The organism is Streptomyces sp. CBMA123 (assembly GCF_014596465.1).
Taxonomy (GTDB): domain Bacteria; phylum Actinomycetota; class Actinomycetes; order Streptomycetales; family Streptomycetaceae; genus Kitasatospora.
Window position 1 is genome coordinate 1 of the sequence record NZ_MECK01000457.1, and the last position, 45,738, is coordinate 45,738.

The following is a 45,738-nucleotide window of genomic DNA, read 5'->3' on the forward strand; positions in this document are numbered from 1 at the left end:
CTCGGCCGGGATCGCCGGCGGCTTCGCCCCGCGGGCGGCGGTCGGCGCCACCGTGCTGGCCGGGGCGATCGTGGCCGCCGACCTCGGCGCCGAGACCCCGGAGGGCTTCGCCGACGTCACCGAGCTGGGCTTCGGCACCGCCCGGCACACCCCTCCCCCGGCCGTCGTCGCGCTGGCCGCCCGGGCCCTGGCGGCCCGTGCCGTCCAGGCCGTGACCGGCCCGGTGCTGACCGTCTCCACCGTCACCGGCAGCGCCGAGCGGGCCGCCGTCCTGGCCGCCCGTCACCCGGGCGCCGCGGCCGAGGCGATGGAGGGCTTCGGCGTCGCCGAGGCCGCCGCCCGCTTCGGCGTGCCGGCCTTCGAGCTGCGGACCGTGTCCAACCCGGTGGGCCCGCGCGACCGGGCCGCCTGGCGGATCGGCGAGGCGCTGGCCGCCCTGGAGCGGGCCTTCGCCGCACTGCCCGTCCGAGAACTGATCGAGGAGGCCGGCCGTGGCTGAACGGCTGAGCATCGCGTACTCGCCCTGCCCGAACGACACCTTCGTGTTCCACGCCTGGGCGCACGGTGACGTCCCCGGGGCGGACGCCCCCGAGGTGACCTTCGCCGACATCGACGTGACCAACGGCCTGGCCGAGCGCGGCGAGCTGGACGTGCTGAAGATCAGCTACGGCGCGCTGCCCTGGGTCCTGGAGGAGTACGCCCTGCTGCCCTGCGGCGGCGCGCTCGGGCGCGGCTGCGGCCCGCTGGTGCTCACCCTGCCGGGCGTGGACTCCCCCGCGGACCTCGCCGGGAAGACCGTCGCGGTGCCGTCCGAGCGCTCCACCGCCTACCTGCTGTTCCGGCTCTGGGCGGCGCGGGCGGTGCCGGGCGGCTTCGGCGAGATCGTCGTCCTGCCGTTCCACGAGATCATGCCCGCCGTCCGGGACGGCCGGGTGGACGCCGGTCTGGTCATCCACGAGGCCCGCTTCACCTACCAGCGGTACGGCCTGCACAGCCTGGCCGACATGGGCGAGGCCTGGGAGCGGGAGACCGGCCTGCCGATCCCGCTGGGCGCGATCGTCGCCAGGCGCTCGCTGGGCGCCGAGCGGCTGCGCGAGCTCGCCGAGGCGATCCGTGCCTCCGTCCGGCAGGCCTGGGCGGATCCGGCGGCCAGCCGGGAGTACGTGCTGGCGCACGCCCAGGAGATGGACCCGGCCGTCGCCGACCAGCACATCGGGCTGTACGTCAACGAGTTCACCGCCGACCTCGGCGAGGAGGGCTACGAAGCCGTCCGCGCGCTGCTCACCCGGGCCGCCGCGGAGGGGCTGGTGCCCCCGCTCGACCCGGGTGCGCTCGCGTTCTAGGAGCCGTCCGGGGATCAGACGTCGAACTGGTCGGCCACCGCGCGCAGCAGGCCGGCCAGCTTCTGGCCGGTCGGCTTGGCCGGGTAGCGCCCGCGCTGGAGGCCGGGCAGCACCGCGTCCAGGGTGGTGATCAGGTCCTGGACGATCGGCGCCATGTCGTCGGCGCTCCGGCGCTGGGCGGCGGCCACCGACGGCAGCGCCTCCAGCAGTTGCACGGACATCGCCTGATCCCCGCGATGGCCGGCGACCACGCCGAACTCGACCCGCTGGCCCGGCTTCAGCACGGTGACACCGGCGGGCAGCGCCTTGGTGTGGACGAAGACGTCGCCACCGTCGTCGCGCGACAGGAAGCCGAAGCCCTTCGTCTCGTTGAACCACTTGACCTGGCCGGTGGGCATCTCGAACAGTCCTCGAATGGGTGTGAGGGATCCCGGCTCTGGCCGGAGATCACTGGGTGGGGTGGGACATCAGACGGCCGACCTCGGCTCGGCGCCCGTGGGCGCTCACGGTCAGCGCATTGCCAGGAGCAGACTAACGGTCCGTCACTGCCTCATCAGCGTTCCGCGATGGATCCGCGCTCCGAGGCCCGGGCGGGCCGGCGGGAGCGCGGGGATCTCACGGTCACGGACGACCCGGTACTGGCACGGCCGGGGCGCGGTTCTGCGCGGTCCATCGGCTCACACCCCCGGGTCTGAGGACACGGGACGCACTGGTAGCGCCCCTCGGCACCCCGTGCATACCCCCGCCCAGCAGGGATCAAAACGCATCGCTGCCGGGAAACTGCGCAACGTGACCGAGTCGCTCCGGTGGGCCGCCGTGGCGGGCGTTCTGCCAGACTGGGGGCCGCGGACCGGGCCCCGACCTGGGCGGCCCGGCGCGACCCCAGGGAGTGAGCGGACGTGAGCAGCCAGAGCGCCGACCCCGGCGACGTGTACGTCAAGGCCGGGACGGTGGTCTTCGGCATCGGCGCGCTCGCCACCCTGGTCACCTTCGTGCCGCTGTTCCTGCACCTGACGCCGCTGCCGACGGCCATGTACTGGCTGAGCATGCTGATGCCGGCCGGGTTCCTGGCCGCGCTGACCGGGCTGTTCCTGAACGCCCGGGCCCAGCGCGACCGGGCGGAGCCCCAGCGGTCCTAGCGCGAGCCGAGGTGCCGCTCGAGCCACTCCGGGAAGCCGGTGAGGTCGGGCAGCACCACGTCCGCCCCGGCGGCGCTCAGCTCGTCCGCGCCGTACGGGCCGGTGGCCACGGCGACCGCGACGGCCTCCGCGTGCCGGGCGCCCACGATGTCGCCGAGGTGGTCGCCGACGTAGATGCTCGCGCCGTGCGCGCGCAGCGCCTCGCCCTTGGTCTCCGCCCAGAGGTCGCCGACGAGGACGTCCACGGTCAGCCCGGCGTGCTCCAGGTGGAGGCGGGCGTTGGGCTCGTACTTGCCGGTGATCACGGCGACCCGGCCGCCGTGGGCGCGGACCGCCTCGACGGCGGCGCGGGCGCCGGGCAGTGCCACGGTCGGGGCGAAGGCGTGGTCGCGGTAGAGCTCGCGGTAGCGGTCGGCGGCCCGCTCCGTCTCGTCCGCCGGGAACCAGTTGCGGATCTCGTCCAGCAGCGGCGGGCCGAGCCGGGTGACCACCAGGTCGGCGTCGACGTAGGTGCCGGTCTCGGCGGAGAGTGCCTGGTAGGTGGCCCGGATGCCGGGCCTGGTGTCCAGCAGCGTCATGTCGAGGTCGAAGCCGACGGTGAGCGGGGCGGGTGAGGTGGCGGGCATGCCGCCAGGCTACCCAACGGGCCCCGGGGCGGACGAGGCGATTTGCCCCGCCTCCGAGACGGAACTTAGGTTTACCTGAGTTTTCCGCGGAGAGGGCTCATGACCGACACCACCGCACCACCGGGCAAGCGGCGGACACCCCGTCACCGAACACTGTGGCTCGCCGTCGCGCTGGCCGTGCTGGCCGTCGCGGTGCTGCTGAGCCTCGCGGTCGGCAGCCGTACCGTGCCGCTGTCCGCGACGGTCGACGCGCTGCTGCACGGCGGCGGCTCCGCCGACGCGGTGGTGATCCGCGAGCTGCGGCTGCCGCGGACGGTCGTCGGGCTGGCCGTCGGCGCGGCGCTCGGGCTGGCCGGGGCCGTCATGCAGGGCCTGACCCGCAATCCGATCGCGGACCCGGGCATCCTCGGCGTCTCGCAGGGCGCGGCGGCGGGCGTGGTGGTCGCCCTCTCCGGCTTCGGGGTCTCCACCCTCACCGGGTACGTCTGGTTCGGCTTCGCGGGCGCCGTGATCGCCACCGTGCTGGTGTACGGCCTGGCCGGGCGCGGCCGGGGCGGGGCCACGCCGATCAAGCTGGCGCTGGCCGGCTCGGCGATGTCCGCGTTCATCGCCTCGCTGAACACCCTGGTGCTGACCACCGACGCGGCCACCATGGACCAGTTCCGGTTCTGGCACGTCGGCTCGCTGTCCGGCCGGACGGCGGACGTGGCCTGGCAGCTGCTGCCGTTCCTGGCCGTCGGCACCGTGCTGGTGGTGGCGGTGGCGCGCGGGCTGGACGCGCTGGCGCTGGGCGAGGACACCGCGAAGGGGCTGGGCGCGAAGACCGGCCTGGTCCGGGCGGTCGGCGCGCTCGGCGCCACCGTGCTGACCGGCTCGGCGGTCGCGGCGGCCGGTCCGATCGCCTTCATCGGCCTCGCCGTGCCGCACGCCGCCCGCGCGGTGGCCGGCGCCGACCACCGCTGGGTGCTCGCCTTCTCGGCCGTCCTCGGCCCGGCCCTGCTGCTGCTCGCCGACACCCTGGGGCGGGTGCTGTTCCCGCCGTCGGAGGTCCCGGCGGGTGTGATGACGGCGCTGGTGGGGGTGCCGGTGCTGGTGGTGCTGGTGCGCCGGCGGAAGGTGGTCGCGGCGTGAGCGAGCGCGGCGAGCGAACCGTCGAGGGGTGCGTGTGGGCGAATGCCCCCGCCGAGCGTAGCGAGGTGGGCGCATGAGTTCGGTGTCCCTGCGGGGGTACTCCGTGGTGCGGGCCGGGCGGGCCTCGTTCCTGCTGCACCGGCGCTCGGCGCTCGCCGCCCTGGGGCTGGTGGCGGTGCTGGCGGCGACGGTAGTGGCCTCGCTGTGCCTGGGCGAGTCGACCGTCTCGCCGGGTGAGGTCGTCAAGGTGGTGCTGGGGCAGCCGAGTCCGGACGAGCTGGTGGTCGGGGAGTTCCGGCTGCCGCGCGTGGTGGTCGGGCTGATGGTCGGGGCGGCGCTCGGGCTGGCCGGGGCGCTGGTCCAGACGGTGGCCCGCAATCCGCTGGCCAGCCCCGACGTGGTGGGTGTGACCTGGGGCGCGACCGTGACCGTGGTCGGGCTGATGGCGTACGGGGTGGTCGGCTCGACCGGGCAGGCGCCGTACGCGGCGGTCGGCGGCGGGCTGGCGGCCGGGCTGCTGGTGTACGCGCTGGCCTGGCGGCGGGGGCTGCACGCCCAGCGCTTCGTGCTGATCGGGATCGGGGTCAGCGTGGCGCTGTCCTCGCTGACCTCGGTGTTCCTCACCAAGGGGGACGGCTTCCAGGCGCAGGCCGCGAAGGTGTGGATGACCGGCAGTCTGAACGGCGCCGGCTTCGACCAGGCCGACCGGCTGGCGTGGGTGCTGCTGGCGGCCCTGCCGGTGGCGCTGTGGGCGGCGCGCGCTCAGCGGTCGATCTCCTTCGACGACGCGACGGCCGTCGGCCTCGGGCTGCGGCTGGACCGGATCCGGCTGGGCATGGCGCTGCTGGGCATCGTGCTGGCCTCCTGTGCGGCGGGCGCCGCCGGGCCGGTGGACTTCGTGGCGCTGATGGCCCCGCAGATCGCGCTGCGGCTGGCCCGCTCGGCGCAGGTGCCGCTGCTGTGCTCGGCGCTGACCGGCGCGCTGGTGGTCGTCCTGGCCGACCTGATCGCCCGGCGTCTGCTCGCCCCGACCGAGCTGCCGGTGGGCGTGGTGACCGGCATGGTCGGCGCGCCGTACCTGATGTGGCTGTTGATCCGATCCCGCCGTGGAGGCTCCCGATGACCGCTCACCGCTTGGAGGCCCGGGGCCTCACCCTGGCCTACGAGGCGCGCACGGTCGTCGAGGGCCTGGACGTGGGCATCCCGGACGGGCGGGTGACGGTGATCGTCGGCCCGAACGCCTGCGGCAAGTCGACGCTGCTGCGGGCCCTGGGCCGGCTGCTGAAGCCGGTGCGCGGCGCGGTGCTGCTGGACGGCGAGGAGCTGGCGCGGATCCCGACCAAGCGGATCGCCCAGCGGCTCGGCCTGCTGCCGCAGTCGCCGACCGCGCCGGAGGGCATCTCGGTGGCGGACCTGGTCGCGCGCGGCCGTCAGCCGCACCAGAGCTGGTGGCAGCAGTGGTCGGCGGAGGACGAGGCGGCCGTGGCCGAGGCGCTGGAGCGCACCTCCACGGCGGAGCTGGCCGAGCGCAGTGTGGACGAGCTGTCGGGCGGTCAGCGCCAGCGGGCCTGGATCGCGATGGCGCTCGCCCAGGGCACGGACATCCTGCTGTTGGACGAGCCGACCACCTACCTGGACATCGCGCACCAGGTGGAGGTGCTGGACCTGGTCCGGCGGCTGAACGTCGAGCGCGGCCGGACGGTCGTCGCGGTGCTGCACGACCTCAACCAGGCCGCCCGGTACGCGGACCACCTGGTGGCGATGCGGGACGGCCGGGTGGTCGCCGAGGGCCCGCCCGGCGAGGTGGTGACGGCGGAGCTGGTGCGGGAGGTTTTCGGGCTGGACTCGGTGGTGGTGCCGGACCCGGTGACGGGCACTCCGCTGGTCGTGCCGGGGGCTCCGTGGGCGGCGACGGCGGAAACCGCGGCGGCCGTGGACGCGTAACGGCCTTTCCAACGCTATTTCGGACATAATCGACGGGCCCCCGCAGCCCCACCGCCCGAGGACCCGCCGATGCCCCGGATCGCCCGCCGTACGTTCCTCGCCGGCCTCGGCGGGGCCGCGCTCACGGCGTGCACCGGCTCGGGGTCGAACACCGCTCGGCCGCCGACCACGGACGGCTTCGAGGCGAGCGGCTCGCCCTCCCCCACCCCGCTGCCGCCGGTGACGGTGAACGCCGCGACCGGGCCGGTGCAGGTGCCGGGCGCGCCGCTGCGGGTGGTCGTGCTGGACACCGACGTGCTGGACTCCGCGCTGACGCTGGGCGTCACCCCGGTCGGCGCCGCGCTCCCGGCCTCCGACACCCGCTTCCCCGGGTACTGGCCGGCCTCCCGCACAGCGGGCATCCGGCTGGTCGGCCCGGCCGGCGCGCCCGACCTCGGCTCCGTCCGCGCGCTGCGGCCGGACCTGATCCTCTCCAACCAGGCCCGCGACGGCGACCGGTACGAGCAGCTGCGGGAGATCGCCCCGACCGTGCTCACCCAGACCACCGGGGCGCCGTGGAAGGCGGACTTCCAGCTGCACGCCCAGGCGTTGAGCCGGGTGGCGCCCGCGGCGGCCTTCGTCACCGCGTACCAGAAGCACGCCGGGCAGGTGGCGGGGGCGCTGTCGGCGGCGAAGCTGTCGGGCAGCAGGGTGAGCCTGGTGCGCTTCGTGGCGGGCGGCGGGATCCGGCTGTTCGGGCGGCAGAGCTTCCCCGGGATCGTGGTCGCCGACGCCGGGGTGGGGCGGCCGGACGCGCAGAACGTCGACCAGTCGGACTTCGAGATCCCCCCGGACCAGCTCGGCAAGGCGGACGGCGACCTGCTGCTGTACGCGACGTACGGCGATCCGGTCACGGCGGGCGTCGGTGCGACGCTGGCGAGCCCGGGGTGGCAGGCGCTCGGCGCGGTCAAGGCGCACCGGGCGTTCCCGGTGGACGACCAGCTGTGGTTCCAGGGGATCGGGTACACCGGCGCCAACTTCATGCTGGACCAGCTGCAGCGCTTCCTCGGCGCGTAGCCGTCCGGAGGGGCGCGGTCGAACGGCATCGGTCGCGGCTACGGCTACAGCCACGGCTGCGACCTGGTTCAGGTCGAACTCGCGTAGCGGGCCGGGGGGATGCCGACCGTGGCGGTGAAGTCCCGGGTGAGGTGGGCCTGGTCGGCGTAGCCGAGTTCGACGGCGAGCGCGGCGAGGTCCAATCCCCCGCCCGCCGCGGCGCGTTCGGCGGCCTCGTGGAGCCGGGCGCGGCGCAGCACCCACTTCGGGGAGGCGCCGACGTACTCGGCGAACAGCCGCTGGAGGCGGCGGACGGTCAGGCCCAGCTCGCGGGCCAGGTCGTCCACCCGGCACAGGTCCGGGGAGCCGGTGATCCGCTCGACCATCGCGGCGACCTCCTCGGCGACCGGGTCGGGCGCGGGCAGCCGCGACAGGAGGAAGGCGTCGGCGGGCCCGGCGCCCGGCTCGGCCAGGAGCAGGGCGTTGCACCGGTCCACCTCGGGGCCGAAGTAGTCGGCGGCGGGCACGGAGCGGTCGGCCAGGGCGCTCACCGGGTGCCCGGTGAGGGGGCGGAAGGCGCCGGGGCGGAACTTCACGCCCAGCACGTGCCCGGCCCCTTCCAGGCGGCGGACGAAGAGCGAGCGGTCCACCCCGTAGACCCGGGCCCGCGGGGCCTCGAACACCAGGTGGACGTTCGGGTGGGCGAGCACCTTCTGCTCGTACGGCGGGCGGCCGGTGAGGTCCCAGCGGACCAGCCAGTAGAACTCCACGAAGCGCGCCACGGCGGGCGCGGGCGCGAGCCGCTCCACGCTGATCCGCTCGGCCGCCCGGGCCGGGTGGAGCACGCCGCGGCAGAGGTCGGTGCCGGGGGCGGGGGCGGTGCCGGGGGCGGGGGCGGAGTCGCTGCCGGGGGCGGGGCCGGGGTCGTCCATGGCGGCCAGGGTAGTCGTCGCGTTTCTTCAAGACCGGGCGGTGCGGCCCGGCGCAGGATGGCGGCATGAACGCTCACCCCCTGCACCCCCTGCTGGCCCGTGCCGCCGCTGCCGCCGCCGAGGTCGCCGCCGCCGTCCCCGCGGAGGTGGACTTGGCCGCGCCGACGCCCTGCGGGGAGTTCGACACCCGGGCGCTGATCAACCACTGGGTGCTCTACACCTCGCACGGCCTGGAGCACCGGGCCCGTCGCCTCGAACTGCCCGCCGCGCTGGTCGCGCGGGACTTCACGGCCGAGGCCGACTGGCGCCCGGCGTACGCGGCGCAGTTGGAGCGGGCGGTCGCGGCCTGGGGCGCGCCGGCCGCCTGGGAGGGGGACGTCGACCCGGGCGGTTCACCGTTCCCGGCGGTGGGGATCGCCCGGATGCTGATCCTGGAACTGCTGCTGCACGGCTGGGACGTGGCGCGGGCGGTCGGCCGGGAGATCGCGGTGGACGGGGAACTCGCGCTGCTGGTGGGCGAGATCGTGGCGGAGAACGCCGAACTGTTCCGCCAGTACGGGGGGTTCGCGGAGCCGGTCGCGGCGCCGGAGGACGCCTCGGCGTGGGAGCGCGCGTTGGCCGCCTCGGGGCGGGACCTGCGCTGGAAGGCCTGAGCCTGCCCGCCGTCGTCGTCGGCGGGCAGGCTCAGGAGCTGGTGCGTCGGGGCGGGTCGGATCGCGTCGCGTCGCGTCGCGTCAGCGAGGGTGTCCGCGAGCTTGAGGTAGCCGCGCTGGACGATCCACTTCTGGTTGGGGAGTGAGTCGTATGACGATCAGGCGGGCCGCATGGCCGCCGTGAGCTTGGCCCGGAGCAGGCGGACCGCCGGGGAGTGCTGATCGCGGCGGGCCACCAGCCCGAGGCGGGCAGTCGTACGGGCGTCGGTCAGCGGGACGGCCCGCAGGCCGGCGCCCTCCAGGGAGGAGGCGCTGAGCACCGCGACCCCGGCGCCGCGCTCGGCCAGCCGGAGCAGGGCCGCCGGGGAGCTGGCCTCGATGTCCACGCGCGGGTCCAGGCCCAGCTGGGCGCAGGAGCGGTCGTAGGCGGCGCGGAGCCCGGTGCCCGGGGAGAGGCAGAGGATCTTCTCGCCGCGCAGGTCGGCGATGGTCAGCCCGGTCCGGTCCAGGGAGTGCCCGACGGGGACGACGGCGGCGATCGGATCGTCCAGGACCACCCCGACCTCCAGCCCCTGCGGGACCTCCCCCGCGTAGCCGATCAGGGCGAGATCGAGGGCGCCGGCCAGGACCTGGGACTGGAGCAGGTCGGAGTGCCCCTCGTGCAGGCTCAGTTCGATGCCGGGGTGAGTACGGCCGAGGTCGGCAATGGTGTCCAGGAACGGCGGGATCGAACAGCCCATGATCATCCCGAGCCGGACCCGGCCCCGGACGGCGTCGGCGAACTCGGCGGCGGTGTGCTGAATGGCGTCCAGCGTGGCCAGGGCGTTCTTGGCGAGCGGGAGGATCGCCTCCCCGACCGGGGTGAGGCACACCCTGCGACCGGAGCGGTCGAGCAGCTGCTGGCCCAACTCTCGCTCCAGCTTCGCCACTTGAGAGCTGACACCGGACTGGCTGACATGCAGGCGGGCGGCGGCCGCCGTGAAGGAACCCTCGTCGACGACGGCGGCGAAGTAGCGCAGCTGGTGCATCTCCATAACTGATGATGATAGCTGGCATCGGATCTATCTGTTGGACGGATGGATGGAGGGGCGAAAGGATGGAGGCATGACGACGACGAAGAGTGCACGCGAGCTGGCCGAGACCTACTTCACCGCCTGGGAGGCGGGCGACTTCGACACCATCCGGGGCCTGCTGGCCGAGGACGTCGACTTCGTCGGAGCACTGGGCACGGCATCCGGGATCGAGGCGGCCCTCGGCGGGCTGCGGGGCCTCGGGCAGGTGCTGGAGAAGATCGACGTGAAGGTGCGGGTGGCGGAGGGGGATGAGGTCATCACCTGGTTCGAGCTGAACACCAGCATTGCGCCGCCGGCGCCGACGGCGAACTGGATGCACGTGGAGAACGGGAAGATCGCCCGGATCCGGGTGACCTTCGACCCGCGCGGACTGCTGGCGGGCTTCGAGAAGAAGGCTGAGGAGCACTGAGGGGGCGGGCAGAACAGCGGGGGCTGTTCGCGCTCAGGCGTCCTCGTCGGGCTGGGGCGGGGTCGCCCGGAGGGCGGTGACCACACCCAGGGCGACCGTGGCGATCGCGAGGGCGAGGAGCGTCGCGAAGGCGGCGGCGATCAGGAACCGCACGGGCGCTCGCGGTCTCGGTCGCGGTCGGCGTCGAGGAGCAGGGTGAGGAGGTTCAACAAGGTCGAGGCCGGGGCCGTGTTGAAGCAGACGAGCATGCGGCCGTCGAGGGTCCTGTCCGTGGTCGCGGAGGGGAAGATCAGGCCGAACTTGCGGCCGCGCTCGTGGAGTTCGGCGAGGAAGGTGAGGATGTGGTCCTCGGTGTAGGCCCGGATCCGGGGATCGGTGGGCTGCATGGGGTAGCGGTTCACGCGGCACCGTCCAGCTCGCACTCGAACCAGATGGTCTTGCCGCGCTTCTGGGGGTCGACGCCCCAGCGACTGGTGAGGGCCGCGACCAACTGAAGGCCCCGGCCGGACTCGGCGAGGAGGTCGAGCGGCGGGAGTTCGGGGAGGACCGGGCTCTCGTCGGAGACACCGACCCGGAGGGTGCGGGTGGTGACGGAGAGGATCTGGACGACCGGCGCGGGGGTGTTCGCGTGGTTCCAGGCGTTCACGATCAGCTCACCGAGGGCGAGTTCGGCGTCGAAGGTGCCCGAGGGCGGCCAGCCCAGGCGGAGCATGGCGTCCTGGAGGGACTGCCGGGCGAGGGTGAGGGAGGGCGTGTTGCACTGACGCATGGGAGATCTCCCGGCGTGAGGTGGGGTGGAGAACCGGCGGAAACGTCACCGTGAGCCAGGCCATGGACTAGAGAAGGACATGGCTGCTCTGCGGTGCTTGCTAGCAGGCATTACTGACGATCCGTCGGATCGATGTGACATTGACCATAACGCACGATGCCTGCGTTTTGAGGTCTGCGCCTAAAAATTCGCTCTATCGTGGCAGCGGCCAAGATGGACCTGCGCACCGCCAGCGCGGCACACTGGCCCCAGCACCGGCAGAGAGGACGCCATGCCCCTTCGCTCCAACCCGACTCTCCGTCAGCGCCGACTCGGCACTGAGCTGCGGAGAATGCGGGAGCAAGCCGGCCTTGGCGGCAGCGAGCTTGCCCGCACTCTCGGCATCAGCCCTGGACAGATGACGCAGATGGAGAAGGCGAAGATCGGCGTCAGCCCCGAGCGTCTGCGGACCGTCGCATCTGCCTGCAACTGCGCCAACCAGCCGCTGATCAATGCGCTTGCCGACATGGCTTCGGAGCGCGAAAAGGGCTGGTGGGAGAAGTATCGCGGGACTCTGACCATCGACTTCCTTGAGGTGGCAGAGCTTGAAAGCCGCGCCACGCGGCTGACCATCTGCACGACCACATTCGTGCCCGGTCTGCTGCAAACCAGCGACTACGCGTCGGCCGTGTTCGACCGGATCTTCCCTCCGCTGCCGCCACAGGACATCGCCACCAGGACTGCTTTTCGGATCAAACGACAAGAGGTCGTTCGATCCGGCGCGATTCCGTTCCAAGTATTCGTCCACGAGGCTGCGTTGCGGATGCAGTTCGGCGGCCCCAAGGTCCTTGCTGGTCAGCTCGGCTCACTCCTCGACAGCACTCATCAGCCTGGCATCTCAATCCGCGTCGTACCTTTCGCCGTCGACACCTTTCCGGGTTCCGGCGAGAACCTCACGTTCGCCGAAGGGCCTGTCCCCGAGCTGGACACCATCCAGATGGACGTAACCCAAGGCGCGCTCTTCTTCGACTCCCCAGCAGACTTGGCCAAGCACCGTGCGATCTTCTCTCGCCTGGACTCCAAGGCGCTCTCCGAAGAAGGATCACGTGAGTTCATTCGATCCGCCATGGAAGATGTGAAGAAGACGTATGAGTAGGTCACAGTGGCAGAAGTCCAGCTTCAGCGCCGCGAACAACGAGTGTGTGGAAGTTCGTATCGCCAATGGGGCAGTCGAACTCCGTGAGTCCGATGAGGGTGACACCGTCCTCCGCACCACCCCCGCCGCCCTCTCCGCCCTCCTCCACGGCGTCAAGGCCGGCGAGTTCGACCACCACTCGGCCTGACACCACGGCGGCCGGGCCACATTGCCGTGGCCCGGCCGCCGCCGTCATGCCGGTACCGACCGGCTACCTGTACCTACTTCAGCGGCGTGCCGCCCGCGTTGCGGTACGCGATGGTCTTGTTGATCAGGTTGTTGCCGTCGGTCTCGACCGCGGTCTGCTCCTGCTGTCCCGCACCGAACAGCAGCGCTGCGACGTGCGCGTTCGCCACCTGGTCCAGGTGCGACATGAGCCAGTCGACCTTGTCGTCCTTGTAGTGGTTGAGGGTGTTGTTCTGCGCCATGTTCCCCACCGGGATCTGCCACAGGACCACCGGCTTGCCCACCGACTCGGCCATCGTCTTGTAGAACGTCAGCGCGGCAGTGGCCTTCTGGTCGTTCCAGAAGGTGTCACGGCCACCGTTCTCCGGCTTCGCGTACCAGCCCGCGTCGCGGTCCACCACGTCGGAGACCAGGAAGTCGGCGTTCTTCGCGCCCAGTGCCGCGTAGTCCTTGACGCATCCCTGCGTGTTGGTCGTCCAGTCCCAGCAGGTCAGGTGGAACCCGGCGCCCACGTTCGGCGCGTACTTGTGGGCCATCGCGATCATGCACTGGGCCAGGCCGGCGGCGCTGTTCTCCTGCGATCCGCAGTCCGCCGGGTTCGAGGCCGTGACCTGCGCGCCAACCTTGTGCGGGTCACCGAGCGAACGGACGTAGCCCCAGAAGTCGGGCTCGATGTCGATCATGTCCTGCGACGTGCCGATCTTCTGGAGGAAGAAGCGGTAGTCGTTCAGGTAGCGGGTGAGCAGGTCGGCCCGGTTGATGGCGACGACCTCGCCCGGGCCGTCGCCCTGGCCCGCCATGTCCCCCAGGTCGCGCAGCGAGTACCAGGTCCAGAAGTACTTCTGCGGGCGCGGCTTGCCCTGGTAGGTGGCCTGGGCCACGTGTTGGTCGCCCCAGGTCACGTAGAAGCCGGGCGCGGTGGTCTCGCCGGTCCAGCAGCCCCACCAGCTCGACCATTCGGCCTTGCAGCGCGAGGCCGTGTAGTAGTCGGAGGAGGGGGCGGGCTGGCTGTGCACGTAGTTGTACCGCACGTCGAAGGGCGCGGCGATCGCCGCAGCGTCGTTCATCGAGCCGCCGATGAGCACCGTGCTGCTGCCCATGAAGCGGGTCGCCACGTTGCCGCCACCGCCACCGCCACTGCCGCCGGCCGGTGCCGGTACCGACGAAGGTGCCGACGACGGAGCCGATGACGGGTGGGTGCCGCCCGGGGCCTGGCCGGTGGGAACGGGGTGGCCCGCAGTGGTGGGCTTGGCGGAGTTGGTGGGCACGGCGGGAACGGTGGGCACGGCCCCGGCGCCGGGGTCGCCCGCGGTCCCGGTGCCGCCGGCGCTGCCGACCGGGACGAGCTGCCACTGCTGGTTGGCGCCGCCCCAGTCCCAGTACTGGGCGATGCGGCCGCCATCGGCCTTGGATCCGTCCTGGACCTCGACGGCCATGCCGCTGTGGCGGTTGATCAGCCGCACGTAGCCGTCCGAGGACTTCTCCAGGTGGAACTGCTGGTTGGCGCCGTTCAGGTCGTGCCACTGGACCATGGTGGAGCCGGCGGTCTTCGACCAGCCGTAGTCGTCCAGGACCTTGCCGGAGTTGCGGTTCTGCAGCCGGTAGTTGCCGTCACCCGCGTCGATGAACCGCCACTGCTGGTTGGTTCCGTCGTGACGGGCCCACTGAACCGCCGGCGCGCCGTCATTGGTGGCGTAGTTGAGGCCGTCCAGCGCCTCGCCGCTGTTGCGGTTGACCAGCATGTACCAGGGCTTCGTGTCCACGTCCACGGTTCCGGCCGAGGCCGTGTTGACCACGACCACCGAGCCGCCCACGACCGCGAGACCGACGGCCGCCCAGAAACCCCGGCGCTGGTACAGCCGACGGCGGCGGTGCGACTGCCGTCCCTCGGCAAGGGCCGAACCGGACGACGGGCGACGCCGACGGCCACGGCCCCCGGCGGGAGACGCCTCCGACGACATGGAGGGGCGAGGGGACATGTCGATGCTCTCTTTCAGCCGCTGCCTCTGACCCGACCGCCTGGCCGGACGACACCTGGTTGTCGCCGGTCCCGGAAAGGTTGCCGCGGCCCGGAAGATTTTTCGGCGCCGCACACCGGCCACGCGCGATGCTGGACACCATGAAGATCGCCGCAGCTCAGCTGTCCTGCACCCCCGCCGACATCCCGGCCAACGTCCGGCACCTCACCGCCCTCGCCGAGCAGGCCCGCTCCCAGGGCGCCGAGCTGATCGTCTTCCCCGAGTTCGCGCTCACCGGCTACGAACTCGAAGCCCTGGCCGCCGCCCCCCACCTCTGGACCGCCCCCGACGACTCCCGCCTCGACGCCCTCCGGGCCACCGGCATCGCCACCGTCGTCAACTGCGCCGTCCCCACCGACGGCCCCCGGCCCGCCATCGGCACGTACGTCTACGGGCCCGACGGCGCGCTGATCACGAGCTATCTCAAGCAGCACCTCTACGAGCACGAGCAGGGCGTCTTCACCCCCGGCGACCAGGACGGCCGCTTCGAGCTCGGCGGCCTCCGCTTCGCCCTCGCCACCTGCTTCGACAACCACTTCCCCGACCTCACCGCCCGGGGTGCGGCCGACGGTTGCGACGTCCACCTCGCCAGCTCCCTCTACGGCACCGGCAACGGCATCCACGAGCGGGCCACGATCTACCCGGGCATCGCCGAGTCCACCGGCATGCACGTCGTGCTGGCCAACCACGTCGGCCCCTCCGGCCCCTGGACCGGCTGCGGCGGCGCCGCCCTCTGGGCCCCGGACGGCACCCTCCTCGCCGAGGCCGACGACCGCACCACCACCGTCGCCCTCGCCGACATCCCCTAGCGGGTCCGGAGCAGGACGTCGGCCCGCCCGACTTCCTGCTCCAACCGGCGCCCTTGAGGGGACACCGGCACCTCCGGGCCCGCCCCGCCTCAGCCGCCGGAGCGGATCGGCTCGCCCGTCCGGTGCAGGTGGCCGAGGATCTCGCGGTACGAACGCAGCAGGCCGGTCTCGTAGTACGGGATGTCCTTCTCCGCGCAGAACTCCCGGGTGATCCGGGCGGCCCGCCCGAGCGCGGGGGTCGGCATGCTGGGGAACAGGTGGTGCTCCACCTGGTAGTTGAGGCCGCCCATCACCGAGTCCAGCACCGGGCCGCCACGGACGTTGCGCGAGGTGAGCACCTGGCGGCGCAGGAAGTCCAGCCGCATCTCCGGGGTCACCATCAGCATGCCCTTGTGGTTCGGGGCGAAGACGCAGCCCAGGTACACGCCGAACAGCGCCTGGTGCACGGCGATGAAGGCCACCGCCTTGCCGGCCGGCAGCGCGGCGAACACCAGGCCGAAGTAGGCCACGAAGTGCACGACCAGCAGCACACCCTCCAGCACCGGACGCTTCACGGCGGGGCTGCGCAGCGCGCGGAAGCTGTTGAAACTCAGGTTGAGGCCCTCCAGCAACAGCAGCGGGAAGAACAGGAACGCCTGCCGGCGGCCGATGAACCGGGCGAGGCCGCTCGCCTGCCGGGCCTGCCGCTGCGACCACACCACGAGGTCCGGCGAGACGTCCGGGTCGCGCTCCTCGTGGTTGGGGTTGGCGTGGTGGCGGGTGTGCTTGTTCATCCACCAGCCGTAGCTCATGCCCATCAGCAGGTTGGCGGCGATCCGCCCGCCGATCTCGCTCGGCCCGCGACGGCTGAACACCTGGCGGTGCGCGAGGTCGTGCGAGAGCAGGGCGACCTGGGCGAACACCACGGCCATCACCGCGGCCAGGACGAGCTGCCACCAGGTGTCGCCGATCTCGAACAGCGCCCACCAGCCGTCGAGGAAGGCGAAGAGCACCAGTCCGATGCGCACGGCGTAGTAGCCGGGGCGGCGGTCGAGCAGGCCCTCGGCGGCGATCCGGCGGCTCAGCTGGGCGAAGTCGCTGCCGCCGCCCTCCGGCTGCGGAGCGGGCGGCGCGAGGGCGGTGGGGGCCGCGGGGGCCGGCGCGGCCTTGCTCATCGTCACGGGCTGTGTGGGCATGCCCCGAGTCTGCTGCGCCGGGCGGGCCGGCAGAACGGGGAAGGCACCCCTCCCGTACGGGTGTTAACCCCCGCACCACCATGGCGCCCGCAGGTCGTCCGGCATGTGGACTGCCGGCCCCGGGCGAGCGGCCTCCGGTTGATCCACCCGAAGCCGTACCCGTACTGTCGGCACGCGGTGACATCGGGGGCGATCGAGAGCGGGGCGGGGCCGTGACCGAAGAGGCGATACCTGGGCGGTTGGTCGGCCGGCGCTACCGGCTCCTCCGGCAGCTGGGCGCGGGCGGCTTCGGGCGGGTCTGGCAGGCCCACGACGAGACCCTGGGCATCGACGTGGCCGTCAAGCAGCTGTGGCTGCCGCCCGCGACCTCCGAAGGCGAGCGGGCCGAACGGCTGGCCCGGGCCGAACGCGAGGCGCGCAACGCCGCCCGGCTGCGCGACCGGCCGCACATCGTGGCCGTCCACGACGTGCTGGTCGAGGACGGCATGCCGTGGATGGTGATGCAGCTGGTGTCGGGCGGCTCGCTCGGCGACCGGCTGGCCGCGCACGGGCCGCTGCCGGTCGAACGGGCGGCCGTGGTCGCCCGCGCCCTGCTGACGGCCCTCGGCGCCGCCCACGCGGCCGGGGTGGTGCACCGGGACGTCAAGCCCGCCAACGTCATGCTGGCCGACGACGGCGACGTCCTGCTCGCCGACTTCGGGATCGCCGTCCACGAGGCCGACTCGACGCTCACCGTGACCGGGGCGTTCGTCGGCTCGATCGAGTACATCGCCCCCGAGCGGGCGCGCGGCGTGGACGGGCAGGCCGCCTCCGACCTGTTCTCCCTCGGCGTCACCCTGTACCAGGCCGTCGAGGGCGTCTCGCCGTTCCGCCGGGAGTCGGCGACCGCCTCGCTCACCGCCGTCCTGTTCGACCCGCCCGAGCCGCCCCGCAACGCCGGCCGGCTGGCCCCGCTGATCCTCGCCCTGCTGGCCAAGGACCCGGAGCAACGGCCCGGCACCGCGCAGGCGTTGGCGATGCTCGACCAGTCCGTGCCGGACCGGCCCACCGCCCTCGACCAGCCGCTGCCGGCGCCGGCGCCGGCCACCGCCCTCGACCACCCGTTCCCGGCCGCGCCCGCCGAGGACGAGGACCGGGCGGATCAGCTTGGGGTGACGTCGGCGTCGGAGACCCCGGCGTCACGGCCCTACCTGACGATCGCGGTCGCGGTCGCCGTCGTCGCCGTCCTGGCCGGAGCGATCTGGCTGCTGGCGGCCTCGCGGCCCGGGGACGGCAAGGCCAAGCAGCCCGCGACCGGGGCCGGGGCCGCCTTCCCCGCGCCGCCGTCGGGCAGCCCCTGGCGGGGCCCGTCGCCGAGCCCGTCAGTCGGCCTCCCGGACCTCCCGACGCCCTGCGACATCCCCTCCGCCACCGTCGACAAGCTCCGGCTCACCAACCACGGCAAGGAGGACGTCAAACCCGAGCGCCGCCGGTGCGACTGGTGGACGGACGGGTCCGCCCAACTCCCGTACAACTTCGCCAGCGCGCAGACCTACCGGACCGGATACAGCGCCCATCCGGGCTCGCACCCGGTGCGGGTCGCGGACGCCGTCACCGCGCAGGAGTACATCGACAAGTTCAACGACCCCCACATGACCCTCTGCCGCGTCGAATGGTCCACCGCCAACGGCGGCTTCGCGTCCGCCGTGGTGCAGGCCAGCAACGCCGACGACAGCAGCCACCTCTGCGAGTACGCCGAGCAGTGGGCGAACGGGTTGTATCAGAGCCTGCCCCACTGACCGTCACCGGCCGTCACTGACCGCACGGTGTCCGGAACAGCTCGTCCAGGTGGTGGGTGAGCACGGCCAGCGCCTGCTCACCGGTGCGCTGGCCACCGAGCACGCTCGACCCCAGCCCGTTGACCATCGCCAGCAGCCCGGCGGCGGCCATCTCGACGTCCCGCTCCGGCGCGATCCCGCCCGCCTGCTGGGCGGCGCGCAACTGCTTGACCAGGAAGCCCTCCAGCACGACTGGCGGCTGCGCCGCCCGCTGCTCCAGCACCTCGGGGTCGCCGAGCACCAGCGTGTAGTACGCCGCGTACGTCCGGGTGATCCGACGGCTCTCGGCGTCCGTCGGCAGGATGCAGGAGAGGATCGCGGTCACCACCTCGCGGGGGGCGCGGGCCTCGCCGATCCAGCGTTCCATCCGGGCCTGGAGCTGGGTTCCGAGCCGGGCGAGGGCGTCCAGCAGCAGGCCCTGCTTGGTCGTGAAGTAGTACTGGACGAGGCGCAGTGAGACACCGGCCTCGGTCGCGACCGCCCGCATGCTGGCCGACTGGAGGCCCTGGGTGTCGGCGATCCGCAGCAGGGCCTCGGCGATCTGCCGGCGGCGCTCCTCGTGGTCCACCTTCCCAGCTCCTGGTTTCTCGGTCATGACGTGGCCTCCATGGTTCGCCCTCGCACGCTTGGTACACCCGTATCATGCCTGTGATACACATGTACCATGCGAATCAGCGAGTTCACGAACGCCAAGGCCGAAGCCCGCTTCCGCACCGCGTACGAGCGCGCCCTGACCCAGCTCTGGCCCGGCCCGCGCACCGCGCTCGACGTCCCCACCGGCTTCGGGACCACCCGCGTCCAGCGCACCGGCCCCGCCCCCGGCCGGCCGATCGTGCTGCTCCCCGGCTCCGGCGGCAACGCCCTGATGTGGCACGCGTACATCGAGCGGCTCGCCGCCCACCACCCCGTCATCGCCGTGGACACCATCGGCGAACCCGGCGCCAGCGTGCAGACCGCCCCCATCAAGGACGGCCAGGACGCCGCCGACTGGCTGGAAGAACTCCTCACCGCCCTCGACGTCCCCACCGCCCACCTGGTCGGCTGCTCCTACGGCGGCTGGATCGCCCTCCACCACCAGCTCCGCCACCCCGGCCGGACCGCCACCCTCACCCTGGTCGACCCGGCGGGCCTCGCCGACGTCGGCCGGCGCTTCTACACCTGGATCATCCTCGGCGGCCTCGCCGCCCTGGCCCCGCGCGCGCTCCGCCCCCGGCTGGCCCGGGCGGTCGGCAACAGCGCCATCCTGGAGGCCGAACTGATGACCCTGATGCGCGCCTCGACCGGCTTCCGCCGCCGCCTGCCGCTCGCCGCCCCCCTCGACGACCCGGAGCTGGCCCGGCTCAGCGCCCCCGCGCTCTTCCTGCTCGGCGAGCGCAGCGCCCTGCACGACGCCCGGGCCGTCGCCGAGCGGCTGCACCGGCTCGTTCCGGCGGCCCGGGTCGGGATCGTCCCCGGCGCTGGGCACTCGCTGACCACCGACGACCCGGCGGCCGTCCTCGACGGGATCCTCACCATGGCCTCGTCCCAGGCCAGTTGACCAGCCCCTCCTCGGCTGGATCCTCACCACGGTATCGCCCCAGGTCAGTTGACCAGCTCGTCCGCGACGGGCCCGTCCGCGAGGACCATCGGCCAGTCGTCCTCGGCGGCCAGCAGGACGTCCAGCGGGGTGCCGGGCGCGCCGGTGAACACGGCGGTGGCCTCGGAGAACCGGCCGAGCCGGACCGGGACGGTCACCTCGGCGGACAGGACGACGGCGGCATCCGGATCGACGGCCGAGCGGACCGGGAAGTCGGCCGGATCGGCCTCCACCTGCTCCAGCGCGTACGGGTAGACGGCGATCGACACCGCCAGCCGGTCGCCCACCCGGGTGCGCTCGGCCCAGCCGTCGGTCGGCAGCAGGAAGAAGGCGCCGTCGCCCTCGTAGCAGTACGAGCCGAGCCGGTCCAGCGCCCGTTCGCCGGGGGTGCCCTCGGGGTCGACGACGAGGACGGCGACCTGGGCGTCCGGGTCACTCGGGTCGAGGCCGGCACGGACGTACAGACGGGCCACGGGGAACCTCCGGGTCGCGGAACGGAAACAGGCCCGCCGGCCGCCTCCCACAAGGGAGTTGGACGACGGGCCGCGGGCCCACGCTACCGTCGGGCCGCCTGGCCCCGCGCCTCCCGGCGCTGCGCCACCTGGCGGCGGACCGCCCAGGCCGCCCCGCCGAGGATGAAGCCGTAGACGGAGACCAGCCCGTGGCCGTTGTCCTGGGCGAGCCACATCGCGAGGCCGAGCACCGGGACGCCGGCCGCCAGGGCGATCTCCTTGGGGAGGCGGGTGCGGGTGAGGAAGGCGAGGGCGAGGGTGGCGCCGAGGAAGTAGGTGGCGCCGGAGCTGCCGGCGAAGTTGCGGGGGTCGGTGCTGGGGCCGTCGCCGAAGCCGAGCAGGTCGTCGATGCGGCCGGGCAGCACGATGCCGGCCAGGAAGAAGCCGAGGGTCAGCGGGCCGCCCCAGTACCACTGGGCGAGCGCGGCGACGGCGGCGAGGGTGACGAGGTTCCACAGGTCGCCGAAGAGGCCGCCGTTCTGCATGAACACCGAGGTGAACTCGCGCCACCAGCCGGACTTGGCCGGGTCCGCGTCCAGCGCGTCCATGGCGCCGGACCACACCAGCTGGAGCAGCACGCCGCCGACGGCGACGGCGGTCAGGGCGATCGCCGCCCACGGCAGCGGCCGCGAGCGCAGGGTGTCGCGACCGACCACGCCCAGCCCGCAGTTGACCATCATGACCATCAGCGCGGCCGTGGTCACGTTGAAAAGGATCGCCCCCATGGTCTTGCCCCTCCCCGGATCCGGCGCTTTCCAACGCCGTTCGAAAACCTGATGGAGCAAAGCTAGCACAGTTTTCGAACGGTGTTGGAAAATGTTGTACGGTGGATCGCATGAAGCTCACCAAGGACCGCATCGTCGACGCGGGCATGGCCGTCTTCGCCGAGGTCGGCTACCAGAACCTGTCGATGCGCCAGGTCGCCGACCGCCTCGACGCCCATGCGGGCAGCCTCTACTACCACGTGCGCGGCAAGGACGAACTGCTCGCCCTGATGGCCGACCGGGTGTGCCGCCAGGCCTACGACGCCGGCACCGAAGCCCTGGCCGCCCTCCCCGCCGACGCGCCCTGGCAGGACCGCGTCGAGGCCCAGGCCACCGCCCTGCGCCGGAGCATCAAGCAGCACCCCGGCGGCGCCCAACTCCTCGCCGAGAGCCCCGGCATGCTCAGCACCGGCGCCCTCTCGCTGATGGAACGCCTGCTGCGCACCCTCCTCGACGCCGGCCTGCCCGCCGAGCACTGCGGCATCGCCGCCGACATCCTGCTCAGCCACGTCACCGGCTTCGCGCTCCAGGAACAGAACCAGCCCGCCACCCAGCCGACCGTCAGCGCCGAGTTCTACGCCGAACTCTGCGAGCGGTTCCCGCTGGTCATGGGCGAGTTGATCCCGCGCCTGGGGCAGGACGAGAAGTTCGCCCGGAGCCTCGACCTGCTCTGCACGGGCTTCACGGCGCTCTCCTAGCCGAACCGCCGCCGACGCGACCGTCCCCCACGCGGATGCGGCGGGCCGGTCACCGCACTCAGCCCTGCTGCGGCGGACGGCGGCGCAGACTCAGCAACAGCAGGACCACCGCCGTCAACACCGCCGAGGTGCGCAGCACCCCCGGGGCCATCGACCAGCTGAACTGACCCAGCGGGGAGCCGGCCTGCACCCCGGCGCCCCCGCCGGCACCGCCGGCACCCGCCTGCTTGGCGTGCTGCATCGCGAACAGGGTGCTCGCGCTCATCGTCACCAGCGGAATCCCCAGGATCACGAACTTGCGCGTCAGATCCGAGAGTTGACGGGACAGATAGCCCAGCCCCCAACCCGCCAGCATGGCCGGGAAGAACCCGGACACCGCGCCGCCGACCAGCAGCCCGCAGGACAGCAGGATCAGCGGGGACGGCTTGCGCGCGCCCTTGCCCGCACCTTTGCCCGCCCCCTTGCCCGCAGTGGCGACGGGCGCGGCCTTCGCCCTCCGCTGCCGCTTCGACGGCTTCGCCCCGGCCTGGTCCACCTGCTGCCGCGCCGCCTCCTCCTCAGCCGTGCGCTGCTCGGGGACCGGCTTGGGCGCGGGCTGCGGCGTGTCCGAGAAGTCCAGCATCGTCATCGTCCACGGGCTCGAACTCTGCACCGTCGGCGGCGGGATCACCTCCCCGCCGCCCCCGGGCGAGGTCACGCCCGGCAGGTCCAGCGACACGTTCGGGATGCCACCCGTCAGCGCGGCCCCGGCGGCACCCGCCGGCGGGCCGTACACGCTGTCCTCCGCCGGCCCGGCGGCCGGCGGAGCAGCCGGAGGAGGCGGTGCGGACGGCGCGGACGGCGCCGCCGCCCGCGCCCGCTCGCTCCACGGCCCGCTCTTGCGCCACCACTCGCCGTCCGTCATCACCGACACCCCGCCTCGCCCACGCCGCCCGCCGCACCGCGGCGACCGCCCACCGAACCGCCCTCGGCCGTGACGGTACCCACCGTGCCCCGCCCGCGCGAGTCCGCCACGACCACCAGCGAACACGACCACCGGCGAACACGACCACCGGCGAACCGACGGCGTACGCAGCCCGCGGCCCGCCCCACGAGCGCACCCGCCGTCCGCGCTCCCGACTAACCTAGGTCGAATGACCACACAGCAGGGCCCTCAACGCCAGAGCAGGACGCCCGTCGGCCCCCGCACCCTCGCCGAGGAGCTGCGCGCCCGCCCCGACGACGCCCTCGCCGCCCTGCTCCGCGCCCGCCCCGACCTGCTGAACCCCGTCCCCGGCGACCTCACCCAGCTGTCCGCCCGCCTGTCCTCGCGCGCCTCCGCGCTGCGCGCCCTGGAACGGCTCGACCGGTTCACCCTGCAGGTCGCCGAGGCCCTGGCGACCGCCCCGGACGGCACCTCCCTGACCACCGTCCGCACCCTGCTGACCGGCCCGGCCAAGGTCAAGCCGCACCCCGGCGCCACCCCGCTCACCCCGGCCGACCGCTCCGCCGTCGCCGCCGCCCTCCCCCGCGCCATCGCCGCCCTGCGCGACCGGGCACTGCTCTGGGGCCCCGACAACGCCCTGCGGCTGGTGCTCGCCATCCGCGAAGCACTCGCCCCGACCGCCGCCAACCCCGGCCGCACCGGCCTCGGCCCGACCCTCGCCGAGGCCACCACCGGCATGTCCCCGGCCCGGCTCCAGCAACTGCTCGCCTCCGCCGGACAGCCCGCCACCCCGGACCCGGTCACCGCCGTCGCCGCCCTGACCGCCCAGCTCACCGACCGCACCCGCTGCGCCGCCCTGCTCGACACCGCGCCCGAGGCCGCGCTGCGACTGCTGGACCGGCTGGTCTGGGGGCCGCCCACCGGCACCGTCCCGGACGCCACCCGCCCGGTCACCGCCGAGGACGCCCAGAGCCCGGTCGAATGGCTGCTCGCCCGCGGCCTGCTGCTGCCCACCAGCCCCGGCAGCGTCGTCCTGCCCCGCGAGCTGGCCCTGCACCTGCGCGGCGGCCGCACCCACCGCACCGTCGAACCGCTCCAGCCCGAACCCGCGCCCGCCGCCGCGCCGCGCGATCCACAGGCTGTGGACAACGCCGCGGCCGGCCAGGCGCACACCGCCGTCAAGACCGTCGAAGAACTCCTGGAGACCTGGGGCCTCACCCCGCCGCCCACCCTGCGGGCCGGCGGCCTCGGCGTACGGGACCTCAAGCGCGCCGCCCAGACCCTGGAGACCACCGAGCAGCAGGCCGCCTTCTGGCTCGAACTCGCCTACACGTCAGGCCTGCTGGCCCCCGACGGCGAAGCCGACGAATGCTGGGCGCCGACCCCCGGGTACGACAGCTGGCTGCAACTGGACACCGCCGAACGCTGGTCCGTCCTGGCCCGCGCCTGGCTCGCCGCCACCCGCGTCCCCGCCCTCACCGGCACCCCCGACGGCAAGGGCAAGCCGCGCGCCGCCCTCGGCCCCGAACTCGACCGCACCCTCGCCCCGTCCGTACGCCGCGCCGCCCTCGCGCTGCTCGCCGAACTCCCGCCCGGCACCCCCGCCACCGCCGCCGAACTGCTGCCCACCCTGCGCTGGCAGCGCCCGCTGCGCGGCGGCCCCACCGGCCCGGACGGCCACGAGCTGCGCGACGACCTCACCACCTGGACCCTCGCCGAGGCCGAACTGCTCGGCATCACCGGCCGCGGCGCCCTCGCCGCCCCCGCCCGCGCCCTGCTCACCGCCGAGTCCGACCCAGCCGAGGTGCTCGCCCCGCTGCTGCCCCAGCCGCTGGACCACGTCATCCTCCAGCCGGACCTCACCGCGATCGCCCCCGGCCCGCTGCTCACCCCGCTCGCCCAGGCGCTCGCCCTGTGCGCCGACATCGAGTCCAAGGGCGGCGCCACCGTCTACCGCTTCACCCCGACCTCGGTCCGCCGGGCCCTGGACGCCGGCCGCACCGCCGCCGACCTGCAGGCCTTCCTGGCCCAGCACAGCCGCACGCCCGTCCCCCAGCCGCTCGCGTACCTGATCGACGACGTCGCCCGCCGGCACGGCATCCTGCGGGTCGGCGCCGCCTCCTCCTACCTGCGCTGCGACGACCCCGCGCTGCTCAACGAGGTGCTCGCCGACCGCCGCGCCGCCGACCTGCGGCTGCGCCGGCTCGCCCCCACCGTCCTCGCCTCCCAGGCCGCCCCCGACGTCCTGCTCGCCGCCCTGCGCACCATGGGCTACGCCCCGGCCGCCGAGTCCGCCGAGGGCGACGTCCTGATCACCCGCCCGGACAGCCACCGCACCCCGCCCCGCACCGCCCCCACCCCCGTCCCCGACGGCCCGCCCGCCCCCGACGACACCCTCCTCGCCGCCGCCATCAAGGTGATCCGGGCCGGCGACCGCGCCGCCACCGCCACCCGCCGCGAACCCACCCCCGACCCGCGCCAACTCCCCCGCACCGCCGCCGCCGAGACCCTCGCCGCCCTCCAGACCGCCGTCCTCCTCGGCGAACGCATGTGGATCGGCTACCTCAACGCCGAGGGCATCGCCAGCCAGCGCATCATCGACCCGGTCAAGGTCGAAGGCGGCTACGTCACCGCCTTCGACCACCACGCCGACGAACTGCGCACCTTCGCCCTCCACCGCATCACCGGCGTCGCGGAGCTGGACGAATAACAGCGAGTGACGGAGCGTCAGTGCCCCTGCGAATCCTTCATCTTCTGCTTGACGGCCTGGTCCGCCAGGCTGCCGATCTCGCCCTGGCCGACCGGCAGCGAACCGCCGCCGACCTGGTCGGCGATCAGGAAACCGGGGGCGGCCAGCAGGCCGCCGGGGCCCTCGCCGATGCCCGCGAGGGCGTGGGCGGAGCCCGCCGAGGAGGCGGTGGCGGCGAAGGCCGTGCCCATCAGGGCGAGGGCGGTGAGAACGCGCTTCGAGTTCTTCATGGCCGGTTCAACGAGTGAGTACGGACCGTGGTCACTCGAAGGAATCGACGAGCGGCCGCACCGGGCGCACTCCGGGAACAGGGGGTTCCCGACGGCACCCATCATGCTCGGCGACCTGATCGGCGAAGTGCAGGGCCAGGACAAGCTCGACGGCATCGTCGGCGTCCTCGGGTTCGGCACCGACGCGGGCGGCAAGTCCAGTGGCAAGTTCTACGCGGGGGAGTAGCCCGGTAGCCCGCGGAAACAGCCCGACACGTTCCGCGCGGAATGAGCGACACTGGAGGGTCTGCGTCAGACCCAGTCAGTCAGGGTCAATCCGACCTGTCAGCCAGTGGAGGGCTCCCCCGCGTGAACGACGGACCGCTCATCGTCCAGAGCGACAAGACTCTCCTCCTGGAGATCGACCATCCCAAGGCCGCCGACTGCCGGCGCGCCATCGCCCCGTTCGCCGAGTTGGAGCGGGCGCCCGAGCACGTGCACACGTACCGGGTGACCCCGCTCGGGCTGTGGAACGCCCGGGCCGCCGGGCACGACGCCGAGCAGGTGGTCGACGCCCTGGTGACGTACTCCCGCTACCCGGTGCCGCACGCCCTGCTGGTGGACGTGGCCGACACCATGGGCCGCTACGGGCGGCTCCAGCTGCTCAAGCACCCCACCCACGGGCTGGTGCTGGCCACCACCGACCGCCCGGTGCTGGAGGAGGTGCTGCGCTCCAAGAAGATCGTGCCGCTGGTCGGCGACCGGATCGACCCGGACACCGTCGTGGTGCACCCCTCCGAGCGCGGCCAGATCAAGCAGGTGCTGCTCAAACTCGGCTGGCCCGCCGAGGACTTCGCCGGGTACGTGGACGGCGAGGCGCACCCGATCGACCTGCACGAGGACGGCTGGCAGCTGCGCCCGTACCAGGCGCAGGCCGTCGAGGGCTTCTGGCACGGCGGTTCCGGCGTGGTCGTGCTGCCCTGCGGCGCCGGCAAGACGCTGGTCGGCGCGGCCGCGATGGCGCACGCCAAGTCGACCACGCTGATCCTGGTCACCAACACCGTCTCGGCCCGCCAGTGGAAGCACGAGCTGGTCAAGCGCACCTCGCTGACCGAGGACGAGATCGGCGAGTACAGCGGGACGCGCAAGGAGATCCGCCCCGTCACCATCGCCACCTACCAGGTGATGACGACCAAGCGGAAGGGCGTGTACGCGCACCTGGAACTGTTCGACGCCCGCAACTGGGGCCTGGTGGTCTACGACGAGGTGCACCTGCTGCCCGCGCCGGTGTTCAAGTTCACCGCCGACCTCCAGGCCCGCCGCCGGCTCGGCCTGACCGCCACCCTGGTCCGCGAGGACGGCCGCGAGGGCGACGTGTTCAGCCTGATCGGCCCCAAGCGCTTCGACGCGCCCTGGAAGGAGATCGAGGCGCAGGGCTACATCGCGCCCGCCGACTGCTGTGAGGTGCGGGTCACCCTGACCGACTCCGAGCGGCTCTCCTACGCGACCGCCGAGCCGGAGGAGCGCTACCGCTTCTGCGCGACCACCGCGACCAAGCGGCGGGTGGTGGAGGCGCTGGTCAAGAAGCACGAGAAGGACCAGACGCTGATCATCGGCCAGTACATCGACCAGCTGGACGAGCTCGGGGAGGTCCTGGACGCGCCCGTGATCAAGGGCGAGACCAGCAACGCCCAGCGGGAGAAGCTCTTCGACGCCTTCCGCAACAAGGAGATCGGCGTCCTGGTGGTCTCCAAGGTCGCGAACTTCTCGATCGACCTGCCCGAGGCGACGGTGGCCATCCAGGTCTCCGGGACCTTCGGCTCCCGCCAGGAGGAGGCCCAGCGCCTCGGCCGCGTGCTGCGCCCCAAGGCGGACGGCCACTCGGCGCACTTCTACTCGGTGGTCGCCCGGGACACCGTGGACCAGGACTTCGCCGCCCACCGGCAGCGCTTCCTGGCCGAGCAGGGCTACGCGTACCGCATCATCGACGCGGACGACGTGCTCTAGCCGGGTTCAGTACCGGACACCGGCTTCAGTACCGGACACCGTCGCGCCCGAGGAAGATCACGCGCGCGGCGGTGTCCAGGACGATGCCGACGTTGCGCACCGCGGTGCTCAGCGGGTTGCGGTGGCGGCCCTGGACGGCGGTCGCGCCGGCCGGGCCCGTACGGGGGGTGGGGGTTTCGGTGCTCATGCTTCAACGGTAGGCACCCGACCGGCCCAGGGCATCACTCCAAAGGCCGTACCCGCCTCGGCGCCCCTCGTCCTCCGGGTGTACGGCACCCCCCGGCACCCCCTGAGACCTGCGGGGCTGGAACCCCGAGGCGGACGGGTCTAAGATCGTCCGCCTGCCCCCTCCCGCACCGTGGTACCTGCTGACGTCCGCAGGCAGCCGGGGGAGGCGCCGACCGCACGGCAACCGGCCGGCTGTACCCCACCGTGAGCTCCATCGATCCGCTGCGCCCGCCACCGGGGCAGCCGGGAAGGTTCGCTGTGCCCGCCACCCCCACCACCGACCCCCTCCAGCGCGAACGCGACCACCTGTCCGCGTCCCGGTCCGCACTGCGGGCGATGCGCGAGGATGTCCAGTCCCTCGACATCCGCGACGTGACCGGCTCCTGGGTCACCGCCGTCATCCTCCAGAACCAGATCGAGGCCAGGATCGCCGCCCTGGCCGACCTCGCCGACACCCCGCTGTTCTTCGGCCGGCTCGACTACCTGCACGCGGTCAGCGAGGAACTCTCCGAGGGCGGCGGGGGAGAGAACTTCTACATCGGCCGCCGCCACGTCCACGACGCCGACGGCGACCCGATGGTGATCGACTGGCGCGCGCCGGTCTCCCAGCCGTTCTACCGGGCCAGCCGCACCGACCCGATGGACGTCGAGCGCCGCCGCCGCTTCGGCTACACCGGCGGCGAACTCACCGCCTACGAGGACGAACACCTCACCGACCCGGCCACAGAGACATTTTCCGGCTCCGCCGGGGGCTCCACCACCTCCGCCCTGCTCGCCGCCGAGATCGAGAAGCCCCGCGTCGGCCCGATGCGCGACATCGTCGCCACCATCCAGCCCGAGCAGGACGAGATCGTCCGCTCCGACGTCACGGGCACCATCTGCGTCCAGGGGGCGCCCGGCACCGGGAAGACGGCCGTCGGCCTGCACCGCGTCGCGTACCTGCTGTACGCCCACCGCGAGCGGCTGGCCCGCACCGGCACCCTGGTGATCGGGCCGAACAACGCCTTCCTGTCCTACATCGAGCAGGTCCTCCCGGCCCTCGGCGAGCTGGAGGTCGGCCAGGCCACCGTGCAGCAGCTGGTCGCCCACGTCGAGGTGAAGGGCGAGGACGACCCGGAGGCGGCCCGGCTGAAGGGCGACGCCCGGATGGCCGAGGTGCTGCGCCGGGCCGTACGGGCCGGCATCACCCTGCCCACCGAGCCCTGCGTGGTGGTCCGCGGCTCCCGCCGCTGGCGCGTCCCGGTGCACGAACTGGTCGAGATCATCGAGGAGTTGAAGGCCCGCGAGGTCCGCTACGGCGCCGCCCGGGACGCCCTGCCGCAGCGCATCGCGCACACCGTGCTGCTGAAGATGGAGCAGGGCGGCGAGGCCCCGGACGACCGGGTGCAGGACGCGGTGGCCCGCAACAGCGCGGTCAAGGCGCTGGTCAAGGAGTGCTGGCCGGCCGTCGACCCGGCCAAGCTGGTGCTGCGGCTGCTCTCCGACCCGCAGTTCCTGGCCGAGTGCGCCGAGGGCGTGCTGACCGCCGAGGAGCAGCGGGCGGTGCTGTGGCCCAAGCCCGGCCGCTCGGTGAAGACCGCCCGCTGGACGCCCGCCGACGCCGTCCTGGTGGACGAGGCGACGGACCTGGTGCAGCGCACGCCCTCGCTCGGGCACGTGGTGCTGGACGAGGCCCAGGACCTCTCCCCGATGCAGTACCGGGCCGTCGGCCGCCGCTGCACCACCGGCTCCGCGACCGTCCTCGGCGACCTCGCCCAGGGCACCACCCCCTGGGCGACGGCCAGTTGGCCGGACGCCCTGCGCCACCTGGGCAAGCCGGAGGCGCACATCGAGGAGCTGACCAAGGGCTTCCGGGTGCCCGAGGAGGTCATCGCCTACGCCTCCCGGCTGCTGCCCGCGATCGCCCCGGGCCTGGCCCCGGCGACCTCGGTCCGCGACGCACCCGGCTCGCTGGAGATCCGCCCGGTCACCGAGTGGGAGGAGGCCGTCCTGGCGGCCTGCCGGGAGGCCCTGGAGCACGAGGGCTCGACCGGCCTGATCGCCGCCGACGCCCGGATCCCGCAGCTCGGCGAACTGCTCACCGCGGCCGGACTGCCGTACCTCTCCCCCGGCGCCGAGACCAGCGCCGACGCCCGGCTGACCCTCGTCCCGGCCTCGCTGGCCAAGGGTCTGGAGTACGACTACGTGGTGCTGGACGAGCCGGCCGCGGTGGTCGCCGGCGAGCCGGACGAGCGGACCGGCCTGCGCCGCCTCTACGTGGCGCTCACCCGCGCCGTCTCCGGGCTGACGGTGCTGCACCGCGAGCCGCTGCCCGCGCAGCTCGGCTGACGCGGTGGGGGCCGGCCCCACCCACGGGACCGGCCCCCACCGGGGTTCACGCGTCGATCAGCGCCCGCCACTCGGCGACCCTGGCCGCGTCGACCGGCGTCCGCCAGCCGTCCGCCCGCACCGCGCCGCCGACGTGGAAGGCGTCGAAGCCCTCCGCCCGCAGCTCCTTGAGGTGCTCGGCCCGCAGGCCGCCGCCGATCAGGATCCGCTGGGTGTAGCCGGGCTCGCCACTGCGGGCCAGCTCGGCGGCCAGCACCGCGCGGCCGGCGTCCACTCCGGCGGCCGCGCCGGAGGTGAGGAAGGTGTCCAGTCCGGGCAGCGCGCCGACGGCGGCGCGCAGGGCGGCCCGGTCGGCGCTGTGGTCGATCGCCCGGTGGAAGGTCCAGCGGCAGCCGGCGATCGCCCCGGCGACGGCCGTGGTGGCGGCCAGGTCGACGGCGCCCTCGGCGTCGAGGAAGCCGAGGACGAACTCCTCGGCGCCCTCGGCCCGCAGCGCGGCGGCCCGGGCGCACAGCTCGTCCAGGTCGCCGGGGGCGAAGCCGTCCCGGATCCGGAGCATGACCCGCAGCGGGATGCCGACGGCGGCCCGGATCCGGGCGAAGTCCTCGACGGAGGGGGTGAGTCCGTCGGCGGCCATGTCGGTGACCAGTTCGAGCCGGTCGGCGCCGCCCGACTCGGCAGCCTGGGCGTCCTGGGGCGTCAGCGCGATGACTTCGAAAATTGGTCTAGACATATCAGACAGCCTGCCACATCCCCCTACCCCCGGCGAGACCGCGCCCCCGTTCCGGTCGCACCGGCCCGGGGGCGCCCGTCACCCGTCCCGTCACACCCGCCCCGGCACCATCCCGAAGGTCTGCCGCCGGCCGAACCGGTGCTCCGCCACCGCCACCAGCACCAGCAGCGCCACCACCGGCACCGCCACCGGCAGCAGGTGCGAGATCCCGCCGGACTCCCGCCAGATGTTGAACAGGCTGCCGGGCCCGGTCAGCACCAGCACCGCCAGCCCCACCGCCGCCGGCCCCATCCGCCCGCGCAAGCCGGCGAAGGTCAGCAGCATCGGGGCGATCAGCATCACCACGAACCACTGGAGGTCCAGCGGGAAGGTCGTGTCGTCCCAGTTCTGGACCGCCTCCAGCAGACCGCCCGCGGCCATCGAGGCCAGCACCAGCCCACCCGTCCGCAGGCCGGGCCGCGGCAGCAGGTCGGTCGGCGCCGCGATCAGCAGCAGCCCGGCCACCACGAACGGCAGCGTAGCCATCCCGACGTAGCCGACCCACCAGACGTCGAGACCGGACGTCCGCCAGGCGGCGTCGCCCAGGTCGTACAGCCCGACGGCGCCCAGCAGCAGCGCGGTGACCCGAACGGCCGTCCAGCGCCCCAGCAGGGCCGCCACCCCGAGCAGCAGCGCCGCCGCCGGCGGGCCGAAGGCCCGGACGTGGTTGCCGAACGAGTCGTCCCAGGCCAGCCACCTGGTGGTCCGTTCCAGGGTGGCCAGCCAGGGCACCATGGTGGCCCCGACCACCGCACCGGCGATCATCGGCGCCACCAGCGCGAGCAGCCGCCCGGCCGCCGAGGCGCCGGTCAGCCCGAGCCGCACCCGCAGCCCGTACACCGCCAGGCCGAGCACCTCCCGGGCGACCGCCGCGCGACCGCCGGCGGCCGTCGTGTCGGCGAACACCTCAGCCAGCTCCTCACCGCGCTCACGGCGGTACTGCGCCGGGTAGAGCTGCAACGCGGCCCGCAGCACCGCCGAGGGCGCGGGACCGATCACCGGCATGGTCATGAGAGTCCTCCCGCGGCAGGCCGCCCCTGCGACCCGCTCTTCCCCGGCAGCATCGACCGGATCTTCGTCAGCCGGCGCTCGGCCTCGGTGGCGACCGCCCGCAGGCGCCCGGCCTCGGCGGCCAGCGCGTCCCGTCCGGCATCGGTCAGCGCGTAGCTGCGCCGGGCCCGGCCGTCCACCACCTCCTCGGCGGCGACCTCGATCAGGCCCTGGGTCAGCAGCCGGTCGAGGGCGCCGTAGAGGGTGCCGGTGCGCATCTTGACCCGGCCGTCCGAGATCGCGGCGACCTCCTGGATGAGCGCGTAGCCGTGTCTCGGCGCATCGGCCAGGGCGGTGAGCAGCAGCAGCGTGGGCTCCTGCATGGAGCGTTCTGTCATGCGACTACATATATCGTCAACCTACCTATAGGTCCAGTACCGGGCCCGTCCGCCACAATGTGCCCCATGCCGACCGAGGACCTGCTCATCGACTGGATCGCCCTGCTGCACCGCTGCGGCACCACCGACGACCCCGAACCGTACGGCCGGGAGCTGCTGCGCCGCTGGTCCGAGCCCTGGCGCCGCTACCACACCACCGAGCACCTGCGCGCGATCCTGCGCCACGTCGACGACCTCGCCGGGCACGCCGCCGACCCGGACGCCGTCCGGCTCGCCGCCTGGTTCCACGACGCCGTCCACCGGCCCGACCGCACCGAGAACGAGGAGCGCAGCGCCGCCCTCGCCGTCCGCGCGCTGACCGCCGCCGGCCTGCCCGCCGACCGCGTCGCCGAGGTCGAACGGCTCGTCCTGCTCACCGCCACCCACGCCCCGGCCCCCGGCGACCACAACGGCGAGGTGCTCTGCGACGCGGACCTCGCCGTCCTCGGCGGCACCCCGGAGGCCTACGCGGCCTACACGGCCGCCGTCCGCGAGGAGTACGGCTTCGTCCCCGAGCCGGACTTCCGCACCGGCCGGGCCGCCGTCCTGCACCGCATCCTGGCGCTCCCCGCCCTCTACCGCACCCCCGCCGCCCACCACCGCCTCACCGCGGCGGCCCGCACCAACCTGACGGCCGAACTCCAGCGGCTCGGCGAGAGCGACGAGAACGGCGAGAGCTAAGCCAGCTCCCCCACCGGCGCCACCACCGCGCCCTGCTTGCCGCACACCCAGTGCGGCTCCGGTCCCAACTCGGGCTCCACGCCCAGCGCGTGCGGGTCCCCGTCGGCCGCGCAGACGGTGCACAGCGGCCACCGCCCGTACGCCTCCAGCAGCGCGTCCTGGACGTCCTGGGCGACCAGCCCGAGCACGTACTCGGTGCCGTCCGGCCACTGCTCCAGCCACCACCGGCGGTGGGTGACGGCCTGCTCCACCAGCGAGACGACGGCGGCGTCCGCCACGTCCCGCGCGGTGAGGTCGGCCAGGATCAGCGCCCGGGCGTTGTGCAGGGCGGTCTCGATGTCGTCGGAAGCCATCCGTCCATTCTCCGTGGACCGGCCGCAGGGTCAAAAACCCGGAAACGCCGCGTGGGCGGCCCCCCGAAGGGAACCGCCCACGCGGACGAGGATCAGCCGATCCGATCGGAACCCGATCAGGATCAGAAGTCCATGTCACCGCCCGGCATGCCGCCGCCGGCGGCCGCGGCGGCCTTCTCCGGCTTGTCGGCGATGACGGCCTCGGTGGTGAGGAACAGCGCCGCGATGGAGGCGGCGTTCTGCAGCGCGGAGCGGGTGACCTTGGCCGGGTCGATGATGCCCGCGGCGACCAGGTCGACGTACTCGTTGGTGGCGGCGTTCAGGCCGTGACCGGCGGGGAGGTTGCGCACCTTCTCCACCACGACGCCACCCTCCAGGCCGGCGTTGGTCGCGATCTGCTTGATCGGGGCCTCCAGCGCGACCTTGACGATGTTGGCACCGGTGGCCTCGTCGCCCTCCAGCTCCAGCTTGTCGAAGGCGACACCGGCCTGCAGCAGCGCGACGCCACCACCGGCGACGATGCCCTCCTCGACGGCGGCCTTGGCGTTGCGGACGGCGTCCTCGATGCGGTGCTTGCGCTCCTTGAGCTCCACCTCGGTGGCCGCGCCGGCCTTGATGACGGCCACGCCGCCGGCCAGCTTGGCGAGGCGCTCCTGGAGCTTCTCGCGGTCGTAGTCCGAGTCGCTGTTCTCGATCTCGGCGCGGATCTGGTTGACCCGGCCCGCGACCTGCTCGCTGTCGCCGCCACCGTCGACGATGGTGGTCTCGTCCTTGGTGATGACCACCTTGCGGGCGGTGCCCAGCAGGTCGATGCCGGCGTTCTCCAGCTTGAGGCCGACCTCCTCGGAGATCACGGTGCCACCGGTGAGGATGGCGATGTCGCCGAGCATGGCCTTGCGGCGGTCGCCGAAGCCCGGGGCCTTGACGGCGACGGACTTGAAGGTGCCGCGGATCTTGTTCACGACCAGGGTCGACAGGGCCTCGCCCTCGACGTCCTCGGCGATGATGACGAGCGGCTTGCCGCTCTGCATGACCTTCTCCAGCAGCGGGAGGAGGTCCTTGACCGAGCCGATCTTGGAGTTGGCGATGAGGATGTACGGGTCCTCGAAGGTCGCCTCCATCCGCTCCAGGTCGGTGGCGAAGTAGGCGGAGATGTAGCCCTTGTCGAAGCGCATGCCCTCGGTGAGCTCGAGCTCCAGACCGAAGGTGTTGCTCTCCTCGACGGTGATGACGCCTTCCTTGCCGACCTTGTCCATGGCCTCGGCGATGAGCTCGCCGATCTGGGTGTCAGCGGCGGAGATGGAGGCGGTGGAGGCGATCTGCTCCTTGGTCTCCACGTCCTTGGCCTGGGCCAGCAGCTGGTCCGAGACGGCGGCGACGGCCTTCTCGATGCCGCGCTTCAGGGCCATCGGGTTGGCGCCGGCGGCGACGTTGCGCAGACCCTCGCGCACCAGGGCCTGGGCGAGCACGGTGGCGGTGGTGGTGCCGTCGCCCGCGACGTCGTCCGTCTTCTTGGCGACCTCCTTGACGAGCTCCGCACCGATCTTCTCGTACGGGTCCTCGAGCTCGATCTCCTTGGCGATGGAGACACCGTCGTTGGTGATCGTGGGGGCGCCCCACTTCTTCTCCAGCACGACGTTGCGGCCCTTGGGGCCGAGCGTGACCTTCACCGCGTCGGCGAGCTGGTTCATGCCACGCTCAAGGCCGCGGCGAGCTTCCTCATCAAAGGCGATGATCTTGGCCATCAGAAGTGGTCCTCCGGGACACGGTCGACTGCTCGGACCAAGGGGTGCCCGCGACGGACGGCCCTGGTGTGCGGAGGGTCCATTCCCCTGCCGCTCCCGGGGGCCTCACCGACCCGGTCCGCTGTCACTCTCACACTGTGAGTGCTAACGCCAATGATTAGCACTCCAGGTGGTCGAGTGCAAGCCCAATCGCCAACCCGCGAGCCGCCGTCCGGGCCCGCGCGGGAACGCGAACGGGCCCGTACGACGCGTGTCGCACGGGCCCGTCGAGAAGCAGGAGGTCCACCAGCGGTGGGCCGCGCCGAGCTCCTGGAGTCGGAAGGGGTCAGACCGCCGCGCGGACCATGTCCGCCTGCGGGCCCTTCTGTCCCTGGGAGATCTCGAACTCGACCCGCTGGCCCTCCTCGAGGGTGCGGTAGCCGTCCATCTGGATCGCGCTGTAGTGGACGAAGACGTCCGCACCACCGTCGACCGCGATGAAGCCGTAGCCCTTCTCCGCGTTGAACCACTTGACGGTGCCCTGAGCCATTCCGAACTCCCCTAGTGCTGTGCTGGCCCTTCACGGGCCCGCAGGTCGCGGGCCCGGGTCTGGTTTTGAAGGCCGGCCCGGGGAACCCCCCCTGAGCGCAGCCGTGCACGCCGCAACCCTCCGCACGGGGCGCCGGGACGGCTTCCGTGAGCGGGTGATTACGTCGACCGCCGCTGAATGTATCCGGACCGACGCCCTCTGCAACAGGGTCAGCCGCCGGGAATTCCGCTGCCCTACCAAGGGACAAGAGCGAACAAACCGGGAGGAAATCGGCATTTCGCGCCGGACATAGCGGACGAATTACTCAAATGCCTGCAGGAATTCTGACATCTGCCTGACATGTTTCCCGGTCCGACCCCGGCCCGGTCTCCCCAGCCGGTCCCACGACCGGCCCCAGCGGCCGGACGACCTCCGGCGACGCACCCCGTCCGCCGGGAGCGAAACCCTGTTCCCAGCAGAGCCACACTCTACTCCGACTTGACCCCGAAATATTCCCGCCGAAATGCACGCAGCCGCCCGCACATACGGAGAGTCGAATTCCGTACGTACGGGCGGCGCGGAAATGGCGCGCGGCTCAGCAGCCGCCGGCCACCGCCGGAATGATCGAGACGCCGGCGCCGTCCTTGATCTCGGTCGCCAGGCCCTCGGCGAACCGCACGTCGTCGTCGTTCACGTACACGTTGACGAAGCGGCGCAGCTTGCCGGTGTCGTCCAGGATCCGGGCCGAGATGCCGGCGTGGTTGCGCTCCAGGTCGGCGATGACCTCGGCCAGGGTGGCCCCCTCGGCGGTCACCTCGGCCGCGCCGCCGGTGTAGGTGCGCAGGATGGTGGGGATGCGGACGTTGGCGCTCATGACTCTCCTTGCGGGGTGGGGGGCGGTTCAGGCGGACGCGAGGCCGGCGGAGTGGAAGGCGTCCAGGGTCGGCCGGATGACGGCGGTCATGCCCGCCTCGGAGACGGCGTCCAGCGTCTTCAGGCCGTCGCCCGTGTTGATCGCGACGGTCTCCTTGGCCGGATCCAGCTGACCGGTCTCGACCAGCTTCTTCAGCACGCCGACGGTCACCCCGCCCGCGGTCTCGGCGAAGATCCCCTCGGTGCGGGCCAGCAGCCGGATCGCCGCCACGACCTCCGCGTCCGTGACGTCCTCGACCGCGCCGCCCGTGCGACGGGCGATGTCCAGCACGTACGGGCCGTCCGCCGGGTTGCCGATCGCCAGCGACTTGGCGATGGTGTCCGGCTTCACCGGCTTGATCACGTCCCGCCCGGCCTTGAACGCCGCCGACACCGGCGAGCAGCCCTCCGCCTGGGCACCGAAGATCCGGTACGGCCGGTCCTCCACCAGACCCAGCTTGATCAGCTCCTGCAGCCCCTTGTCGATCTTCGTCAGCTGGGAGCCCGAGGCGATCGGGATGACGATCTGCTCCGGCAGCCGCCAGCCGAGCTGCTCACAGATCTCGTACGCCAGCGTCTTGGAACCCTCGCCGTAGTACGGCCGCAGGTTGACGTTCACGAAGCCCCAGCCCTCGCCGGCCGGATCCCCGATCAGCTCCGAGCAGAAGCGGTTCACATCGTCGTAGGTGCCCTCGATGCCCACCAGCTCACCGCCGTACACCCCGGCCATCACGACCTTGCCCTGCTCCAGGTCGTGCGGGATGAACACGCAGGAACGGAACCCGGCCCGGGCCGCCGCCGCGCCCACCGCGCCGGCCAGGTTGCCGGTCGAGGAGCAGGACAGCGTGGTGTACCCGAACGCCCGGGCCGCCTCGATCGCACACGCGACCACCCGGTCCTTGAACGAGTGGGTCGGGTTGCCGGAGTCGTCCTTGATGTGCAGCTGCGCCGTGAACCCGAGCTCCCGGCCCAGGTTGTCCGCCTTCACCAGCGGAGTCCAGCCGGGGTTCAGATTGGGCTTCGACGCCACATCGGCCGGCACCGGCAGCAGCGGCGCGTAACGCCAGATGGACGCGGGGCCGGCTTCGATCCGCTTGCGCAGCTCCTCGGCGCGCTCGCCGCCGAACTCGTACGCGATCTCCAGCGGCCCGAAGCACTCCAGGCAGGCGAAGCTGGGGCCGAGCGGGAAGCGGGTTCCGCACTCCCGACACGACAGGGCGGCGGCGGGGCCGAGGTCGACGGGCTGGGATCCCTGCGGCCGAAGGCCGGGGGAGGGTGCGGCAGTGTCGATAGCCATGATGGCGGAGGCCTCTCTCCTCATCTTCCCCGTGGCGCGGACGCACCACAGGCCGGAATTGGCACCTGTCCCGCCGGGGCCTGTCGACGACAGCCGCGCGAGAAGGTTGCCGGGACGTCAACGGGCCGTTCCCTCAGTCCCTCTGGATGAGCTTGTGAAGTTATGGTTCAGCGGCGACCCCGGCGTGCGAAGGTCCGACCGCTGTACGAAGACTGTATCCGAAGGCGTCAACCCTGAACGGGACCGTCCGCCACGCGAGATGAGCCGTTCCACCCGATCCCGCCGAGGAGAGTCACCGTGCCCGCCGAACCGACCCCCGCACTCCTCCCGCAGGCGGCGTCCTGGCTCCGCCGCCGCTCGTGGAGCGCGGCCGAGCGGCCGGTGCACACCCTGCTGGAGGCCAAGCAGCGCACCGGCCGCACCGTCAGCGTCGTCCTCCCGGCGCTCGACGAGGAGGCCACCGTCGGCGACATCGTCCGCACCGTCCGCCGCGAGCTGATGGAACGGGTCCCGCTGGTCGACGAACTCGTCGTGGTGGACTCCGGCTCCACCGACGCCACCGCCGCCGTCGCCGAAGCGGCGGGCGCCCGGGTGGAGCAGCGCGACCGGATCCTCCCCCGGCTGCCCGCCGTCCCCGGCAAGGGCGAGGTGCTCTGGCGCTCCCTGCTGGTCACCCGCGGCGACATCGTCTGCTTCATCGACGCCGACCTGCGCGAGTTCGACCCGGCCTTCGTCTCCGGCATCGTCGGCCCGCTGCTGACCGACGAGTCCATCCACCTGGTCAAGGCCATGTACGACCGCCCGCTGGAGACCGACAACGGCGCGATCGTCCCGGCCGGCGGCGGCCGCGTCACCGAACTCGTCGCCCGCCCCCTCCTCAACCTCCACTGGCCGGAACTCGCCGGCTTCGTCCAGCCGCTCGGCGGCGAGTACGCGGCCCGCCGCTCACTCCTCGAACGGCTGCCCTTCCCCACCGGCTACGGCGTCGAACTCGGCCTGCTGGTCGACGCGTTGGAACTGGTCGGACTGGACGCCCTGGCCCAGGTCGACGTCGGCGTCCGGCACCACCGCCACCAGGACGGCCAGGCCCTCGGCCGGATGGCCGCCACCATCTACCGCACCGCCCTCGAACGCCTCGACCGCACCCACCGCCTCAAGGCCTCCGCCGACCTCGTCCACCCCCACCTCACCCAGTTCAGCCGCGCCCCGGAATCCCTCCCCCAGCCTTCGGCCGGCGGGACCCCCATCTTCGTCCCCCACACCCACCCCGTCACGGCCCTGGAACGCCCCCCGATGCACACCCTCCCCGAATACGCCACCCGCCACTAGGGGCCCGTCTTCGCACTCCCGCCTGCGGGCCGACGCCGGTGCCCGCACCTCGCCGCGTTGTCGTCGGTCGCCCGATGCTCCGCATCGCCTCCCTCCTCCGCCTTGCGATGCACGCACCCCAACGCCGCCCCGCCCGCCCTCCGGGCGAACGACGGGAGTGCGAAGACGGGCCCCAGACGGGTTTGCCACCCCGACCCCCCGGCAACATCCCAACCATGGGCGATCTCACGACCGAACGTTCGAGTGCGACCGGCACCGCCCCCGTTCTGGTGGCCTCCAACCGGGGACCGGTGTCCTTCAGCACCGCCGACGACGGCACGCTGACCCTGCGCCGCGGCGGCGGAGGCCTGGTCTCCGGCCTGTCCGCGATCGACGACCCCACCGCCGTCTGGGTCTGCGCCGCACTCAACGACGCCGACCGCAGAGCCGCCCGGGAAGCCCCCGACGGCCGCCTCGACCTCGCCGGGCACGAGGTCGGCGGCCAGGCCGTCCGGATGCTCGACATCGACCCCCAGACCTTCGCCCACGCCTACAACGGCGTCGCCAACTCCACCCTCTGGTTCGTCCACCACCTGCTCTACGCGACCCCCACCGCGCCCTCCTTCGACGCCGGCTTCCGCACCGAATGGGCCGCCTACCAGGCGTACAACACCGCCTTCGCCGACGCCCTCGCCACCGAAGCCGCCCCGAACGCCGCGGTCCTGGTGCAGGACTACCACCTGTCCCTCACCCCGGCCCTGCTCCGCGCGGCCCGCCCCGACCTGCGGATCGGCCACTTCTCCCACACCCCCTGGGCCCCGCCCGAGTACTACCGGCTACTCCCCGACGACGTCGCCCGGGCCGTCCTGACCGGCATCCTCGGCGCCGACCGGGCCGGCTTCCTCACCGAACGCTGGGCCCGCGCCTTCGCCGCCTGCTGCGCCGACCTGCTCGGCGCCACCGTCGACCACGAGGCACTCACCGTCACCCACGAGGGCCGCACCACCCACCTCGGCGTCCACGCCCTCGGCGCCGACGCCGACTTCCTGCGCGACCGCGCCCACCGCCCCGACGTGGACGAACGCCTCACCGCCCTCCGTACGGCCGTCGGCGACCGCCGCACCATCGTCCGGGTCGACCGCACCGAGCTGAGCAAGAACATCGTCCGCGGCCTCCAGGCCTACCGGCACCTGCTCCGCACCCGCCCCGAATGGCACGACCGGGTGGTGCACATCGCCTTCGCCTACCCGTCCCGCACCGACCTCGCCGAGTACCGCGACTACACCGCCGCGGTCCAGCGGCTCGCCGACGAGATCGACACCGAGTTCGCCACCCCCACCTGGCAACCCCTGATCCTGCACGTCAACGACGACTTCCCGCGCTCCCTCGCCGCCTACCGCCTCGCCGACGTGGCCCTGGTCAACCCGATCCGGGACGGCATGAACCTGGTCGCCAAGGAAGTCCCCGTCGTCTCCGACCACGGCTGCGCCCTCGTCCTCTCCCGCGAGGCCGGCGCCCACGCCGAACTCAAGGACGACGCCCTCACCGTCAACCCCTACGACGTCATCGCCACCGCCGAGGCCCTGCACACCGGCCTCATCATGAGCCCGGAGGAGCGCGCCGACCGCACCAAGCGCCTCGCCGCGGCGGCCACCGCGCTCCCCCCGCAGCAGTGGTTCCTCGACCAGCTCAACGCCCTCTGACTCAGGCCGCGCCGAGCGCCTCCCCCAGGGCCGTCAACAACTCCACCACGCCCTCGGGCCCGTCGACCACCAGATCCGCCCGGTCGGCGAGCTCGCGCACCGGCGCGTCCCCCACCGCCCCGGCGCACACCAACAGCCCGGCCAACCCCTCCCCCCGCAGCTTCTCCACCGCCGCGAAGGCCGCCACGTCCCCCAGGTCGTCCCCCGCATACAGCACCGAACGGGCACCGCGCTCCCGCAGGAACCCAGTCAGCGCCGCCCCCTTGTCCACCCCCGGCGGCCGCAGCTCCAGCACCAGCCGCCCGGGCTCCACCACCAGCCCGTACTCGGCCGCCAACTCCCCCACCGGCGCCCGCAACGACTCCAGCGCCCGCTCCGGATCCCCCGTCCGCCGGGTGTGCACCGCCACCGAGCGCCCCTTGTCCTCCACCCACGTCCCCTCGGGCGCCCCCACCCGCTCCAACACCCCCGGCAACGCCGCCCGCACCCCCGCCACCCCCGGATGCACCTCCGGCGCCGTCACCACACCCCCCTCCCACCGCTCGGCCCCGTAGTGCCCCAGCACCACCAGCCCCGGCACCTCGGCAAACCCCCCGTACTCCGCCGCCAACCCCGCCGGCCGCCCCGTCACCACAACCACGGCCCCCACCCGGGACGCCAGCCCCCGCAACGCCCCCACCACCCCCGGATGCGCCCGCGCCCGCGAGGGATCCGCCACGATCGGCGCCAACGTCCCATCGAAGTCCAAGGCCACCACCGCATCCCCCGGCGCCGCCAGGATCGCCCGCAACCCATCCCGCCCGGCACCCGTGGCCGGCACACCCATCTCGTCAAGACCCATACAGAGGCCCATACCCCCAACCCACGCCAGACCACCACCCCGCGGGCGCGCAGGGCGAAAGCCCGCGCGCCCACAACACCCCCAAACCCCCCACCCGCACCCACCCCCAGCACCCCCACCTCCCCCACCCGCACCCGCACCCCTCCCCCACCCACCCACCCCCTCCTCACCAGGCGAGAGGGACGCGCTGCGGGAGGGGGCGGCGCAGGGGGTGGCTGCGGAGAGGGGCGTGACGGGTGATTTTCAGACTGCCAACGGCGCCCAGCCCCCCACCCACAGAGTCGGCAGTCGGAAAATCATCCAGCCCCCGGAGCGGCCACCCCCGGAGCCGCCCCCGGCACCCACCCTCCCGAGAGCCCCCCGAACGAACGAAGACCCCCGCGTCAACGCACCCCCCGCCGCCCCTCCCGAACCCGCCGCAACCGATTCACCAACACCGGCGCGAACGCCAACGCCTCCTCCCGGTCCAGCAACCCGTTCAGCACCTGGTAGTACCGCGTGGAGGAGAGCCCCAGCTCCTCCCGGATCGCCCGCTCCTTGGCCCCCGCCGTCCGCCACTGCCGCCCCTCCAGCGCCAGCACCGCCCGGTCCCGCTCACTGAGCCCACTCAGCTCACCCACGACAACACCTCCTACGAAGTGTCATTCTCGGCCGCACCCCCGACACACTCTGCCCCCCACCCCGGTGCCCCCGCCCGACTAGCGTCACCCCCATGACCACGCCGATGACCACGCCGAGCTTCACCGTCCACATCCCCGCCGCCGACCTCGACCCGGAGCCGCTCGACCCGTCCCAGATCGTCTCCGGCACCCCCGAGGTCACCGGGAAGGTCCTCTCCGAGTCCCCCGACGGCCGCCAGCTGCGCGGTCTGTGGCAGATCACCCCGGGCGTGGTCACCGACGTGGAGGCCGACGAGATGTTCGTGGTGCTGAGCGGCCGGGCCACCATCGAGGTCGAGGGCGGCCCGACCCTGACCGTCGGCCCCGGCGACTGCGCTGTCCTGCGCGAGGGCGACCGCACCACCTGGACGGTCCACGAGACCCTCCGCAAGGCCTACGCGATCACCCTCCCCTGAGCCGACGAAGCCCCCGCCCCCGCAAAGACCCCCGCCTCCGCCCCCGCGAAGACCCCCCGCCCGGGTCCTACTGCTTCCGGACCCGGGCCGCCTCCTTCATCGCCGCATCCTGGAGCCCGCCGAGCACCTGCTTCGGGTCCCCGGTCACCGCCTGCCCGATCCCCGCCTTGATCCGGTTGCTGACCTCGCCCCAGGCCGGGTCCCCGAACGGGTAGAAGCTGGCGTTGGTCAGCCCGACCGTGAACTGCTTGAGGTCCTCGTGCTTGGGGTCCGAGGACATCTGGCTGAAGGCGTCCTGGGTCACCGGCAGCAGGTTGTACTGCTCGTCGAACTTCAGCTGGTAGTCCTTGGTGTAGACGAAGGACAGGAACTTCTTGATCTCGTTCTTGTGCCCGTTGGCCTTGAACGCCATCATCCAGTCCGCGACGCCGAGGCTCCCGGTCTTCCCCAGGCCGTCCTTGCGCGGGATCGGCGCCGTCCCGAAGTCGATCTTCCCGGCGGACGCCAACCGCAGCAGCGTCGGGTGCCCGTTGAGCATCGCGACCTTCCCGGAGGCGAAGTCCTGGAACACCGGCGTGCGGTTCATCTTGCCTGGGTCCGGGTACGTCAGCCCGGTGCTGACCAGGTTGTTCTTCAGCCAGCTGAAGGTCGCCTGGTTCTGGTCGCTGTCGATGGTGTAGTTGCCGACGTCGTCCGAGAGCGAGCCGCCCCCGCTCAGCGTCCACAGCATCGACTCGGCCGGCGCCTCCTCCGGCCCCAGCGGGAGCCCGTACGGGGTCACCCCCGGAACCTTGGCCTTGATCTTCTCGGCCGCCGCCTTCAGCTCGTTCCAGGTGGTCGGCGGCTGCGAGATCCCCGCCTGCCGGAAGACCGCCTTGTTGTAGAAGAGCACCCGCGAGGAGGACACGAAGGGGATCCCGTACTGGGTGCCCAGCACCTGCCCGGCGTGCGAGAAGTTGTCCATGAACTTGGCCTGGGTGTCCATGGAGAGCACGTCCGCGGCCGCGTACAGCCGGTCCGCCGCGACCTGTTCGGCGAAGCCGCCGGTCTGCAGCAGGTCGGGGGACTTCCCGGCCGCGATCATGTCGTCGACCTTCTTGCCGATGTCGGTCCAGCTGTCGACCTCGACCTGGACCTTGATCCCGGGGTTGGCGGCCTCGAAGGCCTTGGAGACCTCGTCCCAGTAGTGCTTGGAGCTGGTCTCGGCGTTCTCCCCGTAGTCCGCGGCGACCAGTTTGAGCGTGACCGGCCCGTCGCCCTGCCCGCTGCACGCGCTGACCGTGGTGAGCACCAGTGCTCCGGCCAGTGCCGTTCCGAGCACACGGATGGAAACGTGGGCGCGCCTGTCCAACGCGGGTACCGCCTTCAGGGGGAACTACGGCCGGACGAGGGAATCCGGCAGGGGGGAGCGCCACACTGCCAAACCGCTCGCCCATTGGTCCACACCACTCGGGCCCACCTGCCGAGTAGTTACCGAAGTGCCCGGGTTCGTTGCACGATGCGCAACAGCCGGTGAACGGAACCCCGGCCGGGCCCCTCGGCACAGAGCTCCGCACACCCCCCGCAGCCGAGACAAAGCTCACCCAGCAGGACCAGACCAATCCGACAACTGGACTAGACCTCTTCGACCCGACCAAGGGAAACTGTCCCCCGTGAAGCACGTCATCGCACTCGATGTAGGCGGCACCGGCATGAAGGCCGCGCTGCTCGCCCAGGACGGCTCCGTGCTGTTCGAAGCACGCCGACCGACCGGGCGGGAACACGGCACCGACGCCGTGGTCGCCGCCATCCTCGACTTCGCCGCCGACCTGGCCGACGAGGGCCGCGCCCGCTTCGGCGCCGCCCCGCTGGCAGCCGGCGTGGCCGTGCCCGGCACGATCGACGAGAAGAACGGGATCGCGGTCTTCTCGGCCAACCTCGGCTGGCGCGACCTCCCGCTGCGCAAGCTGCTCGGCGAGCGCCTGGCCGACCCCGCCGACGGCACCCGCGGCGCCGCGATGCCGGTGGCCCTCGGCCACGACGTGCGGTCCGGCGGCCTCGCCGAGGGCCGGCTGGGCGCGGGCCGCGGCGTCGACCGCTTCCTGTTCATCGCCCTGGGCACCGGCATCGCCGGCGCCATCGGCATCAACGGCCGGATCGAGGCCGGCGCGCACGGCTACGGCGGCGAGATCGGTCACGTGGTGGTCCGCCCCGGCGGGCCGACGTGCGGCTGCGGCGCCCGCGGCTGCCTGGAGACGCTGGCCTCCGCCTCCGCCGTCTCCCGCGCCTGGGCCGAGGCCAGCGGCGACCCCGACGCCGACGCGGCATCCTGCGCCGCCGCGGTGGACGCCGGGGACGACCGCGCCCGCGCGGTCTGGCAGACCGCGGTCGACGCCCTGGCCGACGGCATCGTGCTCGCCCAGAGCCTGCTCGACCCGTCCACGGTCGTCGTCGGCGGCGGACTGGCCGAGGCCGGCGACACGCTCTTCACCCCGCTGCGCGCGGCGGTCCAGGAGCGTCTGACCTTCCAGATGCCCCCGGAAGTCGTACCCGCCATGCTCAAAGACACCGCCGCGTCCCTGGGCGCGGGCCTGCTCGCCTGGGATCTGCTCTCGATGGAGGTGACCGCGTGACCACCGCGGACCGTGACCGTACTGCCCTGTCCGGCGCCCGGCTCGTCCTGCCCGGCGGCGTCGTCGAGGGCTTCCGCCTCGCCGTCGAAGGGTCCCGGATCGCGGCCATCGCCTCCGGCGCCAACGGCGTCAACGGCGTCAACGGCGTCAACGGCGTCAACGGCGTCAACGGCACGAGCGGCGGGGAGACCGAGCCCGGCGACCTCGACCTGACCGGCCACACCGTCGTCCCCGGCTTCGTGGACCTGCACGTCCACGGCGGCGGCGGCGCCTCC

49 protein-coding genes, 1 pseudogene and 1 riboswitch are annotated in these 45,738 nt (G+C 73.0%); of the genes and pseudogenes, 25 read left to right on the forward strand and 25 right to left on the reverse strand.

All coding sequences use genetic code 11. From position 1 onward, the window contains the following. Nucleotides 1-499, forward strand: a 499-nt coding sequence (locus tag BG452_RS33950; RefSeq protein ID WP_188308193.1) for a futalosine hydrolase, incomplete at its 5' end; no start/stop codon positions are given. After that, on the forward strand, nt 492-1,343 hold the full coding sequence (locus BG452_RS33955; RefSeq protein ID WP_188308194.1) for a 1,4-dihydroxy-6-naphthoate synthase: 852 nt from the start codon (nt 492-494) through the stop codon (nt 1,341-1,343). The genes BG452_RS33950 and BG452_RS33955, both read left to right, overlap by 8 nt. 14 nt (nt 1,344-1,357) lie before the next feature. On the opposite strand, the gene BG452_RS47880 is transcribed toward BG452_RS33955, so the two are convergent. After that, nucleotides 1,358-1,741: a cold-shock protein gene (locus tag BG452_RS47880; RefSeq protein WP_188308195.1), complete on the reverse strand. Its 384-nt coding sequence runs from the start codon at nt 1,739-1,741 to the stop codon at nt 1,358-1,360. Nucleotides 1,742-2,242: 501 nt separating this feature from the next. Here BG452_RS47880 and BG452_RS33965 point away from each other — a divergent pair. Beyond that, complete coding sequence (locus tag BG452_RS33965; RefSeq protein WP_188308196.1) at nt 2,243-2,482, forward strand: hypothetical protein; 240 nt, start codon at nt 2,243-2,245, stop codon at nt 2,480-2,482. Here BG452_RS33965 and BG452_RS33970 read toward each other — a convergent pair. Then, nucleotides 2,479-3,108 (reverse strand): HAD family hydrolase, encoded by a 630-nt coding sequence (locus tag BG452_RS33970; RefSeq protein ID WP_188308197.1) that lies wholly within the window; start codon nt 3,106-3,108, stop codon nt 2,479-2,481. The genes BG452_RS33965 and BG452_RS33970 overlap by 4 nt on opposite strands. 99 nt (nt 3,109-3,207) lie before the next feature. Between BG452_RS33970 and BG452_RS33975 the strand changes: the two genes are divergently transcribed. The 4 genes from BG452_RS33975 (at nt 3,208) to BG452_RS33990 (ending at nt 7,239) form a co-directional block, all read left to right on the forward strand. Beyond that, entirely contained in the window at nt 3,208-4,239 is a 1,032-nt protein-coding gene (locus tag BG452_RS33975) for a FecCD family ABC transporter permease (RefSeq protein ID WP_188308198.1), read from the forward strand. A gap of 73 nt (nt 4,240-4,312) precedes the next feature. Continuing rightward, the gene (locus BG452_RS33980) at nt 4,313-5,362 is read left to right on the forward strand and encodes a FecCD family ABC transporter permease (protein ID WP_188308199.1); all 1,050 of its coding nucleotides are present in this window, start codon (nt 4,313-4,315) and stop codon (nt 5,360-5,362) included. Then, entirely contained in the window at nt 5,359-6,183 is an 825-nt protein-coding gene (locus tag BG452_RS33985; protein WP_188308200.1) for an ABC transporter ATP-binding protein, read from the forward strand. Before BG452_RS33980 ends, BG452_RS33985 begins: the two co-directional genes overlap by 4 nt. 69 nt (nt 6,184-6,252) lie before the next feature. Further along, nucleotides 6,253-7,239, forward strand: a complete 987-nt coding sequence (locus BG452_RS33990) for an iron-siderophore ABC transporter substrate-binding protein (RefSeq protein ID WP_188308201.1) — start codon at nt 6,253-6,255, stop codon at nt 7,237-7,239. Nucleotides 7,240-7,307: 68 nt separating this feature from the next. On the opposite strand, the gene BG452_RS33995 is transcribed toward BG452_RS33990, so the two are convergent. Then, a complete protein-coding gene (locus BG452_RS33995; protein ID WP_188308202.1) occupies nt 7,308-8,150 on the reverse strand; it encodes a helix-turn-helix domain-containing protein in 843 nt (280 codons plus the stop codon). A 65-nt stretch (nt 8,151-8,215) separates the two neighbouring features. Here BG452_RS33995 and BG452_RS34000 point away from each other — a divergent pair, with 65 nt between their 5' ends. Continuing rightward, nucleotides 8,216-8,803: a TIGR03086 family metal-binding protein gene (locus BG452_RS34000; protein ID WP_188308203.1), complete on the forward strand. Its 588-nt coding sequence runs from the start codon at nt 8,216-8,218 to the stop codon at nt 8,801-8,803. A gap of 158 nt (nt 8,804-8,961) precedes the next feature. Here BG452_RS34000 and BG452_RS34005 read toward each other — a convergent pair whose 3' ends face one another. After that, nucleotides 8,962-9,837: a LysR family transcriptional regulator gene (locus BG452_RS34005; protein ID WP_188308204.1), complete on the reverse strand. Its 876-nt coding sequence runs from the start codon at nt 9,835-9,837 to the stop codon at nt 8,962-8,964. A gap of 70 nt (nt 9,838-9,907) precedes the next feature. On the opposite strand from BG452_RS34005, the gene BG452_RS34010 reads away from it, so the two are divergent. Beyond that, complete coding sequence (locus BG452_RS34010) at nt 9,908-10,285, forward strand: nuclear transport factor 2 family protein (RefSeq protein WP_188308205.1); 378 nt, start codon at nt 9,908-9,910, stop codon at nt 10,283-10,285. Between the two features lie 140 nt (nt 10,286-10,425). Here BG452_RS34010 and BG452_RS34015 read toward each other — a convergent pair whose 3' ends face one another. Together BG452_RS34015 and BG452_RS34020 are read right to left on the reverse strand one after the other, a co-directional pair. Further along, nucleotides 10,426-10,686, reverse strand: coding sequence for a hypothetical protein (locus BG452_RS34015; protein WP_188308206.1), 261 nt, complete (start codon nt 10,684-10,686; stop codon nt 10,426-10,428). Continuing rightward, nucleotides 10,683-11,054, reverse strand: coding sequence for an ATP-binding protein (locus BG452_RS34020; protein WP_188308207.1), 372 nt, complete (start codon nt 11,052-11,054; stop codon nt 10,683-10,685). Before BG452_RS34020 ends, BG452_RS34015 begins: the two co-directional genes overlap by 4 nt. A 271-nt stretch (nt 11,055-11,325) precedes the next feature. Between BG452_RS34020 and BG452_RS34025 the strand changes: the two genes are divergently transcribed. Beyond that, entirely contained in the window at nt 11,326-12,189 is an 864-nt protein-coding gene (locus tag BG452_RS34025; RefSeq protein ID WP_223243136.1) for a helix-turn-helix domain-containing protein, read from the forward strand. Further along, a complete protein-coding gene (locus tag BG452_RS34030; RefSeq protein WP_188308209.1) occupies nt 12,182-12,376 on the forward strand; it encodes a DUF397 domain-containing protein in 195 nt (64 codons plus the stop codon). The genes BG452_RS34025 and BG452_RS34030 overlap by 8 nt, the downstream gene beginning before the upstream one ends. 73 nt (nt 12,377-12,449) lie before the next feature. On the opposite strand, the gene BG452_RS34035 is transcribed toward BG452_RS34030, so the two are convergent. Then, on the reverse strand, nt 12,450-14,177 hold the full coding sequence (locus tag BG452_RS34035; protein WP_317621361.1) for an RICIN domain-containing protein: 1,728 nt from the start codon (nt 14,175-14,177) through the stop codon (nt 12,450-12,452). A 356-nt stretch (nt 14,178-14,533) separates the two neighbouring features. Here BG452_RS34035 and BG452_RS34040 point away from each other — a divergent pair, with 356 nt between their 5' ends. Then, nucleotides 14,534-15,241, forward strand: coding sequence for a carbon-nitrogen hydrolase family protein (locus BG452_RS34040; RefSeq protein ID WP_188308210.1), 708 nt, complete (start codon nt 14,534-14,536; stop codon nt 15,239-15,241). Between the two features lie 89 nt (nt 15,242-15,330). Here the strand turns inward: BG452_RS34040 and BG452_RS34045 are convergent, their stop codons facing one another. Next, nucleotides 15,331-16,395, reverse strand: a complete 1,065-nt coding sequence (locus BG452_RS34045; protein ID WP_188308236.1) for an acyl-CoA desaturase — start codon at nt 16,393-16,395, stop codon at nt 15,331-15,333. Nucleotides 16,396-16,628: 233 nt separating this feature from the next. On the opposite strand from BG452_RS34045, the gene BG452_RS34050 reads away from it, so the two are divergent. Then, nucleotides 16,629-18,194, forward strand: coding sequence for a serine/threonine-protein kinase (locus BG452_RS34050; protein ID WP_188308211.1), 1,566 nt, complete (start codon nt 16,629-16,631; stop codon nt 18,192-18,194). A 13-nt stretch (nt 18,195-18,207) separates the two neighbouring features. On the opposite strand, the gene BG452_RS34055 is transcribed toward BG452_RS34050, so the two are convergent. Then, nucleotides 18,208-18,828 (reverse strand): TetR/AcrR family transcriptional regulator, encoded by a 621-nt coding sequence (locus tag BG452_RS34055; RefSeq protein ID WP_188308212.1) that lies wholly within the window; start codon nt 18,826-18,828, stop codon nt 18,208-18,210. Nucleotides 18,829-18,897: 69 nt separating this feature from the next. Here BG452_RS34055 and BG452_RS34060 point away from each other — a divergent pair, with 69 nt between their 5' ends. Next, nucleotides 18,898-19,770 carry an alpha/beta fold hydrolase gene (locus BG452_RS34060; protein ID WP_188308213.1) on the forward strand — a complete coding sequence of 291 codons (873 nt, stop codon included), beginning with the start codon at nt 18,898-18,900 and terminating at the stop codon, nt 19,768-19,770. Nucleotides 19,771-19,814: 44 nt separating this feature from the next. Here the strand turns inward: BG452_RS34060 and BG452_RS34065 are convergent, their stop codons facing one another. Then, nucleotides 19,815-20,282, reverse strand: coding sequence for a hypothetical protein (locus BG452_RS34065; protein ID WP_188308214.1), 468 nt, complete (start codon nt 20,280-20,282; stop codon nt 19,815-19,817). Between the two features lie 83 nt (nt 20,283-20,365). Next, entirely contained in the window at nt 20,366-21,046 is a 681-nt protein-coding gene (locus BG452_RS34070; RefSeq protein ID WP_188308215.1) for a hypothetical protein, read from the reverse strand. A 110-nt stretch (nt 21,047-21,156) separates the two neighbouring features. Between BG452_RS34070 and BG452_RS34075 the strand changes: the two genes are divergently transcribed. After that, the gene (locus tag BG452_RS34075) at nt 21,157-21,783 is read left to right on the forward strand and encodes a TetR/AcrR family transcriptional regulator (RefSeq protein WP_188308216.1); all 627 of its coding nucleotides are present in this window, start codon (nt 21,157-21,159) and stop codon (nt 21,781-21,783) included. A gap of 58 nt (nt 21,784-21,841) precedes the next feature. On the opposite strand, the gene BG452_RS34080 is transcribed toward BG452_RS34075, so the two are convergent. After that, nucleotides 21,842-22,687 carry a hypothetical protein gene (locus tag BG452_RS34080; RefSeq protein WP_188308217.1) on the reverse strand — a complete coding sequence of 282 codons (846 nt, stop codon included), beginning with the start codon at nt 22,685-22,687 and terminating at the stop codon, nt 21,842-21,844. 229 nt (nt 22,688-22,916) lie between these two features. On the opposite strand from BG452_RS34080, the gene BG452_RS34085 reads away from it, so the two are divergent. Beyond that, nucleotides 22,917-25,418 (forward strand): helicase C-terminal domain-containing protein, encoded by a 2,502-nt coding sequence (locus BG452_RS34085; protein WP_188308218.1) that lies wholly within the window; start codon nt 22,917-22,919, stop codon nt 25,416-25,418. Between the two features lie 17 nt (nt 25,419-25,435). Here BG452_RS34085 and BG452_RS34090 read toward each other — a convergent pair whose 3' ends face one another. Further along, a complete protein-coding gene (locus tag BG452_RS34090) occupies nt 25,436-25,687 on the reverse strand; it encodes a hypothetical protein (protein ID WP_188308219.1) in 252 nt (83 codons plus the stop codon). 103 nt (nt 25,688-25,790) lie between these two features. Between BG452_RS34090 and BG452_RS47365 the strand changes: the two genes are divergently transcribed. Both BG452_RS47365 and BG452_RS34095 read left to right on the forward strand, forming a co-directional pair. Next, complete coding sequence (locus tag BG452_RS47365) at nt 25,791-25,913, forward strand: hypothetical protein (RefSeq protein WP_262986089.1); 123 nt, start codon at nt 25,791-25,793, stop codon at nt 25,911-25,913. Nucleotides 25,914-26,035: 122 nt separating this feature from the next. Further along, nucleotides 26,036-27,673 carry a DNA repair helicase XPB gene (locus tag BG452_RS34095; protein ID WP_188308220.1) on the forward strand — a complete coding sequence of 546 codons (1,638 nt, stop codon included), beginning with the start codon at nt 26,036-26,038 and terminating at the stop codon, nt 27,671-27,673. Between the two features lie 25 nt (nt 27,674-27,698). On the opposite strand, the gene BG452_RS34100 is transcribed toward BG452_RS34095, so the two are convergent. After that, complete coding sequence (locus BG452_RS34100; RefSeq protein WP_188308221.1) at nt 27,699-27,860, reverse strand: hypothetical protein; 162 nt, start codon at nt 27,858-27,860, stop codon at nt 27,699-27,701. Between the two features lie 377 nt (nt 27,861-28,237). Here BG452_RS34100 and BG452_RS34105 point away from each other — a divergent pair, with 377 nt between their 5' ends. Further along, a complete protein-coding gene (locus BG452_RS34105) occupies nt 28,238-30,229 on the forward strand; it encodes a HelD family protein (protein ID WP_188308237.1) in 1,992 nt (663 codons plus the stop codon). A gap of 46 nt (nt 30,230-30,275) precedes the next feature. Here BG452_RS34105 and BG452_RS34110 read toward each other — a convergent pair whose 3' ends face one another. The 3 genes from BG452_RS34110 to BG452_RS34120 all read right to left on the reverse strand — a co-directional run bounded on the left by BG452_RS34110 (nt 30,276) and on the right by BG452_RS34120 (nt 32,389). Then, nucleotides 30,276-30,962 (reverse strand): copper homeostasis protein CutC, encoded by a 687-nt coding sequence (locus BG452_RS34110; RefSeq protein ID WP_188308222.1) that lies wholly within the window; start codon nt 30,960-30,962, stop codon nt 30,276-30,278. Nucleotides 30,963-31,052: 90 nt separating this feature from the next. Further along, complete coding sequence (locus tag BG452_RS34115; protein WP_188308223.1) at nt 31,053-32,012, reverse strand: hypothetical protein; 960 nt, start codon at nt 32,010-32,012, stop codon at nt 31,053-31,055. Further along, nucleotides 32,009-32,389 (reverse strand): PadR family transcriptional regulator, encoded by a 381-nt coding sequence (locus tag BG452_RS34120; protein ID WP_188308224.1) that lies wholly within the window; start codon nt 32,387-32,389, stop codon nt 32,009-32,011. Before BG452_RS34120 ends, BG452_RS34115 begins: the two co-directional genes overlap by 4 nt. A 66-nt stretch (nt 32,390-32,455) precedes the next feature. Between BG452_RS34120 and BG452_RS34125 the strand changes: the two genes are divergently transcribed. Next, nucleotides 32,456-33,109, forward strand: a complete 654-nt coding sequence (locus BG452_RS34125; protein ID WP_188308225.1) for a hypothetical protein — start codon at nt 32,456-32,458, stop codon at nt 33,107-33,109. Here the strand turns inward: BG452_RS34125 and BG452_RS34130 are convergent. From BG452_RS34130 to thrC, 5 genes are all read right to left on the reverse strand, one after another. After that, nucleotides 33,106-33,462: a hypothetical protein gene (locus tag BG452_RS34130; protein WP_188308226.1), complete on the reverse strand. Its 357-nt coding sequence runs from the start codon at nt 33,460-33,462 to the stop codon at nt 33,106-33,108. The two genes, BG452_RS34125 and BG452_RS34130, sit on opposite strands and share 4 nt — an antisense overlap. A gap of 122 nt (nt 33,463-33,584) precedes the next feature. Next, on the reverse strand, nt 33,585-35,207 hold the full coding sequence (gene groL, locus BG452_RS34135) for a chaperonin GroEL (protein WP_188308227.1): 1,623 nt from the start codon (nt 35,205-35,207) through the stop codon (nt 33,585-33,587). A 325-nt stretch (nt 35,208-35,532) separates the two neighbouring features. Next, complete coding sequence (locus tag BG452_RS34140) at nt 35,533-35,736, reverse strand: cold-shock protein (RefSeq protein ID WP_030289665.1); 204 nt, start codon at nt 35,734-35,736, stop codon at nt 35,533-35,535. A 574-nt stretch (nt 35,737-36,310) separates the two neighbouring features. Further along, nucleotides 36,311-36,589 carry a MoaD/ThiS family protein gene (locus BG452_RS34145; protein WP_188308228.1) on the reverse strand — a complete coding sequence of 93 codons (279 nt, stop codon included), beginning with the start codon at nt 36,587-36,589 and terminating at the stop codon, nt 36,311-36,313. 27 nt (nt 36,590-36,616) lie between these two features. Further along, nucleotides 36,617-37,924: a threonine synthase gene (gene thrC / locus BG452_RS34150; RefSeq protein WP_188308229.1), complete on the reverse strand. Its 1,308-nt coding sequence runs from the start codon at nt 37,922-37,924 to the stop codon at nt 36,617-36,619. A gap of 17 nt (nt 37,925-37,941) precedes the next feature. After that, nucleotides 37,942-38,077: riboswitch (SAM riboswitch) on the reverse strand. A 144-nt stretch (nt 38,078-38,221) separates the two neighbouring features. On the opposite strand from thrC, the gene BG452_RS34155 reads away from it, so the two are divergent. Further along, nucleotides 38,222-39,253, forward strand: a complete 1,032-nt coding sequence (locus BG452_RS34155; RefSeq protein ID WP_188308230.1) for a glucosyl-3-phosphoglycerate synthase — start codon at nt 38,222-38,224, stop codon at nt 39,251-39,253. A gap of 215 nt (nt 39,254-39,468) precedes the next feature. Continuing rightward, the gene (locus BG452_RS34160) at nt 39,469-40,935 is read left to right on the forward strand and encodes a trehalose-6-phosphate synthase (RefSeq protein WP_188308231.1); all 1,467 of its coding nucleotides are present in this window, start codon (nt 39,469-39,471) and stop codon (nt 40,933-40,935) included. Nucleotide 40,936: 1 nt separating this feature from the next. On the opposite strand, the gene otsB is transcribed toward BG452_RS34160, so the two are convergent. Together otsB and BG452_RS34170 are read right to left on the reverse strand one after the other, a co-directional pair. After that, nucleotides 40,937-41,788 carry a trehalose-phosphatase gene (otsB, locus tag BG452_RS34165; RefSeq protein WP_188308232.1) on the reverse strand — a complete coding sequence of 284 codons (852 nt, stop codon included), beginning with the start codon at nt 41,786-41,788 and terminating at the stop codon, nt 40,937-40,939. 371 nt (nt 41,789-42,159) lie between these two features. Further along, nucleotides 42,160-42,387 (reverse strand): DUF3263 domain-containing protein, encoded by a 228-nt coding sequence (locus BG452_RS34170; RefSeq protein ID WP_188308238.1) that lies wholly within the window; start codon nt 42,385-42,387, stop codon nt 42,160-42,162. Between the two features lie 101 nt (nt 42,388-42,488). Here BG452_RS34170 and BG452_RS34175 point away from each other — a divergent pair, with 101 nt between their 5' ends. Further along, nucleotides 42,489-42,851, forward strand: a complete 363-nt coding sequence (locus BG452_RS34175) for a cupin domain-containing protein (RefSeq protein ID WP_223243139.1) — start codon at nt 42,489-42,491, stop codon at nt 42,849-42,851. A 67-nt stretch (nt 42,852-42,918) separates the two neighbouring features. Here the strand turns inward: BG452_RS34175 and BG452_RS34180 are convergent, their stop codons facing one another. Next, the gene (locus BG452_RS34180) at nt 42,919-44,172 is read right to left on the reverse strand and encodes an extracellular solute-binding protein (protein ID WP_188308233.1); all 1,254 of its coding nucleotides are present in this window, start codon (nt 44,170-44,172) and stop codon (nt 42,919-42,921) included. Between the two features lie 331 nt (nt 44,173-44,503). Here BG452_RS34180 and BG452_RS34185 point away from each other — a divergent pair, with 331 nt between their 5' ends. Both BG452_RS34185 and BG452_RS34190 read left to right on the forward strand, forming a co-directional pair. Continuing rightward, the gene (locus BG452_RS34185) at nt 44,504-45,463 is read left to right on the forward strand and encodes an ROK family protein (RefSeq protein ID WP_188308234.1); all 960 of its coding nucleotides are present in this window, start codon (nt 44,504-44,506) and stop codon (nt 45,461-45,463) included. Beyond that, nucleotides 45,460-45,738 (forward strand): annotated as a pseudogene (locus BG452_RS34190) (hypothetical protein); the annotation flags it as partial. The gene BG452_RS34185 and the pseudogene BG452_RS34190, both read left to right, overlap by 4 nt.

Excerpts from the sequence above, each read along its gene's own strand:
- BG452_RS34090 (WP_188308219.1), bottom strand. The coding sequence starts at position 25,687 with ATGAAGAACTCGAAGCGCGTTCTCACCGCCCTCGCCCTGATGGGCACG.
- BG452_RS34005 (WP_188308204.1), bottom strand. The coding sequence starts at position 9,837 with ATGGAGATGCACCAGCTGCGCTACTTCGCCGCCGTCGTCGACGAGGGT.
- otsB (WP_188308232.1), bottom strand. The coding sequence starts at position 41,788 with ATGGGCCTCTGTATGGGTCTTGACGAGATGGGTGTGCCGGCCACGGGT.
- BG452_RS34045 (WP_188308236.1), bottom strand. The coding sequence starts at position 16,395 with ATGAGCAAGGCCGCGCCGGCCCCCGCGGCCCCCACCGCCCTCGCGCCG.
- BG452_RS34010 (WP_188308205.1), top strand. The coding sequence starts at position 9,908 with ATGACGACGACGAAGAGTGCACGCGAGCTGGCCGAGACCTACTTCACC.
- BG452_RS34105 (WP_188308237.1), top strand. The coding sequence starts at position 28,238 with ATGCGCGAGGATGTCCAGTCCCTCGACATCCGCGACGTGACCGGCTCC.
- BG452_RS34125 (WP_188308225.1), top strand. The coding sequence starts at position 32,456 with ATGCCGACCGAGGACCTGCTCATCGACTGGATCGCCCTGCTGCACCGC.
- BG452_RS34085 (WP_188308218.1), top strand. The coding sequence starts at position 22,917 with ATGACCACACAGCAGGGCCCTCAACGCCAGAGCAGGACGCCCGTCGGC.
- BG452_RS34020 (WP_188308207.1), bottom strand. The coding sequence starts at position 11,054 with ATGCGTCAGTGCAACACGCCCTCCCTCACCCTCGCCCGGCAGTCCCTC.
- BG452_RS34100 (WP_188308221.1), bottom strand. The coding sequence starts at position 27,860 with ATGAGCACCGAAACCCCCACCCCCCGTACGGGCCCGGCCGGCGCGACC.
- BG452_RS34130 (WP_188308226.1), bottom strand. The coding sequence starts at position 33,462 with ATGGCTTCCGACGACATCGAGACCGCCCTGCACAACGCCCGGGCGCTG.
- thrC (WP_188308229.1), bottom strand. The coding sequence starts at position 37,924 with ATGGCTATCGACACTGCCGCACCCTCCCCCGGCCTTCGGCCGCAGGGA.
- BG452_RS33975 (WP_188308198.1), top strand. The coding sequence starts at position 3,208 with ATGACCGACACCACCGCACCACCGGGCAAGCGGCGGACACCCCGTCAC.
- BG452_RS34055 (WP_188308212.1), bottom strand. The coding sequence starts at position 18,828 with ATGACCGAGAAACCAGGAGCTGGGAAGGTGGACCACGAGGAGCGCCGC.
- groL (WP_188308227.1), bottom strand. The coding sequence starts at position 35,207 with ATGGCCAAGATCATCGCCTTTGATGAGGAAGCTCGCCGCGGCCTTGAG.
- BG452_RS34120 (WP_188308224.1), bottom strand. The coding sequence starts at position 32,389 with ATGACAGAACGCTCCATGCAGGAGCCCACGCTGCTGCTGCTCACCGCC.
- BG452_RS34040 (WP_188308210.1), top strand. The coding sequence starts at position 14,534 with ATGAAGATCGCCGCAGCTCAGCTGTCCTGCACCCCCGCCGACATCCCG.
- BG452_RS34145 (WP_188308228.1), bottom strand. The coding sequence starts at position 36,589 with ATGAGCGCCAACGTCCGCATCCCCACCATCCTGCGCACCTACACCGGC.
- BG452_RS47365 (WP_262986089.1), top strand. The coding sequence starts at position 25,791 with ATGCTCGGCGACCTGATCGGCGAAGTGCAGGGCCAGGACAAGCTCGAC.
- BG452_RS34110 (WP_188308222.1), bottom strand. The coding sequence starts at position 30,962 with ATGTCTAGACCAATTTTCGAAGTCATCGCGCTGACGCCCCAGGACGCC.
- BG452_RS34160 (WP_188308231.1), top strand. The coding sequence starts at position 39,469 with ATGGGCGATCTCACGACCGAACGTTCGAGTGCGACCGGCACCGCCCCC.
- BG452_RS34060 (WP_188308213.1), top strand. The coding sequence starts at position 18,898 with ATGCGAATCAGCGAGTTCACGAACGCCAAGGCCGAAGCCCGCTTCCGC.
- BG452_RS33970 (WP_188308197.1), bottom strand. The coding sequence starts at position 3,108 with ATGCCCGCCACCTCACCCGCCCCGCTCACCGTCGGCTTCGACCTCGAC.
- BG452_RS34140 (WP_030289665.1), bottom strand. The coding sequence starts at position 35,736 with ATGGCTCAGGGCACCGTCAAGTGGTTCAACGCGGAGAAGGGCTACGGC.
- BG452_RS34080 (WP_188308217.1), bottom strand. The coding sequence starts at position 22,687 with ATGACGGACGGCGAGTGGTGGCGCAAGAGCGGGCCGTGGAGCGAGCGG.
- BG452_RS34115 (WP_188308223.1), bottom strand. The coding sequence starts at position 32,012 with ATGACCATGCCGGTGATCGGTCCCGCGCCCTCGGCGGTGCTGCGGGCC.
- BG452_RS34175 (WP_223243139.1), top strand. The coding sequence starts at position 42,489 with ATGACCACGCCGATGACCACGCCGAGCTTCACCGTCCACATCCCCGCC.
- BG452_RS33985 (WP_188308200.1), top strand. The coding sequence starts at position 5,359 with ATGACCGCTCACCGCTTGGAGGCCCGGGGCCTCACCCTGGCCTACGAG.
- BG452_RS33995 (WP_188308202.1), bottom strand. The coding sequence starts at position 8,150 with ATGGACGACCCCGGCCCCGCCCCCGGCAGCGACTCCGCCCCCGCCCCC.
- BG452_RS34075 (WP_188308216.1), top strand. The coding sequence starts at position 21,157 with ATGAAGCTCACCAAGGACCGCATCGTCGACGCGGGCATGGCCGTCTTC.
- BG452_RS34000 (WP_188308203.1), top strand. The coding sequence starts at position 8,216 with ATGAACGCTCACCCCCTGCACCCCCTGCTGGCCCGTGCCGCCGCTGCC.
- BG452_RS34070 (WP_188308215.1), bottom strand. The coding sequence starts at position 21,046 with ATGGGGGCGATCCTTTTCAACGTGACCACGGCCGCGCTGATGGTCATG.
- BG452_RS33990 (WP_188308201.1), top strand. The coding sequence starts at position 6,253 with ATGCCCCGGATCGCCCGCCGTACGTTCCTCGCCGGCCTCGGCGGGGCC.
- BG452_RS33980 (WP_188308199.1), top strand. The coding sequence starts at position 4,313 with ATGAGTTCGGTGTCCCTGCGGGGGTACTCCGTGGTGCGGGCCGGGCGG.
- BG452_RS47880 (WP_188308195.1), bottom strand. The coding sequence starts at position 1,741 with ATGCCCACCGGCCAGGTCAAGTGGTTCAACGAGACGAAGGGCTTCGGC.
- BG452_RS34025 (WP_223243136.1), top strand. The coding sequence starts at position 11,326 with ATGCCCCTTCGCTCCAACCCGACTCTCCGTCAGCGCCGACTCGGCACT.
- BG452_RS34030 (WP_188308209.1), top strand. The coding sequence starts at position 12,182 with ATGAGTAGGTCACAGTGGCAGAAGTCCAGCTTCAGCGCCGCGAACAAC.